The following is a 57671-nucleotide window of genomic DNA, read 5'->3' as shown; positions in this document are numbered from 1 at the left end:
AGGCAGTTTGAGTCGATATTTGCTTTCAAACAGGCTGCCGGGCTGGATCAATTGAGTGGCGCGCAGGCCTTCGAGCGATGTGATCGCCACGGGACCGAGAGAAAGGCCTTCGCTAAGCCGGTCGGGCTCTTCCGCGATGATGCCGGAAATGGTGAAGCTGGCCTCGCCAAAATCAATCTTGTCGCCGGTTTTCAGAGACAGGCGTTGCATCAGGGCAGGGGTGACGTAGATGTCCTGTGGTCCGGGCGCAGATACCCTCTGGCCATTTTCGAGCGTGAAATTGCCATAAAGCGGGTAGTCGTCATCGACGCCCTTCAGTTCGACCAGTTGCGTGTCGCTGCCATCGGGCAAGCGTGCCATAGCCTGCATGCGCAGCGTTTCGGAGAGGGTTCCCGCCTGCTTGAGAGCAGCCAGTTCCTCGCTAGTGGCTTCGCGCTGCGCAACCGCGATCTCCAGATCGCCGCCCAAAATCGCTTGGCCACGATTGGCCAGTTCATCTGTAATCGCGTCGGTCAGACTGCCGATGGCGGCCAAAGTGGCCACGCCAAGAAACAGGCAGATGATCAGCAGCCGGAGCCCGACGAACCGCCCCCGCAGATCGCGGCGGGCAATGGTCCAGGCTTTGCCCAGTTCCGCGCTCACGCGGCGCTGTCCCGTTCGATCAGACCGTCGCGGAGTTCGATAATCCGGTCGCAGCGCTTGGCCAGTTCCGGATCATGGGTGATGATCAGCAGCGTCGCTGCGGTCGCTTTCTGGCGGTCGAACAATAATGTAATGATTTTCTCGCCCGTAGTTCCGTCAAGATTGCCAGTCGGTTCGTCTGCAAAGATGATCGTTGGCCGTGACGCCATCGCCCGGGCTATGGCAACGCGTTGCTGCTCGCCGCCGGAAAGCTGGGTCGGATAATGGCCGAGACGGTCGCCCAGGCCCACTGCGGTCAGTTCCTTTGCGGCTATTTCGAAAGGATCAGACTGTCCGTCCAGTTCAAGCGGCACCGCTACATTTTCCAATGCTGTCATCGTCGGGAGGAGGTGGAAGGCCTGCAACACGATGCCGACCCTTCCGCGTCGCGCAACTGCCAGTTGATCCTCGTTCATCGCTCCAAAATCAGCTCCGGCAATATCGACCGAGCCGCTGGTTGCCCTTTCAAGACCGGACAGGATCGCCATCAAGGATGATTTTCCTGAACCTGAAGGCCCGAGCAATGCAACCGTCTTGCCTTCCTCGATCGACAGATCGATGCCGCGCAAAATATCGACGCGCGCGGTTCCTTCCCCCAAAGACAGGGTGACATTCCTGGCTGCAATGGCGATATGGGGTTCAACTGCGGCGGCGTCGCTCGATGCGGCGTTTTTCTGGATCATGTGGGTAAGGATATCCGATGTTGAAGAATTTTATTTTATATGGGTTCACTCTGTCGTTTCTGCAACTTTTGATCGCTTGTGGTCCCGCGCCGGACGGGGAACAAGCTGTTCTCAAGGACGTAGACACGGGCGCGACGGAAGCTGAAGGCGATCAGGTGGCGGAAGGCAAAGAAGCCGAAATCCTGATTGTCGCTTTTGGCGACAGTCTCTACGCCGGCTATGGTCTGGACCAGAAAGAGGGCTTTGCGCCGGAACTGCAGGCCGCCCTGACGGCAGCGGGCAAGGACGTCCGGGTCCACAATGCCGGCGTGTCGGGTGACACCACGGCTGCCGGATTGCGACGGATGGACTTCGTGCTCGACAGCCTGTCGCGCAAGCCGGATCTGGTGATCTTGGGGCTGGGCGGCAATGATCTGCTGCGCGGTCTGAAACCCGCGGATACGCGCGCCAATATGGAAGCGATGGTCAAGAAGCTGCAGGATCGCGATATCCCGGTGATGCTGACCGGCATGCTCGCTCCGCCCAATCTGGGCGCGAAATTCAGCGATGAATTCAATGTCATCTATCCTGCGCTTGCCAAGAAATATGATGTCGCGCTCTATCCGTTTTTCATGGACGGGGTGCTGGGGAATCCCGATCTGTTCCTGCCCGACGGGCTGCATCCTACCGCAGAAGGCATTGATATCATCGTCGGCAAGATCGCGCCGCAGGTGGCGGAATTGCTGGAAGGCTGAGTCTTGTTGGAAATTGGAAGATATGGAAGCATGTTGCGCCGTTGTTCAAAAACTGTATTATTTTACTAATACAGCAGTTGAAACGCTTGAAAAGCGGGGCATTTGCATCCATTTATAGAGAAAGCCCCGCACTGGTGCCGGGGCAGGGAGGCTGAACAATATGGCGACCGAAACAATCACTGCGACCGAAGATCTGAAATTGACCCCGCCCGAGCCAGTGGCTGCGGTTGCGCCCGAAAAAGCCTCCGGCCTCGTACCGGTGGGTGACGAGATAAAGTCGAAACTGGAAGAAAAAGTCGACAATTTTATCGACGATTTGATCGCCCAGGACGAAAACAGCCCCGAATTCGGCAAAAAAGTGGACCAGATTACCAATATGGGCCGCAAGGAAATTGCCGAAGCGGCGGGCCAGTCCAACCGATTTCTTGATCGCCCGATCCGCACGATGGATGAAGAAAGCGGCATTGGATCCGACCTCGCGGAGTTGCGTCGCACGGTCGAGGATCTCGATCCCGGCAAGCGTGGCAATCTGACAACCAAGAAGAAGCTGTTCGGGATCATTCCGTTCGGCAACAAGATGCGCAACTATTTCGATGGCTATAAAAGCGCGCAGGGTCATATCGGCTCGATCCTCGACCGGCTTCGGTCGGGCAAGGACGAACTGCTGATGGACAATGCGGCGATTGATGTCGAACGCAAGAATCTCTGGGCAGCAATGGGCCGGCTGGAGCAGATGATCCACGTTTCCAAGGTCATGGACCAGAGGCTGGAAGACAAGGCCGCCGAACTGGACGCTACCGACCCGGGCAAGGCCAAGGCGATCCGCGAAAGCGCGCTTTTCTACGTACGCCAGCGGACCCAGGACCTGCTCACCCAGATGGCGGTCACCGTGCAGGGCTATCTCGCTCTCGATCTGGTCAAGCGCAACAATGTCGAACTGGTCAAGGGCGTCGACCGGGCGAGCACAACGACCGTGGGCGCGCTGCGCACCGGTGTGACGGTTGCCCAGGCACTGACCAACCAGAAGCTGGTTCTCGACCAGATCAGCGCGCTCAACACCACAACGGCCGGCGTGATCGATAGCACCAGCGAGATGCTGAAGAACCAGACCGGCCAGATTCACGAGCAGGCTGCGTCCTCAACCATTCCGCTCGAAACGCTGCAACGGGCTTTCCAGAATGTCTATGACACGATGGACAATATCGACACGTTCAAGCTGAAGGCGCTGGAAAATATGAAAGCGACGGTAAATTCGCTGTCCGGCGAAATCGAAAAGTCGAAAGGCTATATTGCACGGTCCGAAGGGCAGGCGAAGGCGCAACTGGAAGCACCGTCCGAAAATCCCCTGTCGGCTTTGGAGGAATAGAGCCTGGTGTCCGAATCCAATCAGCAAGTCTTTGACAACGCCGCCCGGGCGCTTCGCGATTCCCAGTTTCGACGTTCGATCGGCAATCGCTCCCATCAGTTGAAGCGCGGTCATTTCTTCAAGAAACTGGGCCGGGCTGCTCTGTGGACGGTGGGCGTCCTCGTCGGCGCGAGCATTGTCGGTGGCATATTGAGCGGCATCGGGTTCTGGGGTGTGATGATTTCCGCCGGATTGATCGGCGGCGGCATCTGGGCGTCGATGAAATTCCCGAAAATGAAAATACCGACACCAGAAACGATCATAAAGTCCGATCTCAAATCATTGGCAGGAAAGACAGAAATCTGGCTGGAAAACCAGCGTCCGGCCCTGCCAGCGCCAGCGGTCCAGATCGTCAACGGCATCGGTGTCCAACTTGATATGCTGTCACCGCAACTGCAGAAGCTCAACGAGGGTGATGCCGCGGCCTATGAGGTGCGCAAGCTGGTTGGCGAACATCTGCCCGAACTGATCAATGGCTATCGTGCGATTCCTGTCTCGATGCGGAGCAAAGCGACGGACAGCGGAAAATCGCCAGACGAACAGCTGATCGGAGGGCTCTCGCTGATCGAGAAGGAAATTGCCGGCGTTACCCAGCAGATCGCCAAGGGCGACATCGACAATCTGTCTATCCGCGGACGTTATCTCGAACTCAAATATGACCGGAATGCCGAAGCGGAATAAGGTCGGTCAGGCGTGTTCTTCTTATATTCTGTCGAGCGGCAGGCCGGCCTGAGCTAATCGGGCGGACTCCGCGTCAGTTGCTGGAAAACCGAAAGCCGGTCAGCGACCTGCCAGTGGCCGGTGAGTCGGTCTCCATCAAACCCGTATATCGTCAGGCCGGTCATCGTGATTTTTCGGCCTGTTGCCGGGATTCCGGGAATATCTCCCAGATGGGTTCCTGACCAGGTCCAGACGACGGCAATTTCATTGCCTTCCTCAACCATCTTCTCGACATGGAAAATCTGATCGGGGGCCATCGCCCGCGACTGGACAAGACGGTCCTGGAAGCCCTCGATGGACAGTGTCTGGCCATCCCAGGGGTCACCAGGGTCATTGTGAATTGTATAGCTGTCTGCCAGATATTGATCCACGGCATCGACCTTTCCATCGGTCCATACATCCTTGAGGAAATCGGCAAGTATCTGCTTGTGGGGTGACTGCAGGTTTTCCATCATCATAGCTCCAATATCATATGCGGTTCACCATTTGACGTTCGAGCGGGTGAAACCCCGCTATGGTCAACCGTACAGTTCAGACGCCTGCGGAAATTGGAAAAGGAATCAAAGGTCACCACGTCGATCGCCCGTTCCAGCTGGATCGACACATGATAAAGCTGACCCAGTCTGATCGTCCGGATGCCCGCGATCTCGCCCTGAAATGCCTGTCCCAGATATCGACCGCTGACGGTGTCACCCAGACCCAGTTTTTCAAATGCGGGACGATTGGAGGCGGAGGCGTGCAGTGTATTCCAGTCCTTGAAACCTCTTTGATGCGCGATCATTTCAAGCGACTTGCTATGCGATATCGGCGCAGAGTCGGTTGCCGTTTCAGACCGCAAACGGCGAGCCTCCTGTTTCAATTCCTTTAATGAAAGGTTCTTTTGTCGAAGGGAATTCATATCATATCTCATTCACTACAAAATATGCTTCGATATAATGGTGCCTGCATTGCCATCCTGAAGCATGTTCTGGACATGACGAGATGTATTTCTGCGGGGAGCTTCACCAAGACTATTGTCGGCAGGCGGCGGGTGTCCCGAACCACGTCCTGAATATTGCCGACGCGATATCAAGTCAACAGGCTTGATAGTGCTGTTCGGAACCAATCATTGCGAACATTGTGATAATGTAATCCGGGACCCCGCTCGTTGCTGACAGAATTGCCCCGATCCGCTTCTCCTCCAAATCGACAGTGTCATTTCGGCATGCAAAATCTATTTCGGGCAGATATCATTGTCTGATGGGAGAGGGCCGGATATCGAAACTGCTGGTCCGGATTAGAAGCGGGGCCTGATGCGATCTGGCGGCCTGCTCCAGCTCGACCACAGGCCTGAAAACCCTTTCGGTTTTCGCCCGATGAGAGTAGCTGCTCGGGAGCGGCGCAGGGCCGGGGCGCAATAATACTTTTGAGCCTTTCGCAACTCTTGACTTTAAAATACGCCGAAATCCATCTAGAAGCACGTTAATTACAAAAAATCCTATCGAAATATAAGGACGGAATATGAGTTTCCCGCCACGGCAAGGCCTGTACGATTCAAACAACGAACATGACGCATGCGGCGTCGGTTTTGTCGCGAATATTGAGGGTGAGAAATCGCATCTCACGGTCAAACGTGGACTCGAGATTCTGGTCAATATCGATCACCGCGGTGCGGTCGGTGCCGACCCGCTGCTGGGTGACGGTGCCGGGATATTATTGCAGATTCCAGACGCGCTGCTGCGGGATTGGGCGGAAACCGAAGGGCTGACCCTGCCGGCTGTCGGGGACTATGCCGTTGCGATGTGTTTTGTTCCGTCGGACCCGGCTGAAGCGGAATTTGCGACGACACATTTTGAACGATTCATCGCCAAGGAAGGGCAGGTCCTGATCGGCTGGCGCGACGTGCCGATCGATACAACCGGCATCGGTAAAGCCGTGCTCGACCAGATGCCACTGATTCGCCAGATGATCGTCGGCAAAGGCGAATCGATCGCCGATCAGGACGCATTCGAACGCAAAATCCTCGCGATCCGCAAGCAGGCGCATAATCCGCTTGATGGCCTTGCCGAAAAAATGGGAATGCCGGGCCTGTCCGAATTTTATATGCCGTCATTCTCGACCAGAACGATTGTCTACAAGGGGCTGCTGCTCGCCGATCAGGTCGGATCCTTCTACAAGGATCTCAACAACCCGCTGACCACATCAGCCGTGGCGATGGTCCATCAGCGCTTTTCGACCAATACATTCCCGTCGTGGAAACTGGCGCATCCCTATCGTTTCATCGCGCATAATGGCGAGATCAACACGGTAAGGGGCAATGTCAACTGGATGAACGCCCGTCGCCGGACGATGGAGTCCGATCTGTTGGGCGCCGATCTCGACAAGATGTGGCCGCTGATCCCGCACGGCCAATCCGATACCGCCTGTCTCGACAATGCCCTCGAGCTGCTGATCGCCGGCGGCTATTCGCTGCCCCACGCGGTGATGATGCTGATTCCCGAAGCCTGGGCCGGCGATCCGACGATGGACGCCGATCGCAGAGCCTTTTACGAATATCACGCCGCACTGATGGAGCCATGGGATGGCCCGGCTGCGGTCGCCTTTACCGACGGGCGGCAAGTCGGCGCGACACTGGACCGCAACGGTCTGCGTCCGGCCCGTTTCTGCGTCACCGACGACGGCCATGTGATCATGGCGTCGGAATCCGGCGTGCTTCCGGTCAAGGAAGACAATATCGTCCGCAAATGGCGCTTGCAGCCCGGCAAGATGCTGCTCATCGACATGGAGCAGGGCCGGATCATCGAAGATGAAGAGATCAAGGCCGATCTCGCCAAAGCCAAGCCATATGCAAAATGGCTGGAATCCACGCAATATAACCTGAAAGACCTCGATCTCGACGATCTCGACGATGTCGATGCACAGACAGCAACAGGAGCGGGCGACCCAGCGACGCTGCTTGATCGTCAGCAGGCATTCGGGTTCACGCAAGAAGATATAACCAAATTTCTGGAACCTATGGCCAGTGACGGCATGGACCCGATTGGATCAATGGGCACCGACACGCCAATTGCCGTTCTATCCGGCAAACCGCGCTTGCTCTACGATTATTTCAAACAGAATTTTGCCCAGGTGACCAACCCGCCGATCGATCCGATCCGCGAGGAACTGGTGATGTCTCTGGTCTCGATGATCGGGCCGCGTCCCAATCTTCTCGGTCATGATGCCGGGACGCACAAGCGGCTCGAAGTTGACCAGCCGGTACTGACCAATGCGGATCTGCTGAAAATCCGCTCGGTGGAAGAGGCTCTGGATGGCGCTTTCCGGACCGAAACCATCGATATCACCTGGGATGCCGAGACTGGCGCTGCCGGTCTCGAAATGGCACTCAAGGAAATGTGCTGGGCGGCAACCGAAGCGGTGCTCGCCGATCGCAATATTCTCATTCTTTCCGACCGCGCCAAAGGGGCGGACCGGATTGCGATGCCGGCCCTGCTGGCAACCGCAGCCGTCCACCATCATCTGGTCCGTCAGGGCCTGCGAATGCAGACCGGACTTGTCGTCGAAACCGGTGAAGCACGGGAAGTGCACCATTTCTGCGTGCTGGCGGGATATGGAGCCGAAGCGGTCAATCCCTATCTGGCGTTTGAAACGCTGGAGGAAATCCGCGTTCGCCGTAATCTTCCTTTTACGACGCAGGAGGTGGAGCAAAATTATATCAAGGCCATCGGCAAGGGCATTTTGAAGGTCATGTCGAAAATGGGCATCTCTACCTATCAAAGCTATTGCGGCGCGCAGATTTTCGATGCGGTTGGCCTGTCGAGTGAATTTATCGAGAAATATTTCACCGGCACAGCAACCACGATCGAAGGCGTCGGGCTTGCGGAGATCGCCGGAGAGACCGTCTATCGGCATACCGAAGCCTATGGGAATAATCCGATCTACAAGAACATGCTCGATGTCGGCGGTATCTATGGGTACCGGATTCGTGGCGAAGATCATGCCTGGACGCCAGCCAATGTTGCGAATCTGCAGCATGCAGTCCGCGGCAATGATCCGAAAAACTACGCCGAATTCGCCAAGTCGATCAACGAACAGAGCGAACATCTGCTGACCATTCGCGGGTTGATGCAGCTTGAAAAGCTCGACGAGCCGCTCGACATCGATGAGGTGGAGCCTGCAAGCGAGATCGTGAAACGCTTTGCCACGGGCGCGATGAGCTTTGGTTCGATCAGCCGGGAGGCCCATACCACGCTCGCGATTGCGATGAACCGGATCGGCGGAAAATCCAATACCGGAGAAGGTGGCGAAGAACCGGATCGCTTCATTCCGATGGCCAATGGCGACAGCATGCGCTCTGCGATCAAGCAGGTCGCCAGCGGGCGCTTTGGCGTCACCGCCGAATATCTCGTCAATGCCGACGATATCCAGATCAAGATGGCGCAGGGCGCGAAGCCCGGCGAAGGCGGGCAGCTGCCCGGCAGCAAGGTCGACAAGAATATCGGCAAGGTTCGCCACTCGACCCCGGGCGTTGGCCTGATTTCGCCGCCACCCCATCATGACATTTACTCGATCGAGGATCTCGCCCAGCTGATTCATGATCTGAAAAACGTCAACACCGGCGCGCGCATCTCGGTGAAACTTGTTTCCGAAGTGGGCGTCGGCACGGTTGCTGCCGGTGTTTCCAAGGCGCGGGCGGATCACCTGACCATTTCCGGCTATGACGGCGGCACCGGCGCTTCGCCTTTGACATCGCTGACTCACGCCGGTTCGCCATGGGAAATCGGTCTGGCGGAAACGCAGCAGACCTTGCTGCTCAACGGACTGCGGTCGAGAATATCGGTGCAGGTCGATGGCGGTCTGCGCACTGGTCGCGATGTTGCCATCGGGGCGCTGTTGGGGGCCGACGAATTCGGTTTTGCTACCGCACCGCTGATCGCCGCGGGCTGCATCATGATGCGCAAATGCCATCTCAATACCTGTCCGGTCGGCGTCGCAACGCAAAATCCGGAATTGCGCAAGAAATTCACCGGACAACCGGAATATGTGATCAACTATTTCTTCTTCGTCGCCGAAGAATTGCGTCAGATCATGGCCGAGATGGGCTTCCGCACGATAGAAGAAATGGTCGGGCGCGTCGACAAAATCGATATGACAAAGGCGCTGGACCACTGGAAAGCGGAAGGGGTGGACCTGTCACGCTTGTTGCATCAGGTCGTGCTTGATGAGGGAGAACCGTTGCACCATACGATAATGCAGGATCATGGTCTTGAAGCTGCACTGGATAAAGACCTGATCGCGGCAGCCGCTCCGGCTCTGGACAACGGCCAGACCGTCAAAATCGAACGCAAGGTGAAGAACGTCAACCGGACGGTCGGCGCGATGCTCTCGGGTGAAGTCGCTAAAAAATATGGCCACGCGGGTCTGCCGAACAACACCATCCAGCTATCGTTCGAAGGCGTTGCAGGCCAGAGCTTTGGCGCGTTTCTGGCGCACGGGATATCGGCCGAACTGGTCGGCGATGCCAATGACTATGTCGGCAAGGGGCTTTCCGGCGGTCGCGTCGTGGTCAAGCAACCGACCCATGTCGATCGCAATCCGACCGAGAATATCATCGTCGGCAATACCGTGCTTTACGGCGCGGTTGCCGGTGAAGCCTATTTCAACGGTGTTGCCGGCGAACGCTTTGCCGTGCGCAACAGCGGCGCGGTTGCGGTTGTCGAGGGCACCGGCGATCATGGCTGCGAATATATGACCGGTGGTGTCGTCGCCGTGCTGGGCAAGACGGGGCGCAATTTCGCGGCCGGCATGTCCGGCGGTGTCGCCTATGTCTATGACGAGGACGGTCTGTTCCGTCAGCGCTGCAACATGGCGATGGTCGATATCGAGACGATTGATGCCGACGCGGATGATGGCGAAGGCACGACCTTGCCACAGCAGCTTCCCGTCGATGTCAGTGACTATGGCATGGGGGACATGCTCTATCATGATGCCGCGCGATTGCGGATATTGCTGGAGCGTCACAAGCTCCATACCGGCAGCAGAAGGGCAACCGAAATTCTCGACAACTGGGACGAGGCTCTTGGTCGCTTCGTGAAGGTCATGCCGCGCGACTATGCCGCAGCGCTGAAACAACTCGAAGCCGAGCGTCTCGACGCTATCGTTGCTGCAGAATAATTGAAGATATTGGAGTAGACCGTGGGTAAAGTAACAGGCTTTCTCGAGATTGATCGCAAAGAAGCGACTTATGCCGATCCAAAGGAACGGCTGACCAACTATCGGGAATTCACCATTCCGTTACCGGAAAAGGATCTCAGAGATCAGGCAGCACGCTGCATGGATTGCGGTATCCCTTACTGCCATAACGGCTGCCCGGTGAACAATCTGATCCCGGACTGGAATGATCTGGTCTATGAAGGTGACTGGAAAAACGCGCTGGAATCCCTGCAATCGACCAATAATTTCCCGGAATTTACCGGCCGCATCTGTCCCGCGCCTTGCGAAGCCGCCTGCACGCTGAACATCGACGATGTACCGGTGAACATCAAATCCATCGAATGCGCCATTGTTGATCGTGGATGGGAAGAAGGCTGGATAACACCCCAGATTGCCGAAGAAAAAACCGGAAAATCGGTCGCGGTTGTCGGCTCTGGCCCCGCCGGCATGGCGTGCGCCCAGCAGCTCGCCCGCGCCGGCCATAATGTCACCCTGTTTGAAAAGAGCGACCGGATGGGCGGCCTGCTTCGCTATGGCATCCCCGACTTCAAGATGGAAAAGCATCTGATCAACCGCCGCCTCGTGCAGATGGAAGCGGAAGGCGTCGAATTCCGGACCAGCGCCGAAGTCGGTGTGACCGTTTCGGTGGAATCGCTGCAGGAAAATTACGATGCCGTGGTCATGTCCGGCGGGGCGGAAAAGCCGCGCACGCTCGATATTCCCGGCTATGAAATGGCCGGCGTGCGTCTGGCAATGGAATTCCTCGCGCAGCAGAACAAGCGCAACGCCGGCGACGATGAAATGCGCGCCGCTCCGCGCGGTACCATCACCGCGACCGGAAAGCATGTCATCGTCATCGGCGGCGGCGACACCGGGTCGGATTGTGTCGGCACCTCCAATCGTCAGGGCGCCGCTTCGGTCACCCAGATCGAAATCATGCCCAAGCCGCCCGAGAAGGAAGACAAGACCTTCTCATGGCCCGACTGGCCGCTGAAACTGCGGACCTCGTCCAGCCATCTCGAAGGCTGTGAACGCGACTGGTCGATCCTCGCCAAACGGGTCGTCGGGACCAACGGTGAAGTCGAAGGCCTCGAATGTATTCGTCTCGAATGGGTCGACGGCCAGATGCAGGAAATCGCCGGCAGTGAGTTCACCATCAAGGCCGATCTGATCCTGCTCGCCATGGGTTTTGTCGGACCACGCAAAATGGGGCTTGTCGACCAGTCGGAAGTGGAGCTGGACGCGCGCGGTAATGTTGCTGCCAATGTTACCAGCTATGCCACCAGCAAGCCCGGCATTTTCGCCTGTGGCGATATGCGCCGCGGCCAGAGCCTGGTGGTATGGGCGATCCGCGAGGGCCGTCAGTGCGCCCGCGCGGTCGACTTGCAGTTGATGGGCGAAAGCCTGTTGCCGCGCTGAGAGAGCGACTGTGGCGACTGCCTTGGCGATCTGGTTTTACGGAGCCATCTGCATAGCCGCTCTGCTTGTGCCTATTCGGCAAAGCCTGGCGGTGATCGGTCTCGGCATTCCGCTATTTCTGGTCGCGGGACTGCTGCATTTCCTGACCGGCGGACGGACGCGCGCACGCGGAATCGTTCCTGCCGGCTGGTATCAGTTATTTCTCCAGCGCTTGCTCCTCGAACCGGTGAGGGAAGAAATAAAAACAGCCGGTCAGCTTCCGCCCCAAAAAATGATCACATGATCAATCCTAGCCTAACAGCCGAAATGTGTGCAAAAGCAGACGTTGTTCACTGCAAGCTATCAAGTTGCAGTTTTACTGCTCATTTTTTCACCGATAGCATTCCCAATCAATAGCGAGGTAGGGCAATCTCCGGGGCCGTCCTGCTTCAGTCATCTGCGAAAACAATGTCTTCTGGCACTTCCGTTTCGACAGTAATACCCATCCGCTGCAAGGCCTCTTGGGCAAACACACCGCCTTGTTTGGCAGACATAGTGTAATATCTGATTGCTTCATTTTTGTTTTTGAGCCTGTACTCGTAGATGAAGCCAAGCCTGACCTGGGCTGATTGGTCGCCCTGCTGGGCAGCGATCCGATAATATTTGATAGCGTTTGGATAATCGACAAATCTAGGATCGGGAGAATCTATTTGATTGTCAAATAACTCTATTTTTCTAAAAGGATAACTGCGTGCAAACTCATAAATATCTCCAAGCAGATAAGCGTGGGCTTTAGCGCCATTGTCAGTCGCATATTTCAGGTATTTTTTAGCTTCAGCATAATTTTGTTTAACCCCTCTACCGTAGTAGTAGAGTGACCCAAGGGAGGCATGCGAGTTCAGCTCTCCAAGGCGAGCGGCTTTATGATACCAGTAGGAAGCTTTCGTATATTCTGACGGGTTTTTGGAGCCTCTTTTATAGTATTCAGCAGCTAGATTGTGCATACAACTTCGGCTGCCTTCGTCAGCACAAATCTGATTGAATTGGAGAGCGAGAAGAGAATTTTTCTTAAAATTGTGCATGCCAATGGAATATGCGGCTCCAACCAGTCTGGCGGCGCGGGAATCTCCAGCTTTTGCCAAATCAATCAATGTTTTCTTGTCGTATAATTCGAGTGCAGAGGCCAATATTTCCGTTGAGTTGGTGTTTTGCCATCGCTCTTCATCAAAGCCATCTAAAAATTCGCTCAATTCTGAAGCGGAAGAACCTGCAAGCCGTCCAGTTTTGCAGTCTCTCACCTCACAATAGGCGGTAAGGGCAATGCCTTTTCCGGTTTCGCCTTCGAGAACAGTATTGATGAAAAGCAGAGAAACAGATGCAAGGATTGCGACAATGATAGCCGACTTCTTACCGCCTTGCATGATGTGAACACCAAGGAATGACAGGCCAGCAAATCCGGCGACAGCAAAAAGTTCAAATATTCGAACCCACATCATAGATTGGTAGCCCCAAAACGCGAATGATGATTGTTAGCCCGAGATTGCACCAACACAAGTGTGTTTAGCGCCGCCATTGTACTGCAGACAAACTTAGCGTCCGCTACCTGGATTTTTCTGCCATCAATCCTTGCAAGTTTCAATGTCCGCTAACCACCCACTTGCGCTCATTCACATTATCGGACTTTCACTTTCGGCAAGCGCGAAGGGAGAGTTGGCTTTGCCCAATTGAGGGGGCACTTCGGCGCTTGTCGACGGGGAAACCATCGTCAATCCAATGTGTTATCGCGAATAGGGATTCCCGTCGCCGTGCGAGGCCAGTCGGGAATGCGCTGAGCCCAAAAACATCGGCTGCGCGAATTGGGAGCGCACCAGGTCGCATTGATATAAATTTATCAAAACCAACGATTTATATGAGAAAAATTGGATCCCCCGTGAGGATTCGAACCTCAATTAACGGAGTCAGAGTCCGTGGTATTACCATTATACGACAGGGGAGTGCCGGTGCGGGGCAATAGGCAGCGCGCGGCTTTTGGTCAAGCCTTTTGGTGCTATTTTGGTCGTGACGGACTTTCCCGTTCCAGGGCGTTTTTACAATTATATCCCGCCTGACCCGAAATTGTGGCGAAACGGAGCTTTGTGATGGCCAATAAATCGCGATATTCCGCCCGGATCGCTTCCGCGGGGCGTAATTTGCAGCCGCATGTCATGTTTTACGTGGAACAAGGTTACCGGCCCTTGCGTCACGGGGGCCGTATCGTTATCTTCAAGGGCAAGTACCGGCGGTATTATCCGATCCGGAGAACATAAGAGTTACGGTTATGGCGGATCGAGTGTCCCCATCGCCGCAAGATGTAACAGGCGGGTCATCCGCAAGGAAATCCCGCCCAAACCATGCGGCGACACATAAAGGTCAGAGTCGAACTGCGCCTCCGGTCCATCCGGGAACGGCGCGTTGGCCCAAATTGCGGTCCTATGCGGCGATTGATCTGGGCACCAACAACTGTCGGTTGTTGGTGGCCAAACCTTCATCAGACGGTTTCATCGTTACCGATGCCTTCTCGCGCGTCGTGCGTCTGGGCGAGGGGTTGGTAGAAACGGGCCGGATCAGCAGCCGGGCGATGGACAGGGCGGTCGCCGCCTTGTCGATCTGTGCCGACAAGCTGCGCCGTCGCAATGTGACGCTCGCCCGATCGGTGGCCACCGAGGCTTGCCGGCAGGCGAGCAATGGTGACAAGTTCATTGAACGGGTCCGCCGTGAAACCGGGATCGCGCTCGACGTGATTACCGCAGAGGAAGAAGCGCGGCTGGCCGTACTTGGCTGTCAGATATTGCTTGAACCCGGCGAAGGCCCGGCGCTCATTTTCGATATTGGCGGCGGGTCGACTGAACTCGTGCTGGTCGACACGACCGGCTCGGCACCGGAAATTATCGACTGGCTGAGCGTCCCGTGGGGTGTGGTCTCACTGACCGAAAGCGAGAAGTTCAATGCCGATGATCCTGTCGCGCGCGGCGAAGCCTTTGCCAATATGCGGAATCGGGTGGCAGATAGTTTCGCCGGTTTTGCTGAGCGATTGCCGCGGCCCGACGAGTGTGACTACCGTTTGCTGGGCACCAGCGGTACGGTGACCACCTTGGCCAGCCTGCACCTGAAATTGCCGCAATATGACCGGAAGGTCATCGACGGCCTGATCGTTCCGGCAGAATCGATGCGGGAAATCAGCAATATGCTGGCGCATGTTTCACCGGACGAGCGGGCCGATATTCCATGCATAGGGCGGGAGCGTGCCGATCTGGTGGTCGGCGGCTGCGCGATTTTGGAATCGATTCTGGATATCTGGCCTGCGTCCCGTGTGGGCGTGGCGGATCGCGGCATTCGCGAGGGCATATTGCGCTCGCTGATGTCGGCCAACGAACGGCGCATCGTCCGATGAGCCGGGGACGATCAGGAACCAGGCAGCGGGTCAAGACGGCCAAGGGCCGCAAAATCGGATCGACGCGCTGGCTCGAACGACAACTCAATGATCCCTATGTCAAACAGGCGAAGGCAGAGGGCTATCGCTCGCGTGCCGCCTATAAATTGCTGGAGCTGGACGAACGGTTCAAACTGGTGCGCAGCGCCAGGGCGGTGGTCGATCTCGGCATCGCGCCGGGTGGCTGGGCCCAGGTGATACGCAAATATTCGCCCAAGGCCGCGATCGTGGGAATTGATCTGCTTGATGTCGACGCGATCGAGGGGGTTACGATTTTCAAGATGGATTTTATGGATGAAGCCGCGCCGGATATGCTGATCGAAGCGCTGGGCGGCAAACCGGATCTGATATTGTCGGACATGGCTGCCAATACGGTCGGCCATCAGCAGACCGATCATCTGCGGACAATGGGCCTGGTCGAGGCGGCCGCCTATTTTGCGGTTGAAAATCTGCAAAAGGGTGGAAATTTTGTCGCGAAGGTATTGGCGGGCGGAACCGACAATGATCTGCTGACCTTGCTCAAGAAGCATTTTGACGTGGTGAAACACGCCAAGCCACCAGCGAGCCGCAAGGGATCGTCAGAATGGTATGTGATCGCCCAGGGGTTCAAGGGTAACCCCGATCCAGCCTGATCGCTCGCACTTATTTTGCCGCACGTGCCTTCGCGACCATTTCTTTCAGGCCATCATAGCCGATTGCGCCGACTTCCGACTGATCTCCGATCACCCAGGCGGGGGTGCCGGTAAAACGCATCTGCTGGGCAACGGCGATATTATTTTCGATTTCCTTCTTTGCTTCTGGCGAAGCGATAAAGGCGCGAGCTGCGTCCATGTCCAGGCCGATCTCGTTGGCCGCTGCCTGTATCGTCGAAGGTGTCGGGCGACCGGTGGCGAACATGGTCTTATGGAAGGCGTAATATTTTCCCTGTTTGGCGGCCGCCAGCGCCATTAACGCTGCGTCATTGCTGGCCTCGCTGAGGATCGGGAGTTCGCGGAAAACGACCTTCACATTCTTGTCTTCCGCGATCAGCCTGGCGAGATCGCGTTCGGTCTGCTTGCAATAAGGGCAGTTGAAGTCGGAATATTCCACGACAATGACATCGCCATCGGGATTGCCGGCAAAGGCATTTCCGGCGAAGGGTTTTTCAATCTGTGCGCGCACCGCATCGATGGCAGAGGACTTCTGGCGATTTTGCAATATTTCCACCGCTTCGGGAATGATCTCGGGATTTTTCAGGATATAGTCGCGTACAATCGCCTCGATGGCTTTTTGTTCCTGGGCATCGATGCCCGCAGCCAGCGCAGCTTCGCTGGCCGCTTCGGTTGAGGAGACGCTGCCCGCCTGCCAGAACCATATGCCCAATGCTGCCGCAAGGGCCAGTGTGCCGCCCGCCATAATCATCCACTTTCCGTTTTTATTATCGTCCACAATCAGGTTCTTTCGTTGCAGGAAGCCATTGGCCATGGCTGTATGGCTTGTCCAGCCCAAATGGCTTTTGCGGAGGAATCAGGCTCAGCGGCGCTTGTTACTTCGCTCGTATTCGGCCTTGGCTATGAAGGATATATCCTGTGCCCTTATCCAGTCAGGCGTATTTTCCGATATCCCGGCCATGGCGATCTGGGAGCTGCGAATGGCGGCGGCATAATTGCCCTGCAGCATCGAGCTTTCTGCGGTCGCCAGTTGCGCGCGCGGCATATCGCCTTGGCGCGAATAGACCACACCCAGCTGATACCAGGCAAAGGGGTTGCGATTATCCTTGTTAACCGCGGCTTTCAAAACCTGTGTGGCCTCGTCAAAATATTGTTCGTCTTCGGTGGCGATCAGGGCGTGGCCGAAAAGGCTGGCGATCAGCGGCTGGTTGTTGGTCAGTTGCACCGATTTGCGCAGTGATTTCAACGCTTCGTCGGGCTTGCCGGATTCGAGCAGGATCTGGCCTTGCAGCTCAAGAAAATAGGGATCATCTGGCGCGGAGCTGAGCAGATTGTTGACCTCATAGAGCGCCCGGTCCGGATAAGCGCTTTTGTGCCAGGCATAGGCACGAGCGTAGCGGGCAGGGACCGATTGATCGCTTTCGGGATATTCGCGCAGGGTCACCGTCGGGTCGGCGGTAAAGCCAAGGAGCTTGGCCTTTACCCGTTTGAATCGGGTCTCGATTTCCGGATCGGACGGTTTGTCCCAGGCGGGATCCTTTTGGTACACGTCTCTCAGCAGAGTGACCCGTTCCCCCGATAGAGGATGGGTGCGTCCGTAGCTGTCCTCCTGTGGAATGCCGAGGCGGAATTCATAATTCTGCAATTTCTTGAAAAAATCGATCGAACCTTTGCCGGATATGCCGGCTTGGGAAAGATAGCGCGCACCGGCGGAATCGGCAGAACGTTCCTGCACCCGGCTGAAGGCCAGAAATTTCCCCATGGCGGCTTGCTGGCCAGCGGCCAATATCCCCATTCCGGCGTCTCCGGCTCCGGCAGCAATGGCTGCAGCGCCGAGGACCAGGCTGAGTATGGTGATGCCGGTAGCCGTTTTGACGCCTTCGTTGAAACGGATGATATGCCCGCCGGTGATGTGACCCAGTTCGTGGGCCATAACGCCTTGCACTTCGTTGGCGCTGTCGGCTGTTTCGATCAGGCCGGAATAGATATAAATCCGCTGGCCGCCAGCAACGAAAGCGTTGACCTGATCGTCGTTGAGCAGGACCACCTCGACTTCGTCCGCGTCCAGTTCGGATACCGCCACCAGTGGTGAAACCATATCGGTGAACAGTGCTTCGGTTTCGGCATCACGCAATATCGACTGGGCCGCAACGGGTTGCACGATGATCGAAACCATCGCCAAAAAGGCCACCATCAATCGGGTTAATCCGCCGAAAACAGGCAGGCCGGAGCGGCGGAATGAAACAGCAAGCTTGTTGCGCATGAAAATCCTCAGCCTGAAAGTCCGGTAGGAGCTTTCTCTCCTGACATTACACGCCTGAACCGTAGATGAAAATAGCGCCGCTCCCACCGGATATCCAGGCGGGAACGGCGTTGTTTTCATTATCCGAACGTGCGTTGCCACCAGCCTTGCCGGGGCGCTCCATCGCTCGACGTGGTCGCGTCGCTGTCGGACGTCTTGGCCACGGCCTCATCTTTTGGCTTGGCAGCGGCTCTCGATTTGCGCGGTTTTGCAGGCGCTTTTTCTTTTGCCGCTGGCGTGGGCGCTTTATCAGCGGTGGCCTTGTCCGCGGCCTTGTCAGCAGGGGCGTTATCAGACGCCTCCGCACTATCGGCCTTTTTGGCGCGGCTTCTCGGCGCTCTTTTTACCGGCGGCTTTTCCTCGGAGGCCGCATCTGTGGCTTCAGCAGCAGGTGCAGCGGCCGTTGCCTTGGTTTTGCGCGGAGCGCGGCGGCGTTTCGGTTTTTCTTCAGCCGCTTCGCCTTGCGGTTCGGTGCTGGCCTCTGGCTGTTCAGCCGGGGTGTCGCTTTTGGCCGAACGGCGTCTGCTGCGTGGTTTGGCTTCGGCTTGCGGCTGTTCTTCGGCTTGCTCGCTCGCTTCGCCTTCGGCAGCGGCAACCGGTGCAGCATCCGCCTTGCGCGCGCTGCGGCGGCGGGTGCGTGGTTTCGGCGCTTCTTCCTTGTCACCGGCATCCGCATCATCGGACTGTGTGGCGGCCTGACTCTTGTTCTCGCCGTCATTACCCTGGTTGTTTTCGCCGCTATTGTCCGAAGCGCTAGCTTCCGGGCGGTCGCCGCCGCGGTTGCGTCTTCCGCGCCGCCGCCGTTTGCGCTTCGGCTTTTCGCCGCCGTCTTCCTGATTTCCACGGGCACCCGTTTCACCGCTATTCGCTTCGTCTGCCTGATTGTCATCATCGTCATCGTCAACAATGGGTTCGAATTTGGGCATGTTCTTCGGCGGGCTGCCGGAGGTCTGGATTTCCATCCGCGCGCCTTCGGTTTCGCCGTCGGGCACGATCTCGATCGAGACGCCGTAGCGTTGCTCGATATCCTCGATTTCATGCCGCTTGCTGTTCAGCACGTAGATACAGGCTTCCTGGCTGGTGCGCAGGCTGATCATGCTGGCTTTGCCCTTGGCTGCTTCTTCCTCGAGCAGACGGAGCGCGGACAGGGCAGAGGAGGATGCCGTCCGTACCAGTCCGGTGCCTTCGCAATGCGGGCAGACCTTGGTCGAGGCTTCGAGCACGCCGGTGCGCAGGCGCTGGCGGCTCATTTCCATCAGGCCAAAGCTTGAAATCCGTCCAACCTGGATTCGTGCACGGTCGTTTTTCAGCGCATCGCGCATCGCCCGTTCGACCTTGCGGACATTGCTGCTGCGGTCCATGTCGATGAAATCGATGACCACGAGGCCGGCCATATCGCGCAAGCGCAACTGGCGTGCGATTTCGGCGGCTGCCTCCATATTGGTTTTGACCGCCGTTGCCTCGATCCCGTGTTCGCGGGTTGAGCGTCCCGAGTTGATGTCGATGGACACCAGGGCCTCGGTCGGGTTGATCACCAGATAGCCGCCGGATTTCAACTGTACTTCCGGCGAATACATGGCCGACAGCTGATCCTCGACGCCATAGCGCTGGAACAGGGAAACCGGATCGGCGTAGCTTTTCACCCGCTTGCTGTGGCTCGGCATCAGCAGTTTCATGAAATTCTTTGCCGCGGTATAGCCGCTTGCCCCTTCGACCAGCACTTCCTCGATCTCGCGATTGTAAATATCGCGGATCGCGCGTTTGATAAGATCGCTGTCGCTGTGGATCAGGCTCGGGGCCGTCGCGCTCAGCGTTTTTTCGCGGATTTCGTCCCAGAGACGCGCGAGATAATCAAAGTCTCGCTTGATTTCCGGCTTGGTACGGGAAAGGCCGGCGGTGCGGACAATGCAACCCATGCTGCTCGGCAAGTTCAGGTCGGAGATGATCGATTTCAGCCGCTTGCGGTCACCGGCATTGTTGATTTTCCTGCTGATCCCGCCGCCGTGGGAGGTGTTCGGCATGAGCACGCAATAGCGACCGGCCAGGCTGAGATAGGTGGTGAGGGCCGCGCCCTTGTTGCCGCGTTCTTCCTTGACGACCTGAACGAGGACAACCTGCCGCCGCTGGATAACGTCCTGAATCTTGTAGCGTTTGCGCAGGGCCATGCGCTTCTGACGGGCCTGATCGCTGGCTTTAGGCATGCTGCCCTTGCCGCGACCGCGTGTGTTGCGACCACCGCGTCCGCGACGCCCGCCGCTCTTGCCCTTGTTAGTGCTATTTTCGTCCGGCGAGTCGGTTTGGGATTCTTCATCCTCATCCTCATCCTCGTCATCATCTTCTTCGTCGTCGGCATTTTCTACCGGGATTTCGCCTTCGGTGACGTCAATCGTGTCGACGCTTTCATCCTGATCGACTTCGACCAGCGCGGTGTCGAGCTCTTCCGTGGCTTCGCTGCGCACCATGTCAGCGGGCGAGTCGTCCTCTTCTTCCTCCTGCGCGCGCAGAGCAGCTTCCTCGGCCGCGTGTTCCGCTTCCTCGGCGAGGAGCGCTTCGCGATCTTCTCTGGGAATCTGGTAATAGTCGGGGTGGATTTCGGAAAAGGCGAGAAATCCGTGGCGATTGCCGCCATAATCCACAAAAGCAGCCTGAAGCGACGGCTCGACCCGGGTTACTTTCGCTAGATATATATTGCCTTTAAGTTGTTTGTGCTCGGAAGATTCAAAATCGAACTCTTCAATTTTGTTCCCTTTTACGACCGCCACCCGGGTTTCTTCCTGGTGGCGCGCGTCGATTAGCATGCGCGTTGTCATTCAATAGTCTCCTGGCATGGCGCAGAGAGCCGAAGCCCGGCGGGGCCATGCGATATGATAGGGATAACGGGTGTTTGCGCGCGGTCCTTTGATGAGGGGCGGGCGGCGTTATCCGGTTGATTTGAAATATTTCAGATAAAATTGCGTCTGCAACAACTGCATGGCCTTGGCCCGTAGCCAAAGTCGTTCCGCCTGTGGAAGCACGTCCGATACGGAGAGCTTCAAAGCCGGAGATTTCATGCCTCATGTTGCGTCAACCTGGTAGATGCCGAATGATTTCCGGCATTTAGAAGGACCGTTTCAGGTTTGTTCCCGAATGATCCGAAACTCTTGGTAGCACCGCTCGCGCTGATCGGCAACACAAACTGTAACCAGTTTGAAACATACCCCTTAATGCCGCCGTGAGAGGGTTCATGCTTAATACGCTGTTAACTGCGTCATTTTACGGCGCCTTACGAAACCTTCCTTAATGGCTTCTTCACTTCATTTTTTAGCTGTGATTAGTCAGGAAGCCAGAATCGATGAAATTTGACTGGACCAAAAAGGCCCTTGCGGGGCATAAGCAGGCCATGGTGCTGGCATCCATCCTTATGTCCACATTGCTGATGACTCAACCGGCCCAGGCGGGTTCGGTGAGTCGGATCGAAGCGCGCGGCTCGCAAATAACCGTTTCTTTTGATGACCTTGTCGAAGGGGCCTCGACCTTCTCGTTGGTCGGGCCAGACCGTATTGCGATCGATATTCGCGGTGGCAAGGCCGGGCAGGGTGGTTATGCGTCCGGTATTGTTAAGTCTGTACGGCAGGGACAATATAATCTTAATACCGCCCGGATAGTTTTTGATCTGGACCGGCCAGCGGTGATCACCGATGGCGGTTTTTCGAAAGATGGCAAAAGCCTGAAGCTCAGCCTGCGGTCGGTTGGTCAGAATCAGATTGCCTTGGGTCGGAAGTCCTTTCTGCCGCCTGCGAATTTTCGGGCTGAGCCGCCCAGGCAAAGCTATAGTGTCAAAGTGCCGTTGGGAAAGCCGCGCGATACGGTTAGTCTACCGAAAATATACGGACCGAATGATCCGAGCAGGCCCCTTATCGTCATTGATGCCGGACATGGCGGACATGATCCCGGGGCGATCTCCCCCCACGGCGGCGCACGCGAGAAGAATGTGACGCTCGCCATCGCGCGGGCAATCCGCGACCGGCTGGTTGCCGGTGGCCGGGTTCGGGTTGCGCTGACCCGGGATAGCGACGAATTTCTGGTGCTCGAGGAACGCTATGGCATAGCGCGCCGGCTCGATGCTGACCTGTTCATGTCTATTCATGCAGATGCCGCCGGGAATGAGGACGCTTCGGGCGCAACGGTCTATACTTTGTCCGAAGTCGCCTCTGATCGCGAAGCGGCCAAGCTGGCAGCGCGAGAAAACCGCTCCAATATCATCAACGGCGTTAATCTCGGCGGCGCGACACAGGATGTGTCATCAATCCTGATCGATTTGACTCAGCGCGAAACCATGAACGTGTCCGCAGATTTTGCCAAATTGCTGCATCGTGAAAGCAGCCGGCAGATGACTTTCCGCAAAATCCCGCATCGTTTTGCCTCATTCGTTGTGCTCAAGTCACCGGATACGCCGTCTGTGTTGTTCGAGACGGGCTATCTTACCAACAAGGATGATGTTGCCTTTCTGAATTCACGTCAGGGCCGCAGCCAGATCGCAGCGGGTGTGGCAAGCGCAATAGAGGCACATTTCGCCCGAAAACTGGCGATGCGATAGAATATTTTTCAGCGGTAAAGATATCCCTTGCCGCCGCCTTGACGCGGTGCAAGATTTTAAAAGATATTCGCTGGAAAATGCACGCGAGGCGGTTTAGATAACGCGCCTATGGTAAAAGATGCGTCCGATACGGCTGGAGAAAGCCTCGCTTACAAGCTGGAACGAAGCACAGGCAGCTTTTTCGAGCGGATCGAAAATTTGTGGCAAAAGAAATGGTTCCGACTGCTCGTGGCCTTTCTCGCCTTGTGCGTTCTGGGCTGGCTGCTGATCTGGGTGATCTTTGCCCGTGATCTGCCCGATGCGAGGGCGCTGCAAACCTATGAGCCGCCCTTGCCAACGATGGTCCGCGCCTATGATGGCGAGCCTGTCCACAGCTATGCCCGCGAACGGCGGGTGCAGTTGGAATTCTCCGAATATCCAGCGCTTCTGGTCCGCGCCTATCTGGCCGCTGAGGACCGCACCTTTTTCGAACATGGCGGACTCGACTATCCGGGTATAGCGACAGCGATTCTGACCAATATCACCAATAGTGGTCGACCGGTTGGCGCCTCAACCATTACCCAGCAGGTTGCGAAAAACCTGCTGCTCAGCAGCGAAGTTTCCTATCGCCGAAAAGTGCGCGAAGCGATCCTTGCCTACCGGATCGAGGATGTGCTGACCAAGGAGGAGATTCTCGAGCTCTATCTCAACCAGATATTCCTTGGTCGCAATGCTTATGGTGTTCAGGCTGCAGCACAGGCCTATTTTGGCAAAGATGTCGATGCGCTCGCGCTGCATGAAATCGCCTATCTGGCGATCCTGCCCAAAGGGCCATCCAACTATCGCCCCGAAGCGCACGAACAACGCGCGATCAACCGGCGTAACTGGGTGTTGGGCGGGATGCGCGACAATGACTGGATCACCTCTGCGCAATATGAAGCCGCGATCGCACAGCCACTGGGTACCATTTCCCGTTCCGGGCCCCGTTTTGAACGGGTGGGCGGATATTTTATCGAGGAAGTACGGCGCCAGTTGATCGAGCAATTTGGCGATAGCGAGAAAGCCGGCCCTTACAGCGTCTATTCCGGAGGCCTGTGGGTGCGCACGTCGCTGAACCCAAAGCTGCAGGAATATACCAAAGATGCTCTGCGAAGCGGATTGTTGCGTTACAGCAGCGGCAAGGGTTGGAGCGGTCCGATCAACAAGATCGAGATCGACGAGAAATGGGCCCAGCGACTGAACTCGACTTTTATCAATACGGATTATGCCAACTGGCAGATCGCGGTTGCGATTCGGGTAACCGGAGGCGGTGCGGAGATCGGCTTCGGTGATGGCACCACGGGCCGGATAAATTCCGTACCCAGCGCTCTGAAGGTCGGCGATATTATCGCCGTCAGTCCTTTGGGCGGAAGTAGCTACAAGCTGGAAAATGTACCGGAAGTCTCCGGCGGAATGGTTGTGCAGAATCCGCGCAACGGCCGGATATGGGCGATGCAGGGCGGGTTTGACGACCGGATGAGTTCGTTCAATCGCGCCACGCAGGCCGAACGTCAGCCGGGCTCGACAATCAAGCCCTTCGTTTACGCGACCGCGCTGGACCAGGGCATGACTCCGGCGACGCTGATCGCCGACCAACCTTTCTGCGTCTATCAATCGGCGGCGCTGGGGCGTAAATGTTTCCGGAATTTTGGCGGTTCGCGCGGTGCGGGTGAACAGACATTGCGCTGGGGCGTCGAGCAATCCCGCAACCTGATGACGGTGCGTGCGGCCAATGATGCCGGTATGGAAAATGTCGTCAAGACGATCAAGACAATGGGCATCGGTGACTATAAGCCCTATCTGGCCTTCGCTCTGGGCGCCGGTGATACAACGGTAATGAAGCTGACCAATGCCTATTCCATGCTGGTCAATCATGGCCGTGAACTGAAGCCCACGGTGATCGACTTTGTCCAGGACCGTCACGGCAAGGTGATTTTTCGCGCCGACAAGCGGGTCTGTGAAAACTGCAATATGCGTGACTGGGACGGACAACCGATGCCGCGTCCGCGTCCCGTCGGAAAACAGCTGATGGACCCGATAACGGCCTATCAGATGGTCGACATCATGCAGGGTGTGATCACCCGCGGTACGGCGCAAAATCTGAAAAGTCTCGACCGGCCGCTCTTCGGCAAGACCGGAACCACCAGCGGTCCGACCAACGTCTGGTTTGTTGGCGGTTCACCCGACATGGTGGCCGGCGTCTATCTCGGTTATGACCAGCCGCGCAATATGGGCGGCTATGCCCAGGGCGGTACGCTGGCCGCACCGATTTTCCGCCGCTTTGCCGAGAAAGCGATGGCCGGGATGCCAAAAACGCCGTTCGTTGCGCCCAAGGGCGTGCGGATGGTGCGTGTTGATCGCAGGTCCGGCAAGCGCGTCTATGGCGGATGGCCGACTGATGATCCGAAATCTGCGGTTATATGGGACGTCTTCAAACCCGAAACCGAACCACGCCGTTCGATCCGCAAGGATGAACTTCTGGCTCGTCTGGAAGCCCGCAAGGCCCAGTTGATTGCTCAGCGCGCAGCGGAAAAGGCGCGGGCGGCAGAAGCCAATCGCAATCGCAGTCCGGCGCAGAATGACGATGAATTCCTGCAGGCCGAAGGTGGTATCTATTAGCGCTCACCGTTTCGCGCGCCGATGCTGACGGTATCGGACATCGCGTCCGTTCACGGGATTGAGACGGTCGGCACAGAGAGCGTCGCTGCGCTTGGCGATATCACGGCCGATGCCTTCCGCGATGATCCGTTCAACAACTGGCTGTTTGGCGGCTTTGACCCGATGCAGCGGACTTTTGCCAATCTGGCGCGGCATATCTACGCGCCCAATGGTTTTTGCCAGATACTCTCCGAGGAAGGTGTCATGCGTGCGGCTGCCATGTGGTTGCTTCCCGGGGACAATCCCGAAGCGTCACTGACCGGGATGTTGCAAACCTATTGGGGCCTGCTTGCCAGTGGCGGCCTTGGCGCGTTGCAGCGTGGCAAGGCGGCGGGCGACACCATGGCACAGCATCATCCGACGGAGCCGCATGCCTATCTCTTCACCGTTGGTGTCGCCAGCGCGGGACGGGGCAGGGGGCTGGGCCGGCGTCTGATTGCACCGGTTCTGGACGCCTGCGACCGCAGCGGTACGATGGCCTATCTCGAGAACAGCAATCCGGCGAACCGGCGATTTTATGCCAGTCTGGGTTTTGAACGGGTCGAACTGTTGCACGCGCGGCCCGACAGTCCGCCGCTTGAGGCGATGAAGCGGCTGCCTCGCTGACCCCGTCATATTGCGCAAAGCCATCACGCCGGCTCACTGCAATAATTGTGAAATATTTCTGTAATTCAATGGTCATTGAGCATCCGTAGATCGCGGTCAGGAAAGGTTGCGCACATATATTCATGGCGGGATCAACCCTGGACAAAGGAATGTGAGATGAAAAATAAGATTGCACTTATCGCACTGGCTTCGCTGTCATTGGCCGGCTGCGAAAACCAGGCCGGCGGCGCGGGCGGCGGCGGCAGCAGGGACCAGATCCGGATCGTCGGCTCCTCGACCGTCTTTCCCTTCGCCAAGGCCGTTTCGGAAAATTTTGTCAATTCGACCAGCTTCAAGGCTCCGGTTCTTGAATCAACCGGTACCGGTGCGGGCATGAGCCTGTTCTGTTCCGGCGTCGGCGCGGACACGCCCGATATTGAAAATGCATCGCGCCGGATGAAAGCATCCGAATTTGACCTGTGCCAGACCAATGGCGTCACCGACATTGTCGAAATCAACATCGGCATCGACGGTCTCGCGGTCGCGCAGTCCAAGGAAGGTGTCGGTTTTGAACTGACCCCCGAACAGATTTACCGGGCGATTGCGGCAAAGCCTTTTGGCAAGGAAAATACCAACAAGAACTGGTCCGACATCGATCCATCTCTGCCGTCCATGCCGATCAGCGTCTACGGCCCGCCGTCAACATCGGGCACCCGTGATGCGCTGACCGAGCTGATCATGGAAGTCGGTTGCAAGACCGATCCCGCGACCAAGGCGCTCAAGGACAGCAACAAGGATGAATATGAGGCGATCTGCCACGACATCCGCACCGACGGACCCTATCTCGATGCCGGCGAGAATGACAATCTGATCGTCCAGAAACTGAAGTCCAACCCCAAGGCGGTCGGTATCTTCGGTTACAGCTTTCTGGAAGAGAATCTGGACACGGTGAAGGGCATCGCCATTTCCGGTGTTGTGCCCGCTTATGACGTGATCGCATCCGGCGAATATCCCGGCGCCCGTCCGCTGTATATCTATGTGAAAAAACAGCATGTCGGTGTGATTCCCGGTATCGAGGAATTTATTACCGAGTTCGTCAAGGCGGGCACGAGAGACGGTTATCTGGTCAAGACCGGCCTGATCGCGTCCCCCGACGAAACCCGCGCCGCGATGATGGACGTGACCAAGAATCTGCCGGTCCTCAAGAAGGACGTGCTGCAATAGGCGGATCGCAAGCAACTGACACAAGAGTGGATCGCCGCACGAACTAGATAGATGGTGGCGATTTTCGAGGGGGCTGTTGGCAACAACGGCCCCCATTTTTGTGCGGGATGGCGGTGGGCGGCGAAGCTCTGCCTTGTCCGGGCGATGCGGGAGAGGCTGACGGGACCATCGTTCCGTCACCACAAGGGCATATGGAACGGGCGGCATAACAAAAGGGCGACGATGTCCGCGGGAAGGCTCGCGGACATCTTCCCCCTTTTGTGATCGGATCCTTCTGCTATCGAAGACCGCCAGCCGCAGCGGTGCTGCAAGTGGCGGCGGGGATCAGAAACTGATCTGGAAACGGCCGGCGAGGCTGTCGACGCTATAGTCGTTGCCGCTTGCCGCCGCGATCGCAGCGTCGCTATAGTCGAGCCTGGCGTAAGACAGCATGAACCGGACATAATCGACCGGGGTCCAGATCAGCGAGGCCTGATAGGCGTCCTGGGTGCCGCCGACAAAACCGCTGTCGGTCAGGTCGAGACGATCATAGCGGGCATTGATCTGCCAGGCACCGATGCCGCCCTTGCCGATGGGATTGGAAACCTTGACTCCCTTGAACACGCCTTCCTTGTAGCCGCGCGTGTCATCGGTCAGGAAAAGACCCGCTTCGACCGAGCCACCGAAAAAGGTCGGATCGGCGAAATTGGCGTTGCGGTTCAGCGTCAGCCAGTGGGTCTCTGCCGCCGCGTGGAAGCGCCCGCTGATCACCGCCGCTTCCAGCCCGATGCTGGTTTCCGATTCTGCATTATCGATATTGCCGGTGTTGAGAAAGCGCGTGTCGGTAAAATGCACCGCCGGTCGCTGACGATAGCGCTGGGCGGTGATCGCATCGCCGAGATCGCGATAATGATAGGAGGCTCCGAAATGCGCCTGGGTACCACCAAATTTTGGCATCGCCACGGCGCGCAGGTCGAAACCGATACTGTCGTTCACGTCATCGCCAAGATCGGTGATATTGTCGGTGAACACCCCGCCCTGGAGCAGCAGGATGCCCGCACCATATTGCGCCGAAAGTCCGACCCGCCGTTCAAAGCCAAAGGCATCGGTATAGCCGGCCCGCTCGATAAAGCTGGTGTCATTGCTGCTCGACAGCTCTTCCAGGCCCTGGAACGTGTTGTGCTGTCCCGCGGTAATCGTCAGCCCGCCATCTTCATAGGTTAGAAAGGCATCGGTCATCTCGACGGTGCCGCCAGAGAAATCCGCTTCCAGCTTGTAGCCGAAACCGCCCGGGATCGAACCAGAAGCACCAAGCCGGATGCGCCGCGCTTCATTGGCAAAGCCAAGGCCTGCATCATTGATTGAATCCGGTGCGCTCACGGTTCCAAAGTCATAGAGCATCCGGCCGCGCGGCTTGAAGCTCCAGCCCCCCGAACCATCAGCGGCGTCGCCCTTGATCTCCGGCGCGCCCTTGAAGGCGATCTTGACTGGTGCTGGCTGTTCGACCTTCGCTTCGGTCGCCGCCAGTTTCGCGTTGGTCTCTGCAATCGCGCTGGTTGTCGCCTGCGCGGAAGCCTGCTGCGTCTGCTGCAAATTGCCAAGCTGTGATTTGAGGTCGGCGATTTCCTGTTCAAGCTGGTTCATCTTCGCCAGCAAGGCGGTCGCCTGCGCTTCGGATAGAGGTGCCGCCATGGCGCTGGCCGGGGCAAGCGCGATCATCGCGCTGCCGGTCATCAGGCCGAGGGTCTTGAGCATCTGCTTCGTCATAAGATCGCCTATCTGTTGCGTTCCGTTCCAATCGAAGAGCGATCTATGACGGTAGCGTTTCTCTTTCATGGCAAATTTATTGCATGTTTGTGACAGGGGGAAGGGAGCTGTCAACGCTGCGTTCGCGACGGTCAGTGCCGTGGCGCGGCCCTGCCTCAATCAACCGCGGGCAGTCTGCGCTTGCCCTTGGTCCGGCTGGTCAGATGATAGTGTCGGCAGCGGTCACAGCGATAGGGACGGAGGGTGATGGTTGCGCTCTGTGCCGCGGCTATCGCGTCGGCTTCGCTGGCAAAGCGCATTTTCTTGCGGCAGATGGCGAGGCGGGTGCGCATGGGGTGGGCTTTCCGGTGGATTGTATACGAGGGATATGCCGAATGCTGGCGATCGGGTAAAGTGGAGAGGCTCTATGGGCTATTTTATTCACTATTTGTTCTTGCTAGCTGGGACAATGTTGGTCATATTGCCAAAAAATGTCCCAGAGGAAATATATGAGCAACGAATCAGCCTTCTCCCGGCTTCGCCAAAAGGCACAGGTCAGTGTCGATGAAGTTTCTGCACAGCTTGGATATTCCCCGAGCACAATCTACCGTTGGGAGCGAGGAGAGATCGAACCCAAGGCTGCTGTATTCAGTGCTTTAGAAACGATTATTAGTCTTGCTCCAGTGAAAGAGGTTAAGTCAGGGGACATTACGTTTAATTTCATCGACCTCTTTGCCGGTATCGGTGGATTGAGGATTGGCTTTCAAGGAATCGGTGGGCACTGCGTTTTTACTTCTGAATGGGATAAGTATGCTAAAGAAACTTATGCTGTGAACTTCCGCGATAACCATGAGATTGCAGGAGACATTAGGGAATTTTCGGAAAATCCTGAAAAAATCCCGTCTCATGATGTTCTGCTTGCAGGCTTTCCCTGCCAGCCCTTTTCAATAGCGGGTGTTTCGAAGAAAAACTCATTGGGCCGGCCACATGGTTTTCTTTGCGATACCCAAGGAACACTCTTTTTTGACACTGCACAAATTATTGCCCATCATAAGCCCGCAGCGTTTGTGCTTGAAAATGTCAAAAACTTGAAAAGTCATGATAGAGGTAGGACATTCAAAACAATAATGAATGTTCTAGAAAACGAATTGGGCTATAAGGTTCAAACACGTGTTATCAGTGCTGAACATTGGGTCCCGCAGAAACGGGAGCGGATTTTTATTGTTGGATTTCGGGATCCGACGGAGTTCGATTTGAACGCTCTGGATTTACCTGAAAGTCAGTTCAATCCTAAATTGGGGAGCATTCTTGATCCACATCAGATAGTTGACCCGAAATACACGCTCACTCCAAAGCTATGGGAATATTTGCAGGGATATAAAGCCAAGCATGCCGCTAAAGGTAATGGGTTCGGTTTTAGCTTGTTTGGTCCCGAGGACGTCGCACGGACGTTGTCTGCGCGTTACTATAAAGATGGTTCTGAAATTCTGATTGAGCAGCCTGGACCGAGGCCACGGCGTCTCACCCCCAAGGAATGCGCCCGTCTTATGGGGTTTCAACGGGGATCGCGGGATTGGAAAATTCCGGTTTCGGACACGCAAGCATATCGTCAGTTTGGGAATGCGGTTGTTGTTCCTGTTGTTGAATTTTTAGCAAACGCTATGAAGCCTCATATTGCATCTGCATTGCGGGTCTCACGGGCTACTAGCGTGACTGCACCGACATCCGTGAATGGATTTGAGGAGAACCTGAGGTCCGCAAATGGCTGACGTCGTCACTGCACAAACTCGCAGTCGGATGATGTCGGGAATTAGATCAAATAATACCCAGCCTGAACTTTTGTTGCGGACAGGACTGCACAAAATGGGTTTCCGTTATAGGCTACACGACAAGTCCTTACCAGGTACGCCCGACATCGTTTTCCCGCGTTATAAAGGCGTCATTTTTGCCCACGGATGTTTTTGGCATCGCCACAATTGTCATCTTTTTAGGATGCCATCAACCCGAACTGATTTCTGGGAAAAGAAATTTGATCGCAATGGAGAAGTGGACAAGAGAACCATTGTATCCCTTTTAGATGCGGACTGGCGTGTTTGTATTGTTTGGGAATGCGCGTTGAAGGGAAAAACGCGCCTGCCATATGACGGCCTGATTTCGATGTGTGCCAATTGGCTGCACTCTCATGAACGATTAATGGTGATCGAAGGAAGTTGAATGAAGAGAGGATATCTTTCTGAGCATTTCTTGGGAATCGCTTTAAAACGACTTAGCCAAGTTGAGACTATGCCGCAGACTTCAAATCAGCATGAGTTCAACGGTTCGGCGGAGCTTCGGCGATTATTAGGTGACGCCGATCGGAAAAATATTCCCACGAGATTTATTTGGATTAACGGGGAGCAGGAAGCAATTCCAGTGGATGGTACAGTCAGTTGGTACGATGCCCGTCGCAATCATCCGACCCGCACAGAGTACCGTCTCTATTATGCTAGCAATGATGTCACCGACTTAATGCAGCCAGATGACACATTCTTTCTTGCGATCCGGAGCAGCGGTGATGCAATGGTGATTATTACTCCGAGCGGAAGTACGATGTACAATCAGCTATTATGGCTTTTTGGTTTGGATGATCAGCAATCGTTGCAATTTTCCTATCAGCCGGTTGAGGGTGATCATGATGCGCAGCTTGATTTCGCCGCTCGCTACATTCTTGAGGCACTAGAAATCGATCCAGAAGAGCCGGAAGGGGATATGTTGGATCGATTAATAGAACCTTTTGGGCTCGAATTTCCAACTACTAAAGTAATCTCCGAGCTTGCGAGATCATCTCTGCCAGAGATCAGTGCAAAGGATTCTCCCGATATCGCAGTGCTTGAATGGATTGATCGCGAAATTCAACTTTTCAGCAGGCTAGAACGGCATATCGTTGGCGATCGGATCAAAAGTGGCTTTACTGATCATGGTGGAGCAGATGTAGAAGGATTTATAAAATTTTCGCTTACCGTTCAAAACCGTCGAAAATCTAGAGCTGGTCATGCATTAGAAAACCATCTTGATGCGGCGTTCAAGGAGTTTGGTCTCAAATACCAACGAGGTGCGTTAACGGAAAATAGGAACCGTCCTGATTTTCTGTTCCCTGGGCAGGTGGAATACCATGACCCCGAATTTCCATCATCACAACTTTTAATGCTTGGCGCAAAATCGACTCTGAAAGATAGGTGGCGACAAGTACTGTCCGAAGCGGAGAGGATTGACCAAAAACACCTTTTGACCTTGGAGCCAGGCATTTCAGAGAACCAGACCGATGAGATGCAAGCGAAGTCTTTGCGGTTGGTGGTGCCGAAGAAGCTTCACGCAACCTATAAGCAAAGTCAGCAGGAATGGTTGATGGATCTTTCAGAGTTTATAGCTGAAGTCCAAAAGCGGGCTCTCATCTAGGGTTGTTCGTCGCGACGAGGGTCGCAGTATACGCTGATTGGGACCGACCATCCTCCCCGCCACACAGCGGTGGGGAGGGGGACCATGCGCAGGATGGTGGAGGGGGTGGTCGGGCTTGGCGGTCGCTTCAACGGTTCACGCAACCTATCGGAGGGTGCTTCCCGCCGCACCGGCCCCTCCGTCGCGCCTTTGGCGCGCCACCTCCCCATTGCTGCGCGACGGGGAGGATCGTGGAGGCCTTCAACAGCCTTTCCTACACATGCCTCCCTATGCCATATTCAAAATGGCTCTTTGAAAATTGAATCCTGCTCCAACATTGCGGCGGAAGGGGAAACGGCACGTCCCGGGCTGTTATCGGTTTGCCCTTTCTCTCCTTGTTCACCTGCGCAGCGCCGAAGCTGAACGAATCGGTGGATGTCAGCTCTGGAAGCCTGTGGAAATCCCGCCCGAAAAACCCCGGAAGTTTTCAAATTCATAACAGTGTAAAACTTGTAAAGTTCGATTGGCGGTGCGGGATGGAATCGCCGTGAAAATGTCGGGCGCGGGGCGGACGTTTCCTGCTGACAAGGGCTTGCACCCCTGCTAACGGCTGGCCATGACCGAACAATCTTATTCTCAGGCCCATATCCGCAATTTTTCCATCATCGCCCATATCGATCATGGCAAATCGACTCTCGCCGACCGGCTGATCCAGCATACCGGCGGGCTGACCGAGCGCGAGATGAGCGAGCAGGTGCTCGACAATATGGATATCGAGCGCGAGCGCGGGATCACGATCAAGGCGCAGACGGTGCGCCTCAACTATACGGCGAAGGATGGCGAGACCTATGAGCTCAGCCTGATGGACACGCCGGGCCATGTCGACTTTGCCTATGAGGTCTCGCGGAGCCTGGCGGCCTGCGAGGGCGCTTTGCTGGTGGTCGACGCGGCGCAGGGCGTGGAAGCGCAGACTTTGGCCAATGTCTATCAGTCGATCGAACATGATCACGAGATTATTCCGGTGCTCAACAAGATCGATCTGCCCGCCGCCGAGCCGGAGCGGGTGCGCAACGAGATCGAGGAAATCATCGGGCTCGACGCCTCGGACGCGGTGATGGCGAGCGCCAAGTCGGGTATCGGTATCGAGGATATCTTGGAGCAGATCGTCACCAAGATCCCGCCACCGGGCGGTGACCGCGACAAGCCGCTGAAGGCGATGCTGGTCGACAGCTGGTACGATCCCTATCTCGGCGTGGTCATCCTGGTGCGGGTGATCGACGGGGTGCTGACCAAGGGTCAGCGAATCAAGTTCATGGCCCAGGGCACCGAGCATCTGGTCGACCGGGTCGGCTGCATGCGGCCGAAGATCGAGCAGCTGCCCGAACTGGCGGCGGGCGAGATCGGTTTCATTACGGCGCAGATCAAGGAGGTCAGCCAGACCGCGGTCGGCGACACGATCACCACGGTGAAGAATCCGGCGACCGAGGCTTTGCCGGGCTTCAAGGAAGTGCAGTCGGTGGTGTTCTGCGGATTGTTCCCGGTCGACGCGGCGGATTTCGAGAAGCTGCGCGAGAGCATCGGCAAGCTGCGGCTCAACGACGCGAGCTTCACCTTCGAGATGGAGACCAGCGCGGCATTGGGGCAGGGCTTCCGCTGCGGTTTTCTGGGGCTGCTGCATCTGGAGATCGTCCAGGAGCGGCTGACCCGCGAATATGATCTCGACCTGATCACCACCGCGCCGTCGGTGGTCTACCGGATCGAGATGAACGACGGCAGCGAGCAGTTCCTGCACAACCCGGCGGATATGCCGGACGTGGTGAAGATCCGCGAGATCGAGGAGCCGTGGATCGAGGCGACCATCTATTGCCCCGACGAATATCTCGGCGGCATATTGAAACTCTGCCAGGACCGGCGCGGGGTGCAGAAGAACCTGACCTATGTCGGTGACCGGGCGCAAGTGGTCTACGAACTGCCGCTCAACGAGGTGGTGTTCGACTTTTACGACCGGCTGAAGAGCATTTCGCGCGGCTATGCCAGCTTCGACTATCACCAGATCGGCCTGCGCACCGGCCAGCTGGTCAAGATGAACATCATGGTCAACGGCGATCCGGTCGACGCGCTGAGCATGATCGTCCACCGCGACGCCGCCGAAGCGCGCGGCCGGCACATGTGCGAGCGGCTCAAGGACCTGATCCCGCGGCATCTGTTCAAGATCCCGGTGCAGGCGGCAATCGGCGGCAAGGTGATTGCCCGCGAGACGATCTCGGCGATGCGCAAGGACGTCACCGCCAAATGCTATGGTGGCGACATCAGCCGCAAGAAGAAGCTGCTCGACAAGCAGAAGAAGGGCAAGGCGAAGATGCGCGAATATGGCAATGTCAGCATCCCGCAGGAGGCCTTTATCGCCGCGCTCAAAATGGGGGACGAGGGCTAGCCGTTACGCCGGTCAGCGCTGCCGATTATGAACCGCTGTCCCGCTGATAGGGGCAGGGCTTGATCTTGTCCGGTTCGATCGCCGGCCCCCTGGCGCGGAAGCGCGCGAAATAGCCGCCCAGCTCGGGTCGTTCCATGAAGCCGACCAGCTCGTAGCCGACCGCCTCGAACTCGCAGAACAGCTGCTTCGGCGGGATACCATGCTGGGCCACATCGCGGTTGACGTCGACCACGATCACCTCGCCGGCGCCGTGCGCCTTGCTCTTCTGAAGCAGGGCAGGACGCAGGCGCGAGAGAAAGGCGTAGGGCTCGCGGACCTCGTGATACATGTGGACCAGAAAAATCCGGTCAAAACTATTCTCCGGCAGCCGCGGATCGTCCGGCGCGCCGAGCTTGATCGAGACATTGTCGAGGCTCTCCCGGCTGACCCGCTCGCCCAGCCGCGAAATCGCTTCCTCGTCGATATCCTGCGCCAGCACCCGCCCCGCCGCGCCGACCTTCTCGGCCAGCCGCACGGTATAATAGCCTTCGCCCGCCCCGATATCGGCGACCGTCATGCCTTGCTCGAGCCCCGCCGCCGTCATGATCTCCTCCGCCTCGCCCCGCTTGTCGCGCGCGGTCTCGGTCGACCACTGATTGCCGGCCAGCTCCGACACCGGCCGCGAAGCCGGCGGATAAGCGCGCGCGGTTTCGACGCGGCTGGCGTCCGGGTCCTCGATCTTCTTGCAGGCTGTCAACTGCGTGGCGAGCAGCGCCAGCGCGCCCAGCGACGCAACAAGAGGACCGGACGGCAAGGACAATATTTTCACGGCACTGGCTTTCATGGAAAAGAGACTAGGCGAGGGCGCAGGTCTGTTCAATCCCTGTTTGGCGACCCGAGCGGCCGGGCGGGGCACGGGCATTGGTCCGGCCCGAACTTTACAAGTTTTACACTGTTATAGAAGAAAAAATTTTGTGTCCGCTGGTGTTCGGGAAGTGCTTGGGGAATAGCAGCTTTGTGCACAAAGCGAGCGGCCTTCCGAGCGGTTCTGCAAGCGGCGTTGGGGGGGGTGGTTCGGTTGGGGGAAGAAATGTTCATCATTTTACCTTGGTTAGAGGCCGGAGGGTAAAGATTTGGGGGCGTGTAGGAAAAGGGGGTGAAATTTGTAGTATTTGGCCCCGCGGATGGAGAATAAGTAGGAGGTTCGTTCTCGTTGACGCAGCACCGAATACACAGTAATCATTCAATATCATAAACCTACATTTTCTGGGATATATTACCTACCATCATGAGCAAAAAACGTTTTTTTTCAAAGCAAGTCTTCGACAAACCAATCGCCGAGAATGGTAGCTTTCGGTGCGTTGCATCGTTAGGGAGCATAGTTCCGGGCTGGGTGCTTATCATACCAAAAAAGCCCGTACTCAATCTCTCGATGCTAGATTTAACTGAGCGTCGTGAATTGCATAGATTCTCCGTAGAAATAGCCAAAGAAATTGAGATTGAATATGGCTTTTCAACGATGTTTGAGCACGGGCCTTCATCTGTTGGATCGGTAGCTGGGTGCGGTGTTGATCAAGCGCATCTACACATAGTGCCTCTTTCATCGAATGAACTAAAATCCGCACCTTCGATGAATTCTAACTCATGGGAAAAATTAGAGGGTAGTTGGGCCGATTTGAACGTCACTTTCGGCCGCGAATATTTGTGGTTCTCTGACGCTCAATCATCGTGGATAACCTATCCTAAAAGTATGACCTCTCAGTTTTTCCGTAAGTGCGTCGCTGAAATTGTCGGTATTCCTGACGAATGGGATTATAATCTCAATCCATTCCACGGCAACATTACGGAAACTCAAAAAATTGTCGGAGCCCGCTTAAGAGAACGTGAACTTGTCGTCTAATAACTCAAATAACCAACAGAATACCTCCGATGCTGTGTCTCATTCAAATGATAATAGGGCGTTAGGAAACTACCGCAGTAGATATACACTTTCTGCGTGGGTCCAAATTTTAGCAGAATTGCTAATGTTAATATTTTACATGGTTGCGGGCATTGTCGGAATAGCCTGTGCGATTCAAACAGCTGCTATGAATCCGGAGCAAACAGCAGATTTGACAGGGGGTGTTGCACTCGTTGAGACATTAAAGCCATGGTCAGGAATGTTTTTTGCCGCAATGGCCGGCGGTTCAGCATTTGCGTTGAAGTGGCTATATCATTCTGTTGCTAAATTTGAATGGAATAGGGACCGGGTTTTGTGGAGATTTATAGTTCCGCTAAATAGCGCTGTACTTGCGACGTGTGCGGGATTTGGCATATCGGCCGGTATAATGCCGTTCTTAGATCAAAACTCGTTTGGAAATATATACACAGCACTTTTCTTCGGTTTCTTCATCGGACACTTTTCTGACAACGTTCTTGCCGGATTGCAGAAACTGGCAAAGAAATGGTTTGGTACAGTTGACGGATGATAAACTTTCCGACTTGAGTTTTGACGTGTGCTATTCAGAGCACGCGGGAAAACTGAAAACTGAACCGGATATTGAACGGTTTGGGCAGAAAGCGGTCGGCTTGCATTCATTCCCAGTGAGTTGGACTCCACCATTTCTATCGATCAGCACGAGCTTGCATAAAAAGTGGATCGCAGCCAACTCCAACGAACGACTTCTTCTTACCGATCTAGTTATCGAATGCATAAATAATTGGCGATCGAATAAAGGAGTAATGAACTTTGGACATCGAGGCAACGGTGTTTGGCTGCGATCAAGCGCAGCAAGCGAAACGATCCAGAAGCGGGGACAGCTAGAAAGTTTGTTATGCCAACAGCTTGGAAAAGAAAAGGTACATAAATATCTAGATTCGCTGTTTTCAAACCCAACTAGTTCAGGGCTGGTAGGAGTAGTCGTACAAACAGCAATCAATAAAGAAAGTCTCTATCACTTCTCAAATGAGCGCCGGTTTTCGCCAACCAAAAACCAATGGGAGATTTCGAACGATAACGACCTCGATCCATACATTACCTCGGGTGGATGCAATTCTAAACAGGGAACTGCTTTAACCGAAACTCACCCTCTTATAATTCGTCCTAATGAAAAATCCGGCAGCGTTAGAGCGTTGATGCGAGGTATAGGCCGTTGGGCAAACTCGAAGTACCATGGTAGAATCCATTTTGAAATTTTGCGCACAGATGCCCAATTGTTTTTGGTCCAAATTGATCACGAAATTGAAATCGATGGTGTTGATCCGAAAAATGTCAAACGTGAATTTACGAAAGGGAACGCTTCTGAAGTAGAAGCTTTTACATGTTATAAAATTGGAGAAAAAAGCCGATTCCGTAAGCTCGCAAACATTGATGATTTCGCTGTTCCCGGATACGATCCTCCACATCAACTTTTTTGGTGTCAGCTTGATTTGCTTCATGATCTTGTTAAAAATCATCAAGCAAAACTGTATCGAGAAATAGATAAATTGACCGGTGGAAAATTGGTCTTGCGAGAGGACATTGATAAATCGCGTGTCCGCGCGGACAGTTTTAATTTGGCGAGAACGGATACGGTTACCGCGGCGCAAGCAATTCACCATATTCAAGCACGAATTAAATACTGGCTAGGGAAGGGAGAAGACTTAGCCAACATTTGTATCATTATGCACGGCTTCATTCCAGCCCAATCAAGCGCTTGGGCGATGTACGACAGAAAGGAAAATCGAGTAAGAATTCATGCTCTTTGGGGTTTGCCTGATGGGCTGCAATTTCTGACACCCGACGAATATGAATTTGACATCGGGATCGCGAGTTGGTCAGAGCGCACAAATTTTAAAGAGTTCTTTCTTCAGGAGCAAATGGATGGATCTTGGAAGATAGTGCCTGTGTTGATAGCCCGCGCACGAGGCAAGGTTCTCAGCAAAAGCCAAGCTGTTCAAATAGCTAATCTAACAATCAAAATTGGAAAGAAATTGGACGCTGATGTCCATATTATGTTCTTTTGCGGAATTCCGAAAGAAATGGAGATGGGAGAAGTCCTACCTTGGTTCCGCGCTAGGGAAACTGCAGTTTACGAAGAAAAACGGGAAAGGCGACTTCGTAAAGTTTCCATCAAAAATATATCTGACCTTGATGCTCTAGAGTTACCACAAGATATTGCGCTGTCGCTAGAACCCGAAATTGAGAACTATAGAAACAACGAGTTTATCAAATTCGTGGCAAGATTTGCTGTAGAAAATGACTTGCCAGTTGAAATCCAAGGGTCGCCTTTAGCTCACGCCTATTATATGTTGAAGGACGCCGGTTGCACGGTTTTCCTGGCACATGCTCGAAAAAATCAACGAGTTCGAAATAAGCAGAAATTTGGCAAGCTTGTAAGAGATAAAATCGTCGATAAGATTGAACAGTCTGGTGAAGGCTCATTATCTTTTAAATTATCGAAAGCTGAAAAGGCTGCAGCCTTTTTTGGGAAAGTTGTTGAAGAATCGATTGAAGTAATAAACGCGCCGTCAGGCGAGGAGCAGATTAATGAACTCGCTGATCTCTATGAGACGGTAATAGGGTGGATCGAGAGCTATGGGTTAGAACTGAACGAAGTTACGACCATTGCAGCTGAAAAGCGGAAAAAGGCGGGAGGATTCAATTCAGGCGAAGTTCTGGTTGGAACTGGTATTAAGCTTGGTGGCATCAGCGGCGGCAAGCATACCAGATATAGCCTAAATGATGTAACTCATCCTACTTTGGGGCCGGCTAGATTGAGGATATCTGCCGCTCGACTAGGGTTAATAGCGAGCGGTAACGATGAAAGTGTGCTTCTCAATAACGGACTTAATATTACTATTTCAATTGATGATGAAGCGCACTTGCAACTCGATTTTTCGGAACGGGAAACCGATGAAAATCAACTGAAATTCGACATCTGAACCCTTATCTGTCTGTGAATTGGCAAGCTAGGGGAAAAAGCTCCCGAATTCACATCCTCGACATTGACCGCTTCGCCCGTCACCTTCCGCGCGAGCGTCGCCGAGATATATTCGTCGAGTCTGCCGTGGAGCATGTCGCCGAGGGATGTTGAGACCGAACAGGAGATCAGGTTCGATGGCGCAGAAATCGTACTCGCCCTAAACGACGAGGGTGAGCAAGTACGCCTCTTCAGAATGGCCGCTTCTTAGTTTCATTCCGTTTCCAAATTTGGAAACCCCATCTCCTCCCGCACTTCTTTCCCCAAATCCACCCCATCTTCGCCCGGCGTCCCCCCGCTCACCTCGTCATAGACCAGCAGCTCCATCGGGCTGGCCCCTGCGGGATCGAAGCGCCGGGACGGCTTTCCGGTGGCCGCGTCCTTGGCGATATAGATGGCGATCATCCGCTGGCGCAGTTGCTCGATCTTGGCGTGGAGCTGTGCCTGCTGGGCTTCCTGTTCCTGCTGGTGCTTTTCTTTGGCCTCGAGATATTCCTTCATGGCGGCCTCGGACTCTTGCTTGCGCTCGGCTTCCCATTCGGCGCGCCACTGTTTCTTGAGGCTCTTCATCCGCTGGGCGGACAGGGCAGGGGCATTGTCGGGGCCGAGGCTGAACTGGTCCGGCTTGTGGTGGCTCAGCAGCCACATCATCAGCCGGTAATTGAACCGCCGGAACTCGCCGACCTGCTCGCCGCCAAACATCACCGGTTCGGGCGCGCCGTTGACCGCGTGGTCGACCAGCACATCGTGGATTTGGCCGGTGGCCTTCTTTATCGCATCGTCCCATGCCGCGCGGAATTCTTCGGCACCCTCGCGATGGCGCAGTTGATATATCCGGCCAGCGGCCATGCCGACACTGCGCGCCGCGTTGGGGACGCTGCCGCACTGGGCCAGCGCATCGATAAAGGCGCGCTGCCGCTCCGGGGTCCAGCCGTCGTGACGGTAATATTTTAGCGGCACGGGGGTGAAGTCCGGTGTGTCGGGTGGTTCGTCGGGATTGTCGGTCATGTCACGCCACGCCGGTTTTGTTTGTTGCTCATGCTTCCGGGCGCAAAACCGCTGCGCACTTTTGCTGAAGCATGAGGGTGGCGGTAATATTTGAGCGGCACTGGGGTGAAGTCCGGAGGGGGCGGTGGTTGGTCGGGATGGTCCGTCATGCGGCGATAATATGTCAGCGCGGGGTGTGTAGGACAGGGCTTTTTTATCGGGCGGGGCGGGATTGTTTGAGTCTGGTTTTCGGTCGCGCGCGGTCCTTCGACAGGCTCAGGACGAACGGAGCGGGGTGGGCTTGTCTTTCTCGTTGGCTTGGGAGCGGGCTGGGAGGCCTTGGGAAAGGAAAAGGGTCTGGTTGTTTAAACCGTTCGTGCTGAGCTTGTCGAAGCACGGTTTTCGGTCTCGCGCGGTCCTTCGACAGGCTCAGGACGAACGGAGTGGGGGGGGGCCTTGTTCCCCTGCGCAGGCAGGGGGCCATCTCGTGGTTTTGCCGGTGGAGGGGTGGAGGGGAAGTAGCGTTTAGGCTGCCGAGGAGCGCGCTCTACAACCGTTGCCTATTGGCTATCATTTGGGAGATGGGCCCCTGCCTGCGCAGGGGCGCCGGTTCCCTAGTCCACATCCTCGACATCAACCGCTTCGCCCGTCACCTTCTGTGCGAGCGTCGCCGCGATGAAATCGTCGAGCGCGCCGTCGAGTACATCGCCGGGGGCGCTGCTGGTGTGGCCGGTGCGCAGGTCCTTGACCATCTGGTAGGGTTGCAGGACATAGGAGCGGATCTGGTGTCCCCAGCCGATTTCGGTCTTGGCTTCATATTCGCCCGAGGCTTCGGCTTCGCGGCGCTGCAGTTCAGCCTCGAACAGGCGCGCTTTCAACATGCCCATCGCGGTGGCGCGGTTCTTGTGCTGGCTGCGGTCATTCTGGCTGGCGACGACGATTCCGGTCGGCTGGTGGGTGATGCGCACGGCGCTGTCGGTGGTGTTGACGTGCTGGCCGCCGGAGCCGGAGGCGCGATAGGTGTCGATCTTGAGGTCGCTCTCGTTGATCTCGACCTCGAAACTGTCGTCGATTACCGGATAGACCCAGACGCTGGAAAAGCTGGTGTGGCGCTTGGCGGCGCTGTCATAGGGCGAGATGCGGACCAGCCGGTGGACGCCGCTCTCGGTCTTGGCATAGCCATAGGCATTCTCGCCCTTGACCTCGATCGTGGCGGATTTGATCCCCGCCTGATCGCCTGCCTGATAATCGACCATGGTGACCTTGTAGCCGCGCGCCTCGGCCCAGCGCTGGTACATGCGCAGCAGCATTTCGGCCCAGTCCTGGCTTTCGGTGCCGCCGGCGCCGGCGTGGATTTCGATATAGGTGTCGAGCCCGTCCGCTTCGCCGGAGAGCAAAGCCTTGACCTTGTCGCGGTCGGCGCGGGTGGCGAGTTTTTCGAGCGTGGCGACGCCTTCGTCGGCGAGACCGGCATCGCCTTCTTCCTCGGCCATCTCGATAAATTCGAGCGCGTCGTCGCGTTCCTGCTGGATTTCGCGGGCGGCGCTGATCGATTCATCGAGGCGGCGGCGCTCGGTCATCACCGCCTGGGCGGCGCTCTGGTCGTCCCACAGGGTCGGATCCTCGACCCGGGCGTTGAGCTCGTCGAGCCGCCGCAGGGCAACATCCCAGTTGAGGGCGGTCTTGATCAGGGAAAGGGCGGCGTCGATCCGGTCGACAAAGGCTTGCGCGTCGGCACGCATGATATTCTCCAAAGCTATTGGATGCTGCGATTAGACGATATCGGCGGGAAGTAAAGTGGCGAGGGCATTGTGCGGGGGCAAAGCTGCGGGCCCGTTGTGGCGAGGCCGGCCCGTCGTCTCCGCGTGACCATCTGGTCTTTCCTGTGTCATTGGCCCGTTTCCCTTTGCCTATCGCGCCTTCCCCCGTTAGACAGGGAGTGGGAGGAGACAATTGAACGCCTGATTGAGGGGGAAATTGTTTGTTCGATGAAATGCTGGGTAGCGACGATGTCGTTCGCGAGCCTTATGCCGACTATAAAGAGTGGCTCGACAGGGAAGATGTCAAACGCCTCCATCGCAAGACTGACGATGCCGAGGCCTTTTTCCGCAAGACGGGCATTACGTTCAATGTCTATGGCCAGGACGAAGCCGATGAGCGGCTGATTCCGTTCGACGTCATTCCGCGGATATTATCCGCCCGGGAATGGCGCAAATTGTCGCGGGGGATCGAGCAGCGGGTCAAGGCGATCAACGCGTTCCTCTACGATATCTATCATCGCCAGGAGATATTGCGCGCCGGCCGGGTGCCGGTCGAGCTGATTGCGAATAATATCGCTTTCCTGCCGCAGATGATCGGCGTCAACCCGCCCGGCGGGATTTACACCCATATCATCGGTACCGATATTGTCCGCACCGGCCCGGGCGAATTTTACGTGCTCGAGGACAATGCGCGGACGCCTTCCGGGGTCAGCTATATGCTGGAGAACCGGGAGACGATGCTGCACATGTTCCCCGAACTGTTCGCCAGGATCGGCGTGCAGGAAGTGAGCCGCTATCCGAACAATCTGCGCCGCTCGCTTGCCGCCTGTGCGCCGCCGAAATGCACGGGCAAGCCGGTGGTTGCCGTCCTGACTCCGGGCATCCACAACAGCGCCTATTTCGAGCACAGTTTTCTCGCCGACCAGATGGGCGCGGAACTGGTTGAGGGTCATGACCTGAAGATTGTCGACGGTCGCGTCGCGATGCGCACGACGCAGGGCTATACCCCGATCGACGTGATCTACCGCAGGATCGATGACGATTATCTCGATCCGCTGAATTTTCTGCCCAATTCTATGCTCGGCGTGCCCGGGATCATGGATGTTTACCGGTCCGGCGGGATTACCATCGCCAATGCGCCCGGTACCGGCATCGCCGACGACAAGGCGCTCTATTCCTACATGCCGGACATTATCGAATTTTATACCGGCCAGAAACCGCTGCTGGAAAATGTGCCGACATGGCGCTGTTCGGAAAAGGACCAGCTTGCATATGTGCTGGAGCATCTGGAGGAGCTGGTGGTCAAGGAAGTGCACGGATCGGGCGGCTATGGCATGCTGGTCGGACCGGCGGCTTCGAAAAAGGAAGTCGAGGATTTCCGCGCCAAGCTGATCGGCAATGCCGGCAACTATATTGCCCAGCCGACGCTGGCGCTTTCGACGGTGCCGATCTTTACCGAAAAGGGACTGTCGCCACGGCATGTCGATCTGCGCCCGTTCGTGCTCGTGTCTCCCGATCGCATCGACATCACGCCCGGCGGATTGACCCGCGTTGCGATGACCGAGGGATCTCTGGTGGTCAACAGCAGCCAGGGCGGGGGGACCAAGGATACATGGGTGCTGGAAGAATGAGGGGGGCGGGATCATGCTAGGCAAAACCGCCGCCAGTCTGTTCTGGATGGCCCGTCTGCTCGAGCGGACAGAAAATAGTGCGCGACTGATCGAAGCGGGTTTTCGCATCGCGCTGACCCACTCGTCATCGGCAGCCGATGAATGGGCCTCCATTCTGGGGTCGTCCGGAACCAAGAAAAGCTATCTGGCAAAACATGCAGATTATAGGTCGGCAAAAGTCATCGATTTTATTTTGCGTGACAAGGATAATCCCGGCAGCGTCATCTCGCTGATCAAAAAGGCAAGAGACAGTGCCCGTACCGGGCGGATTGCACTGACCAGAGAGGTATGGGAAGCAACCAACGAAGCCTGGATGAACCTGAAAGCTGCTCTGGCCAATCCGGTCGATGAACGGGACCTGCCGGACGTTCTGGCGGTTATTCGTCGCCAAAGTTCGCTGGTTCGGGGCGCAGTGCTGGGCACGATGTTGCGCAACGATGGTTTCAATTTCATCCGGCTGGGCACATTCATCGAACGCGCGGATAGTACCGCGCGGATATTGGACGTGAAATATTATCTGCTGCTGCCGTCGATCGCGCAAATCGGTTCCGCCGTGGATAACGTCCAGTGGGAAACGATTTTACGGTCCGTATCCGCCCAGCGCTCCTATCGTTGGCTCAACGGTTCGGATATCAGCGCGTTGAGTGTCGCCGAATATCTGATCCTGCACCGCCAGATGCCGCGTTCGCTCGCTTTTTGCTATGCTCAAATCTCCGACAATCTCGGATATCTGGAGCGGGAATATGGAAATGAGGTGACTTCTCATCGGCTTGCAGACGATATTTGCGACCGCCTGCTGGGTCAGCCCGTGCAGAATATTTTTGAAGCCGGCCTGCACGAGTTCATCATCGAATTTCTCGCGGCCAATAACGGCCTCGCTGCCCAGATCGAGACTGACTATAATTTTCAAGACAGGATAGGTTGAACATGCTGCTGAAAATTAATCACGAAACCCGGTATAGTTACGATAATCCCGTGCAATATGGTCTGCAGCAGTTGCGCCTTCGCCCGAAGGAACGACCCGGACAGCGGATAGTGGACTGGAATATCGAGATTGAGGGCGGTTCGCTGGAACTGTCTTTCGAGGACCAGCACTGTAACCACGTCGATTTGATCAACATCGAACGCGGGCGGAGCGAGATCGTCATTCGTTGCACCGGCGAGGTTGAAAATACCGATGGCAGCGGCGTTATCGGCAGGCACGCGGGTTTCGCTCCCTTATGGTATTTCAAGCGTGCGACTGCGCTGACCAGACCGGAAACCGAAACCGCCAAATTGATTGCATCGCTGGATCAGGATTATGACGGCGACATTGCCAGGCTACATGCCTTGTCAGCGCTGGTTACCAAGAAGGTTGTGTACAAGACCGGCGAGACCGATGCGGAGACGACCGCTGAACAGGCCCTCAAGGCCGGTGGGGGTGTGTGCCAGGATCATGCCCATATATTCTGTACGGCTGCGCGCGCCCTGGGATTTCCGGCACGTTATGTCTCCGGATATCTGATGATGAGCGATCGGGTTGATCAGGATGCTACGCACGCCTGGGCAGAAGCCTATGTCGAACATATCGGCTGGGTCGGCTTTGACGTGTCCAACGGCTATTCGCCCGATGAACGCTATGTCCGGATAGCCACAGGTCTTGATTATCGCGATGCATCGCCGATAAGCGGCCTGCGATTTGGGGCCGGCAGCGAGGATATGATTGTCAGCCTGCAGGTGCAGCAGTAGAGACAATGTGAATATTGATCAGGGATAACCATTACAAATGACCTATTGCGTGGCACTGCGGATGAAGCGCGGCCTTGTTTTCATGTCGGATACCCGGACCAATGCCGGCGTCGACGATATTGCCCAGGTCAAGAAACTGGCAAGCTGGGAAGTGCCCGGGGAGCGGGTGATTACCCTGCTTTCGGCGGGCAATCTGGCGACTACGCAGGCGGTGATCAGCCTGCTCGACGAGCGGGGCAAGCATCCTGATGAGCGCAATCCCTCAATCCTGCAGGCACCGTCGATGTTTCAGGTCGCCACAATCGTCGGTGAAACGTTGCGCGAGGTGGTCAAAACCTATTCCCGTGAAGGGCAGGAAGCCAAGTCTCCTTTCGGCGCGACTCTCATTCTTGGCGGCCAGGTCAAAGGCAGTGATCCAAGGCTGTTCCTGATCTATCCCGCCGGCAACTTCATCGAAGCCAGCGACGACAGCCCGTTTTTCCAAAGCGGCGAAACCAAATATGGCCGTCCTATACTGGTCCGCGGTTTCGACCCGGACATGTCCTTCGAAAATGCCGTGAAACTGCTGCTGGTCTCTTTCGATTCGACCATTCGAGCCAATCTGGCGGTGGATCTGCCGCTCGATATGCAGGTCTATGAGGCCGACAGTTTTGCGATTACCCAGCAGCAACGGATCGAAAAAGACGATTCCTATTTCCAGACAATCTCGGCCGGCTGGGGCGATGCACTGAAAAATGCGTTTCAATCGTTGCCCGATTTCAGCTTCAAAGACTAGCCGAACCGACGCTTCCCCGCCATTGCCCGATGGGCCATGGCCATGGTCGTCAGCTGTGCGTTGACGCGTATGCAACTGGGCATCACACTGGCGTCGGCAACATAGCAATTGGTCGTATTGTGCACGCGCTGGTTGAGATCAACAACGCCCTTGTGCGGGTCGACATTGATCGCGTTGCCGCCGTGGGGATGGGAACTCGACAGGACGACATCATCCGGCTCGACGATTGCCTCTTCGTAAAAGGCGTCAATCTCGTCATGGCTCATGTCACAGGTCAGCGTCTGGCCGCGGAGCAGGGCAGGGTAGACCTCTATCGCGCCGTTGAGGAAATGGACCTTGGTCATCGTCGCCAGTGCGCGGCGCAATAGAGCCAGTTCCTTCTCACCGATTTTCAGCTTGAGCTTGCCATTCTCCATATAGCCGAGCCGGTCGGCCGGAAACAGGACGCCCGCGGAAACCAGCCGGTTATAGTTTTTCATCCGCTCATAATGGTCTTCAAACCACCCGGGTACGAGTGTCGCCATGCTCATCGGCGGCTGGAAATGGCTTTCGATCAGGAAATCGCCGCGATCGACATAGGTCGCCATCTGGTCTTCGTTCCAGACGTTCACGTTCGTACCCTCGGGCATCAGGGCGACCACCGGGCAGGCGATGTTGAGCGAGATATTGGTTCCTGATTGCAGGATGCCGCTATTGTAGAGCAGGTTGCTGGAGGCGAGCGCTCCGGCTGCCACCACGACGCCTTTGCGGGCGCGAATTGTCCGCTTCTGGCCGTTGGCGAGCCTGATCTCGACGGCCTCTGCGACCCGCTTGCCATTGGCGCCTTCGCCCCACAGGATTTCGGTAGCTTCGGCTTTGTGCAATATCCGGGCCGGCTTGTCGCGCGCATCGCTGGTCGCATGGGTCAGGAAGCTTTCCGGCATCGCTTTTTTCCGGCCATAGGGGCAACCGGTGTTGCAATAGCCGCAATATACGCATTCGCTATCCGCGGTTGGCGGGCCATAGTTTTTTCTGAACCAGGCGGTGACGGCCTTGCGGTCCATCGGGTCGCTCGATTGAGCCGCATATTTGTTCCAGCCATCGATCAGATGCGGACCGTTGTTGCGACCGGTAATTCGGTCGATTTCGGAGACCTCGAGCGCTTGCTCGACCGCTTCGTAACTGGTCGCAAGTTCCGCTTCGCTGACCGGAGCACCGAGCCTGGACCAGGTATCATAAACATCTTCAGCGTCCGGATGGACCAGGCCTTCATGTTTCATCCGCAGACAGATCCCGTTATTGATGACCGTGGAGCCGCCAACGACGCGACCCTGAAATACGATGATGTCGCGGTCGGATGTTGTTTGCAGGGCACCATCCTTGAAAAGACGCGCTGTCATCCGCGCTTCTTCATGGGTGATGCGGAATGAAGGATAATGGCTGCCGGCTTCGATGATCAACGCCTGATGGCCCTCGTCGGCGACAGCAGCTGCGGCAACGGCCCCGCCGGCGCCGGAACCGATTACAATCACATCGGCTTCTTCCGGGACGGCCTGATGGCCGACGAACACTTCGGCCGTCAAGTCACGGCGTGGTTCACGGCGAAGGGGGCGTTCACCGGCGGCTGAACGATCGCGTTGGGCGGGCAATTCGAATTCCAGATCGGCAAAGACCGGGTTGTCGAAATTCTCTTCTTCGTCGCCATGCTGCCAGTGGCCATAATAGCCGGCGAGGATGACGCCCTTGGTCCGCGCAATATCCTGAAACAGATCGATCCGGGAGTTTCGCAGTCGCCGGTTGATCAGTCTTTTGCGGAACCCCGGTGTTGCAGTAAGGAAAAATGGACCGCCGAGGACCAGAAACAGGCCATAGAGTGCCATGCCGATTTCAGCAGGTTTGTCGCCGTCGATATTGGAAAAATGTTCCTGGAGGTTCTCGACCACCTGATCAGCCGAAATCGCCATTTTGCGGTCGTGAAACAGAGCTTCCGCCATGGCCTTTATCATCAGCGCCTGTAGACGATTGAATGGCTTCCGCAATTTTCCTCTCCCTCTATGCGACCGGGGTAGCAGCCTAGTCTAGCTATTCCCTTGCCGGCTTTCCACTCCCAAATGGAGCGGTTCGTTGCCCGTCGCTATTAACGGGGCGTTCTCTGGCCGCTATTAGAGAACATGAGGTTCCGATAAAAAACCCGGCGCCAGGATGAAAGGCGCCGGGTCTGTAAGTCCGTGCTTTGACTGAGCTTATTCAGCCTGGGGTGCTGCTGCGCTCGGATCAAGCGGGAGTCCGCCAAGCTGTGTCACCAGCAGAGTATAAGCATCGAGATAGGCGAGGGCCATTACCCGGCCTATCTGGGTGTCGGTATAGCCGCCGCCTGCTGCACCGACGAGGGCGCCGCCAAGAAAGGCACCGCCGCCGCCACCAAAGCTGACGTCGGATGTCCGCTTATAGCCTTCCACGGTGCGTTCGATTTCGGTCGTTCGGACGTTGACCAGCGAAAGCGTGACATTTGCTTCCTTTTTGTTGACCTTGAGTCCGCCAATCAGTCCGCCAAACGTGCGTCCGCCGAGGGCGCCGGCCAGTCCGCCGAGCGCTCCGCCACCGCCGGAGTCGCTGTTGGCCGAAATGATATCCGGTACGATGACATAGTCGGCGGCCTTGACCTGACGCTTGCCGAGGTTGGAACCTCTCTGCAATTCGCCGTCATCACCGAGTGCCCTTTCGACCGCGCGCGCTGCAAGGCCCGATCCACGGTCGACCAGTCCGAAGCACCCAGATCGTTGTACAAAAGTCTTGATCAGCGCTTCCGGTGAACCGATCTTATAACTGCGCCACCATTTTACTTCTGGTTCCACCACGGCAATCGTCCCCAGTTTGACAGTGCAAACGGGAATTTGGGCGGTGGCCCGGTCCTGTGCCTTCTGACCCTTGGATTTTCCCGCTGCCATTGCCGTTCCGCCGGTTAGCGCCAATGACGACACCGCAGCAATGGTCAAAAATTTCTTCAACATGTTTTTCCCTCCGGTTTGATCCCGATTCCAAAACTTCCAGATGCGGAAGCTTGTCCCATAATCAGGATGGTTTGCGACCCCGTAGTTCACAGTTTGGAATATGCTGAATAGTGCTTCCAGACTATGACCTATAGCATAGTCTGGACATATTTTTACGGTCAAGGCCGGTTTTCAATATCATCCAGCCGTGTTAACATATTTTTCCACGGGAACGATTAAAACGGTAGTGCCTGCCATGATCAGAATTTTGCGTAATATCGTTGCCAGCTGCGCTCTTGTCGCGAGCGCCGGACATGCGCAGGGGTTGATGGACCCGGACAATCCGACTTGTCCGCGCTATCCCAATTGGTCCTCCAATCAGGAAATGGAACTGACACCGGTGGTTCGCGGCGAAACAAAAATACTGGTTGCCGAAGGGGTGGTCGATGCGGGGTTGCCTGAACGTCTGCGCAAGATGCTCGCTGAGAATCCCGAGATTTCCGAAATCTGGCTCCGTTCCCCTGGCGGTTTGGCGAGAGCCGGTAATGAAGCAGGCCGGGTGATTCGGGCTGCCGATGCCTCCATCATCACCCGCATTCCAAAGGGGTGGACCTGTTTCAGCGCGTGCAATTTCGTTTTCATGGGTGGCAGGGCGAGGATTGTCGAACCCGGCGCCCATTTTATGGTGCATATGTTCACCATGACCGGCGATCGCAACGCGATAAATTACAGCATCGAAATGGGAACCGATGCCACGGTCGGTCTGATTGGAGAAGTCGAGCAGGAAAGCGCATTGCTCGCCACCGAAGATAATGACTTTCTGATCCGCATGGGTGTATCGCGCAAATTATTGTCGGAAGTCATGTATAAAACCAGCGCGGTCAAAAACGGCGACGGTGACAAGTCAACCCGACGCTGTCTGACCGAAGAAGAAGCGCTGCGCTATAATGTTGCAAATGTCGCCAACGTCGATCCCTAGACTTTGAAGTCGGGAAATCCATCCTCCCGAAAATGACAGCATCCTTTTGCTTTTCTTTTGAAATTATGACGTTAGCATGAGCTTTAGCTAATCGGGCCAACTAATGGGGAAGGCAAGACTATGCGTCATATAGCGATCATCGGATCTGGACCTGCCGGCTATTATTCCGCGGAAGCGGCGCAGAAGAAATTTGGCGAAGATGTTGCGGTCGACATTATCGACCGATTGCCTGTTCCCTTTGGCCTGATCCGCACCGGCGTGGCTCCCGATCATCAGTCAATCAAGGCCGTATCGCGGCGGTACGAGAAAACCAATCTCGGGGACAATGTCCGCTTCATCGGCAATGTTACCGTTGGCGAAGATGTCAGCGTCGCGGAATTGCAGGAATTATACGATGCCGTTGTACTCGCTACCGGGGCGCCCGCCGACCGTGCGCTCGATATTCCGGGGAGCGACCTTGACGGAGTCATCGGAAGCGCGGCTTTCGTTGGATGGTATAATGGCCATCCCGATTTCAAGGATCTCAATCCTCCGCTCGATGCTCGATCGGTGGCGATCATCGGCAACGGCAATGTCGCCCTTGATGTCGCACGGATATTGGCCAAGACCGAGAATGAATTTGCCGGCAGTGACATTGTCGGTCACGCGCTGGACGGGCTGAAGCGAAGCAAGGTCGAGAAGATAACCTTTCTCGGTCGCCGTGGTCCGCATCAGATCGCGATGACGCCTAAAGAACTGGGCGAACTGGGGCAGCTGGAGCGCGCCAGGCCGGTGGTTGAAGGGAGTGATTTTCCCGACGAAGGCGATGATGCCATGCTCGAACCAGGTATGCGCAAAGCCGTTACCCATTTGCGCAATTTCCATATCGCGGCGGCCGACGCCCAGCATAAGCCTATCGAGATTATATTCGACTTTTTTGCCATGCCGGTAGAGATCCAGGGTGGCGGACGGGTTGAAAAATTGATTGTCGAAAAGACCATGCTGGACAATGATCTGCGCTCGATCGGAACCGGGGAACGCTATGAACTGGAATGCCAGATGGTGATCAGTTGTATCGGCTATCGCACCCCGCCTATCGAAGGCGTGCCTTATGAACATGGCCGCGGTCGTTTCGCCAATGTCGACGGGCGGATATTGCCCGGCCTCTATTGCGTCGGCTGGGCGCGGCGCGGGCCTTCAGGAACCATCGGCACCAACAAGCCCGACGGCTTTGCCATTGTCGATGCCATTGCCGAGGATATTGGTGCGGGAGATCGCAAGGAAGGTCGAGCGGGACTGGACCGACTGCTGGAAACACGCGGTGTGGAAACCGTTACATTCCGCGACTGGAAGAAGATCGAGGAAGCCGAGATTGCACGGGCACGAGACGGTTCGCCGCGCGAGAAATTCACCGATATCGCCGACATGATCGCGGCGCGGGGCTAATGTAGATTTCCAGAATCATTTATTCGGGTTATTCTGCCTCAATCGAATTCGTATCTTCAGATATTGTATTGGGGCTTACAGTCTCCGGACTGACTCGTTCTTGCGATAGTTTCGGAGGCGGAGGAGCCCACTGCCGTATATGCTGGCCCACCGATTCATAAAAATGTGGGACTGAAGTTTCTAACTCTTGGATTATTGTTCTGGTTTGGCCGAACCGATTACCCAAATCTACCGGCATGATAACATCAAAACCGACGACCGTCATTTTGCCTTTATCTTCGCCAATCCTGTCTGGGTTCTCTCGTAGGTCACTCAAGGGCAGCTGAGTGGTTGGTGAAGATCCGGGCCAATACATTCTGATATGCGCTTTTGAATCTGCCTGTTTGGGAATCTGTCGTAACAACCAATTCAAGCGAGCTTTATTCGAGACCTTATCGCCAGGAGCCTTGACGTACATCGAGTTTAGAATGGAGCGACGGCGTAGATCAACTATCACCGATAGGGGTGATGCCGCATCAGGTACGTCCAAATTTATCGCCAATGCCTGCTTCGAAACGAGTTCCTTTACGTCGCTCTCGAACTTTGCTCCCGGACTTGAAGATTCTGCGCGTGATAGTTTCTCACGCACAAATGTACCGAGTTGACGGCTAAGGATAAGACTCAGATCTTTTGTTTCTTGTTGCCAAGCTTCAACGACGGCATAGAGCTCATCATTGCGCACCAGTTTTCCGCCTGCTTGCACGAGAGCACACACTGTACTCCATGCTTTCGGCATTTGAGAGAAACCTTCCACCCCTGCGCTTGGGTGACTTATAAAACGCAGGAATTCTTTTAGGATATTTGCTTGCTCTTCATCTTCAATGTCCTGATTAGCGGTTAGCAATCGTGCCACAGTCATTATTTGCATCCAGGAAAAGTGATATAGCCCGATGCCCTTGAATTTTGTTGAGGTGATTTTGACTGGATGATGGTCGGGTACTGTCGCAAATTGGTTCGAGATTGTTATCACGGCATCAATTTTTTTCGATTTTGCTATAGCCAAATAGCGCTCCAATTGATCGTTTGATATCTCGGACTTTCCCACTTTTGCTTCGACGAGCGCCGACCAAGTGCGTTTTCCAGTTTCTAAAACGATCAAACCATCTGGGCGTCCCATCTTTTTGTCAGCCAGATTGTTGAAGTTCACTTCCGTGTAAGTCGAAATTATAGTGGTCGACCCAATTCTCTGGTTAATTGAGTTAAATAGATTTTGCGAAAAGCCTCTAACGAAAGTGAGTGTCGCTAAGAAAATAGAGAGTGTTCTGCCTTCTTTGGAAGTGTCTGCTAGAATGGGGAACAGGCGAGCCCGTTGAGGGTTCATTAAATCAAGTAGGTCCGCCATGTCAGTCTCCCATCTATTTTTGGATGTCTTAACTATAGTGGCCCTTATACTCAAATTAATTTAAAATCGGTCTGGTTTATCCAACCAACCCCGTAAAATTGCATTCACTTTCTCCGGTGCTTCCTGTTGCACCCAATGCGAGACGCCGGGCAGGCGGTGCAGTTCGAGATCGGGTACCCATTCTTCGGTGCCATCGGTGCAGCGGATGTCTATTGCTGCATCTTCTTCTCCCCAGATCATCACGGTCGGGATATCTACAATCCCGTCGCCGATCTCTCGCACGTCCCTGGTGCGGAGCAGGGCGCGGTAATAGTTGATCATTGCGCGCAAGGCACCGGGCCGGCTGGCGGCGTTGGCGTAGATTTGCAAGTCGCTATCGGGGAAGCGGCTTTTGTCGACCGCCATATTGGAAAAGGCCCGTTTGATCCGCTCGGCACCGTTCAATCCAAACAGCCATTCCGGCAGCCCAGGGATTTGGAAGAAGAAAATATACCAGCTTTTCCTGAGCTGATACCAATGTTTCATTTCCCGCTGAGTGCATTTGGGATGGGGGACGTTCATGACGACCAAGCGGGTCAGCGGGCGTATCTTCAGGATCGCGAAATGCCAGGCGACGATCGCGCCCCAGTCATGGGCGATCAGGGTTACGTCTTCCGCGCCACTGGCGTCGATCAGCTCAGCGACGTCCTGCACCAGAGTATTGAGGCGATAGGAGCTCACGCCAGTGGGCCTGCTGGAGCCGCCATAGCCGCGTAAATTGGGTGCCCAGACTGTATAGCCCAAGTCGGCCAGCAGCGGAATCTGGTGCCGCCACGAATAATTCAGCTCGGGGAAACCGTGCAGACAGAGCGCAAGTTGCTTGCCCGTGCCTGCCGTTGCGACTTCAAATGTCTGGCCGTTAGCCTCGACCCAATCGATCATAATGCCGGTCGCCGGATCGGGCTGCCATGAAATTTTCTCTACCATGCCGGAGGTGGTAACAGCAGATGGCTTTAATCATCCAGTTAAATCTGTTAAGCGTGTTGAAAATAATCAGGAGAGACTCGATGCATGACTTGGTAATCCGTGGCGGTACAGTGGTTGACGGCACAGGCGGAGCGCCCTTTGTGGCCGACGTGGCGATCGACGGTGATCGCGTCTCGCTGGTGGGAACGGTTGCGGCGCAAGGCCGGGAAGAAATCGATGCATCGGGCAAATTTGTCACGCCGGGTTTTGTCGATGTACATACCCATTATGATGGGCAGGCTACATGGGACGATGAAATGGCGCCCTCCAGCTGGCATGGCATCACCACCGTGATCATGGGCAATTGTGGTGTCGGTTTCGCACCCGCGCGGCCCGACCGCCACGAATGGCTGATCAATCTGATGGAAGGCGTCGAGGATATTCCCGGCACCGCCTTGGCCGAAGGGATGAGCTGGAACTGGGAGACTTTCCCTGAATATCTGGACGAGCTGGAAAGAATGCCACGCACGGTTGATGTCGCAACCCATGTGCCGCATGGGGCTGTGCGTGCCTATGTTCTGGGCGACCGGGAAAAGCCGGGTGCGGTGCCAACAGATGATGAAGTCGAACAGATGTCGCAGATCGTGGAGGATGGCCTGAAAGCGGGTGCGCTTGGATTTTCGACATCCCGCACAATCCTGCATCGGAGCGTCGACGGCGAACTGGTTCCTGGAACCACAGCGACCAAGGAAGAGTTGATCGGCATCGGTCGCGCAATGGGCCGGGTCGGCTATGGCGTGTTCGAGATGGCCAGCGATCTCAACAAGGAATGGGACGAATTCGGCTGGATGGGCGACCTCAGCCGCGAAACCGGTCTGCCGGTGACCTTTGCGGCGCTGCAGTCGATCGCCAAGGAGCAGTCGCTCGACGAGCAGATCAGCAATATGCGTGCGGAAAATGACAATGGTGCCAATATCGTCGCGCAGATTGCGCTACGCGGAAACGGCATCGTCATGGCATGGCAGGGCACGGTCCATCCGTTCGTCCGGCACCCGAGCTGGATGGCGATGGAAAATCTGAGCTGGGATGAAAAATATGCCAGACTGAAAGATCCCGCGTTCAAGGCGCAGCTGCTGAGCGAAACCAGCACACCGCCGGAACAGGTTGATATGATGCCGGTCTTCATGGTCATTACACAGGGCTGGCCGATGCAGTTCGAGATGGACCTTGATTTCAACTATGAACCGCAGGCCGATGAAAGCATTGCGGCGCGCGCGGAAGCGGCGGGTAAATCCGGCCCGGAATATGCCTATGACCTGATGATGGCGGATGACGGCAAGGGCTTCATCTATCTGCCCTTGCTCAATTATATGGACGGCAATCTTGATTTCCTCGAAGCGTTGCAAAATGCCGATGATACGGTCAACAGTCTGTCCGATGGCGGCGCCCATTGCGGGACGATCTGTGATGCCGCAAGCCCGACCTTCATGCTTGAATATTGGGTCAAGAATCGCAAGCGTGGCACGTTGAGTATTGAACATGCGATCAAGCGCCAATGCCTTGATACTGCGCGACTTTATGGCCTTAACGATCGTGGATTGCTGAAGCCGGGCTATCTGGCAGATGTCAATGTGATCGATATGGATCGGATCAAGCTGGGCAAGCCCTGGTTGGCCTTTGACCTGCCAGCGGGCGGCAAGCGTTTGCTGCAAAAGGCCGATGGCTATGATTATACGATCAAGTCAGGGCAGATAACGTTCAGGGGCGGCGTCGTTACAGACAAACGCCCCGGTGGCCTGATCCGTGGTCCGCAGGCGGTCGAGCTGCTCGAAGCGGCGGAATAGCGCGCAGCCGGAAAACCGGCTGCGCACCGAATTGGATTGACCGAATTACATTCCTGTCCAGCGCAGCCGGACAAAGGCGCTTCTGCCTGCTCCAGGCAGGCGGGCGCCGACGGCTACATCTGACCCGCTGACCCGATTGTAGCCGGCGAGATGGTCGGTATATTTTTTGTCGAACAGGTTTTCCACGCTGGCGTCGAGCGACAAGGTGGGTGTCAGTGCGACATGACCGAACAATCCGGCGAGTATATAGCCGTCACTGGGCTGTTCGCTATTGGTAGCAGACACTTTGTTCTGGTCAGCAAAGGCCCGCAATTCAGCACCCAGATGCCAGCTTTTCTCCTGCCAGCTCAAGGCGGCCCGGACGTTCGGCGGGGTGATGCGATACAGGTCGTCATCAATGTCGCGTCGCTTTGCCCGGACATAGCTGGCCGTACCGTCGAGATGCAACGGGCCGCTGATATGCCATCCGAAATCCACGTCGACACCGTAAATTTCCGCATCTACATTTGCAAAGCGTAAGGGTGTTGGATCACCGTTCATATTGGCGACCATTTCGACCGGACTGTCGATGACACCGGGAGTGCCATCAAAGGGCACGCCCTGAATGAAATCATCTATGCGCCGATAAAACAGCGTTGGCCGCGCGTAGAAACGACGATCCTGGTAATCAAATCCGGCCTCGGCAATCCATGCCTTTTCGTTTCCCAGATTCAGATTACCGACATAGATATTGCCGTCGGCAAGCCCCCCGCTTGCACCGGTCGGCAGCCATGAGAAGCGCTCGATGGCATTGGCCACACGGGTCTTGTAGGCAAAGGAGGCACGGGGTTTGATATTGCCCATATCACTCCAGAAACGTGCAGTAACATCTATCGTCTCATCCGACCATGTGCGGTCCGATGCGGCGAAACTATTGGCGAGAATGCGTGGCCCCATTGGAACGGCGCTCCCCAATAATGGTGATCCTGCCTCCAACTGGTGATGGTCAAAGCGTGCGCCAATTTCAGCTTCAACCGGTCCAGCCCCCAGGCGGCTTTCGACGAAGGCGCCGACCCGGCTGCCGGAGATATTGTTGAGGGATGTCAAGAAAAAGGCCGCATTGGTCGGATTGGTGATCCGGACATCCTTGTCGAATGTCTCAACATCTGCGCCAAGCCGGACATGCCGATCCGGGGTGCCCATGCGCAGCGCAGTGGCAGCCGTACTGGTGTCCGCATCGGCAAAAGTGGCGCGTTGGTCCATCGGACTGGCCGGGCCTTGCCGCAGAGAATAATTGTCCATCAGATGCCGGATCGCGACGTGTCCCGCTTCCACTTCAAGATATAGATTGTCGTTGAGCTGCCCTTCATAGACAAGATTCAGGAAGTCCGTGTTGAAATACTGGATATCCATGGGAAATGGCGGGTTGCCGGTTGGATCAG

Annotated in this window: 44 protein-coding genes and 1 tRNA gene (2 of these 45 running past the window's edge); 26 read left to right on the top strand and 19 right to left on the bottom strand. The window is 55.8% G+C overall.

Going from position 1 to position 57671, the window contains the following annotated elements; translation table 11 throughout:
* Nucleotides 1-642, bottom strand: the start of a protein-coding gene (locus ACN0VD_RS01855; RefSeq protein ID WP_417590988.1) for an ABC transporter permease. 1866 nt of this gene lie to the left of the window's left edge; 642 of the gene's 2508 nt are visible here — the first part of the coding sequence; the start codon lies at nucleotides 640-642; its stop codon lies beyond the left edge, outside the window.
* Complete coding sequence (locus ACN0VD_RS01850; protein ID WP_417590986.1) at nucleotides 639-1364, bottom strand: ABC transporter ATP-binding protein; 726 nt, start codon at nucleotides 1362-1364, stop codon at nucleotides 639-641. The genes ACN0VD_RS01855 and ACN0VD_RS01850 overlap by 4 nt, the downstream gene beginning before the upstream one ends.
* Before the next feature lie 17 nt (nucleotides 1365-1381).
* Between ACN0VD_RS01850 and ACN0VD_RS01845 the strand changes: the two genes are divergently transcribed.
* The 3 genes from ACN0VD_RS01845 (at nucleotide 1382) to ACN0VD_RS01835 (ending at nucleotide 4184) form a co-directional block, all read left to right on the top strand.
* Nucleotides 1382-2098 (top strand): arylesterase, encoded by a 717-nt coding sequence (locus tag ACN0VD_RS01845; protein WP_417590984.1) that lies wholly within the window; start codon nucleotides 1382-1384, stop codon nucleotides 2096-2098.
* A gap of 160 nt (nucleotides 2099-2258) precedes the next feature.
* Entirely contained in the window at nucleotides 2259-3464 is a 1206-nt protein-coding gene (locus ACN0VD_RS01840; RefSeq protein WP_417590982.1) for a toxic anion resistance protein, read from the top strand.
* A 6-nt stretch (nucleotides 3465-3470) separates the two neighbouring features.
* Entirely contained in the window at nucleotides 3471-4184 is a 714-nt protein-coding gene (locus ACN0VD_RS01835; RefSeq protein WP_417590980.1) for a hypothetical protein, read from the top strand.
* Between the two features lie 53 nt (nucleotides 4185-4237).
* Here the strand turns inward: ACN0VD_RS01835 and ACN0VD_RS01830 are convergent, their stop codons facing one another.
* A complete protein-coding gene (locus tag ACN0VD_RS01830) occupies nucleotides 4238-4681 on the bottom strand; it encodes an ester cyclase (protein ID WP_417590978.1) in 444 nt (147 codons plus the stop codon).
* Nucleotides 4678-5121 (bottom strand): glyoxalase superfamily protein, encoded by a 444-nt coding sequence (locus tag ACN0VD_RS01825; protein ID WP_417590976.1) that lies wholly within the window; start codon nucleotides 5119-5121, stop codon nucleotides 4678-4680. The genes ACN0VD_RS01830 and ACN0VD_RS01825 overlap by 4 nt, the downstream gene beginning before the upstream one ends.
* Before the next feature lie 602 nt (nucleotides 5122-5723).
* On the opposite strand from ACN0VD_RS01825, the gene gltB reads away from it, so the two are divergent.
* Genes gltB through ACN0VD_RS01810 form a run of 3 tightly spaced genes read left to right on the top strand, consistent with a single transcriptional unit; the run spans nucleotide 5724 to nucleotide 12117 of the window.
* Nucleotides 5724-10376: a glutamate synthase large subunit gene (gene gltB, locus ACN0VD_RS01820; protein ID WP_417590974.1), complete on the top strand. Its 4653-nt coding sequence runs from the start codon at nucleotides 5724-5726 to the stop codon at nucleotides 10374-10376.
* 21 nt (nucleotides 10377-10397) lie between these two features.
* The gene (locus tag ACN0VD_RS01815) at nucleotides 10398-11834 is read left to right on the top strand and encodes a glutamate synthase subunit beta (RefSeq protein WP_417590972.1); all 1437 of its coding nucleotides are present in this window, start codon (nucleotides 10398-10400) and stop codon (nucleotides 11832-11834) included.
* A 10-nt stretch (nucleotides 11835-11844) separates the two neighbouring features.
* The gene (locus ACN0VD_RS01810) at nucleotides 11845-12117 is read left to right on the top strand and encodes a hypothetical protein (RefSeq protein ID WP_417590970.1); all 273 of its coding nucleotides are present in this window, start codon (nucleotides 11845-11847) and stop codon (nucleotides 12115-12117) included.
* Between the two features lie 145 nt (nucleotides 12118-12262).
* Here the strand turns inward: ACN0VD_RS01810 and ACN0VD_RS01805 are convergent, their stop codons facing one another.
* Both ACN0VD_RS01805 and ACN0VD_RS01800 read right to left on the bottom strand, forming a co-directional pair.
* Nucleotides 12263-13309, bottom strand: coding sequence for a tetratricopeptide repeat protein (locus tag ACN0VD_RS01805; protein WP_417590968.1), 1047 nt, complete (start codon nucleotides 13307-13309; stop codon nucleotides 12263-12265).
* A gap of 424 nt (nucleotides 13310-13733) precedes the next feature.
* Nucleotides 13734-13807: transfer RNA gene (locus ACN0VD_RS01800), tRNA-Gln, on the bottom strand.
* Nucleotides 13808-14130: 323 nt separating this feature from the next.
* Here ACN0VD_RS01800 and ACN0VD_RS01795 point away from each other — a divergent pair.
* Together ACN0VD_RS01795 and ACN0VD_RS01790 are read left to right on the top strand one after the other, a co-directional pair.
* On the top strand, nucleotides 14131-15243 hold the full coding sequence (locus tag ACN0VD_RS01795) for a Ppx/GppA phosphatase family protein (RefSeq protein ID WP_417590966.1): 1113 nt from the start codon (nucleotides 14131-14133) through the stop codon (nucleotides 15241-15243).
* Nucleotides 15240-15914, top strand: coding sequence for an RlmE family RNA methyltransferase (locus ACN0VD_RS01790; RefSeq protein WP_417590964.1), 675 nt, complete (start codon nucleotides 15240-15242; stop codon nucleotides 15912-15914). Before ACN0VD_RS01795 ends, ACN0VD_RS01790 begins: the two co-directional genes overlap by 4 nt.
* 10 nt (nucleotides 15915-15924) lie before the next feature.
* On the opposite strand, the gene ACN0VD_RS01785 is transcribed toward ACN0VD_RS01790, so the two are convergent.
* From ACN0VD_RS01785 to ACN0VD_RS01775, 3 genes are all read right to left on the bottom strand, one after another.
* Nucleotides 15925-16710, bottom strand: coding sequence for a DsbA family protein (locus ACN0VD_RS01785; protein ID WP_417590962.1), 786 nt, complete (start codon nucleotides 16708-16710; stop codon nucleotides 15925-15927).
* A gap of 84 nt (nucleotides 16711-16794) precedes the next feature.
* On the bottom strand, nucleotides 16795-18195 hold the full coding sequence (locus ACN0VD_RS01780) for a M48 family metalloprotease (protein ID WP_417590960.1): 1401 nt from the start codon (nucleotides 18193-18195) through the stop codon (nucleotides 16795-16797).
* A gap of 119 nt (nucleotides 18196-18314) precedes the next feature.
* A complete protein-coding gene (locus ACN0VD_RS01775; RefSeq protein ID WP_417590958.1) occupies nucleotides 18315-21044 on the bottom strand; it encodes an Rne/Rng family ribonuclease in 2730 nt (909 codons plus the stop codon).
* Between the two features lie 521 nt (nucleotides 21045-21565).
* Here ACN0VD_RS01775 and ACN0VD_RS01770 point away from each other — a divergent pair.
* The 4 genes from ACN0VD_RS01770 (at nucleotide 21566) to ACN0VD_RS01755 (ending at nucleotide 27295) form a co-directional block, all read left to right on the top strand.
* Nucleotides 21566-22810: an N-acetylmuramoyl-L-alanine amidase gene (locus ACN0VD_RS01770; RefSeq protein ID WP_417590956.1), complete on the top strand. Its 1245-nt coding sequence runs from the start codon at nucleotides 21566-21568 to the stop codon at nucleotides 22808-22810.
* Nucleotides 22811-22918: 108 nt separating this feature from the next.
* On the top strand, nucleotides 22919-25447 hold the full coding sequence (locus ACN0VD_RS01765) for a penicillin-binding protein 1A (RefSeq protein ID WP_417590954.1): 2529 nt from the start codon (nucleotides 22919-22921) through the stop codon (nucleotides 25445-25447).
* A gap of 21 nt (nucleotides 25448-25468) precedes the next feature.
* Complete coding sequence (locus ACN0VD_RS01760; RefSeq protein ID WP_417590952.1) at nucleotides 25469-26092, top strand: GNAT family N-acetyltransferase; 624 nt, start codon at nucleotides 25469-25471, stop codon at nucleotides 26090-26092.
* A gap of 156 nt (nucleotides 26093-26248) precedes the next feature.
* Complete coding sequence (locus ACN0VD_RS01755; RefSeq protein ID WP_417590950.1) at nucleotides 26249-27295, top strand: substrate-binding domain-containing protein; 1047 nt, start codon at nucleotides 26249-26251, stop codon at nucleotides 27293-27295.
* A 324-nt stretch (nucleotides 27296-27619) separates the two neighbouring features.
* Here ACN0VD_RS01755 and ACN0VD_RS01750 read toward each other — a convergent pair whose 3' ends face one another.
* Both ACN0VD_RS01750 and ACN0VD_RS01745 read right to left on the bottom strand, forming a co-directional pair.
* The gene (locus ACN0VD_RS01750; protein ID WP_417590948.1) at nucleotides 27620-29041 is read right to left on the bottom strand and encodes an OprO/OprP family phosphate-selective porin; all 1422 of its coding nucleotides are present in this window, start codon (nucleotides 29039-29041) and stop codon (nucleotides 27620-27622) included.
* 155 nt (nucleotides 29042-29196) lie between these two features.
* Nucleotides 29197-29373, bottom strand: a complete 177-nt coding sequence (locus ACN0VD_RS01745) for a hypothetical protein (RefSeq protein ID WP_417590946.1) — start codon at nucleotides 29371-29373, stop codon at nucleotides 29197-29199.
* Between the two features lie 156 nt (nucleotides 29374-29529).
* On the opposite strand from ACN0VD_RS01745, the gene dcm reads away from it, so the two are divergent.
* The 4 genes from dcm to lepA all read left to right on the top strand — a co-directional run bounded on the left by dcm (nucleotide 29530) and on the right by lepA (nucleotide 34868).
* The gene (gene dcm, locus ACN0VD_RS01740; protein WP_417590944.1) at nucleotides 29530-30789 is read left to right on the top strand and encodes a DNA (cytosine-5-)-methyltransferase; all 1260 of its coding nucleotides are present in this window, start codon (nucleotides 29530-29532) and stop codon (nucleotides 30787-30789) included.
* Entirely contained in the window at nucleotides 30782-31234 is a 453-nt protein-coding gene (locus ACN0VD_RS01735; protein WP_417590942.1) for a very short patch repair endonuclease, read from the top strand. Before dcm ends, ACN0VD_RS01735 begins: the two co-directional genes overlap by 8 nt.
* Nucleotides 31235-32455 carry a type II restriction endonuclease gene (locus tag ACN0VD_RS01730; protein ID WP_417590940.1) on the top strand — a complete coding sequence of 407 codons (1221 nt, stop codon included), beginning with the start codon at nucleotides 31235-31237 and terminating at the stop codon, nucleotides 32453-32455.
* A gap of 595 nt (nucleotides 32456-33050) precedes the next feature.
* Nucleotides 33051-34868 (top strand): translation elongation factor 4, encoded by a 1818-nt coding sequence (lepA, locus tag ACN0VD_RS01725; RefSeq protein ID WP_417590938.1) that lies wholly within the window; start codon nucleotides 33051-33053, stop codon nucleotides 34866-34868.
* Between the two features lie 25 nt (nucleotides 34869-34893).
* On the opposite strand, the gene ACN0VD_RS01720 is transcribed toward lepA, so the two are convergent.
* Nucleotides 34894-35691, bottom strand: coding sequence for a class I SAM-dependent methyltransferase (locus ACN0VD_RS01720; RefSeq protein WP_417590936.1), 798 nt, complete (start codon nucleotides 35689-35691; stop codon nucleotides 34894-34896).
* 444 nt (nucleotides 35692-36135) lie between these two features.
* Here ACN0VD_RS01720 and ACN0VD_RS01715 point away from each other — a divergent pair, with 444 nt between their 5' ends.
* The 3 genes from ACN0VD_RS01715 to ACN0VD_RS01705 all read left to right on the top strand — a co-directional run bounded on the left by ACN0VD_RS01715 (nucleotide 36136) and on the right by ACN0VD_RS01705 (nucleotide 39749).
* Entirely contained in the window at nucleotides 36136-36747 is a 612-nt protein-coding gene (locus ACN0VD_RS01715) for an HIT family protein (protein WP_417590934.1), read from the top strand.
* Nucleotides 36748-36871: 124 nt separating this feature from the next.
* Nucleotides 36872-37315 (top strand): hypothetical protein, encoded by a 444-nt coding sequence (locus tag ACN0VD_RS01710; protein ID WP_417590932.1) that lies wholly within the window; start codon nucleotides 36872-36874, stop codon nucleotides 37313-37315.
* A complete protein-coding gene (locus ACN0VD_RS01705) occupies nucleotides 37296-39749 on the top strand; it encodes a hypothetical protein (RefSeq protein WP_417590930.1) in 2454 nt (817 codons plus the stop codon). Before ACN0VD_RS01710 ends, ACN0VD_RS01705 begins: the two co-directional genes overlap by 20 nt.
* Nucleotides 39750-40000: 251 nt before the next feature.
* On the opposite strand, the gene ACN0VD_RS01700 is transcribed toward ACN0VD_RS01705, so the two are convergent.
* Nucleotides 40001-40795: a hypothetical protein gene (locus ACN0VD_RS01700; protein WP_417590928.1), complete on the bottom strand. Its 795-nt coding sequence runs from the start codon at nucleotides 40793-40795 to the stop codon at nucleotides 40001-40003.
* Nucleotides 40796-41388: 593 nt separating this feature from the next.
* Nucleotides 41389-42516, bottom strand: coding sequence for a peptide chain release factor 2 (gene prfB / locus ACN0VD_RS01695; RefSeq protein ID WP_417590926.1), 1128 nt, complete (start codon nucleotides 42514-42516; stop codon nucleotides 41389-41391).
* A 251-nt stretch (nucleotides 42517-42767) separates the two neighbouring features.
* On the opposite strand from prfB, the gene ACN0VD_RS01690 reads away from it, so the two are divergent.
* From ACN0VD_RS01690 to ACN0VD_RS01675, 4 genes are read left to right on the top strand one after another with little or no spacing between them, the layout of a single operon-like run.
* The gene (locus tag ACN0VD_RS01690; protein ID WP_417591085.1) at nucleotides 42768-44165 is read left to right on the top strand and encodes a circularly permuted type 2 ATP-grasp protein; all 1398 of its coding nucleotides are present in this window, start codon (nucleotides 42768-42770) and stop codon (nucleotides 44163-44165) included.
* 13 nt (nucleotides 44166-44178) lie between these two features.
* Entirely contained in the window at nucleotides 44179-45129 is a 951-nt protein-coding gene (locus ACN0VD_RS01685) for an alpha-E domain-containing protein (protein ID WP_417590924.1), read from the top strand.
* 2 nt (nucleotides 45130-45131) lie between these two features.
* Nucleotides 45132-45932 carry a transglutaminase family protein gene (locus ACN0VD_RS01680; RefSeq protein ID WP_417590922.1) on the top strand — a complete coding sequence of 267 codons (801 nt, stop codon included), beginning with the start codon at nucleotides 45132-45134 and terminating at the stop codon, nucleotides 45930-45932.
* Nucleotides 45933-45969: 37 nt separating this feature from the next.
* Nucleotides 45970-46707, top strand: a complete 738-nt coding sequence (locus ACN0VD_RS01675; protein WP_417590920.1) for a peptidase — start codon at nucleotides 45970-45972, stop codon at nucleotides 46705-46707.
* Here the strand turns inward: ACN0VD_RS01675 and ACN0VD_RS01670 are convergent.
* Nucleotides 46704-48725, bottom strand: coding sequence for a GMC family oxidoreductase N-terminal domain-containing protein (locus ACN0VD_RS01670; RefSeq protein WP_417590918.1), 2022 nt, complete (start codon nucleotides 48723-48725; stop codon nucleotides 46704-46706). The two genes, ACN0VD_RS01675 and ACN0VD_RS01670, sit on opposite strands and share 4 nt — an antisense overlap.
* 204 nt (nucleotides 48726-48929) lie before the next feature.
* Nucleotides 48930-49697: a CsgG/HfaB family protein gene (locus tag ACN0VD_RS01665; protein WP_417590916.1), complete on the bottom strand. Its 768-nt coding sequence runs from the start codon at nucleotides 49695-49697 to the stop codon at nucleotides 48930-48932.
* Between the two features lie 235 nt (nucleotides 49698-49932).
* Between ACN0VD_RS01665 and ACN0VD_RS01660 the strand changes: the two genes are divergently transcribed.
* Entirely contained in the window at nucleotides 49933-50655 is a 723-nt protein-coding gene (locus tag ACN0VD_RS01660) for a hypothetical protein (RefSeq protein WP_417590914.1), read from the top strand.
* A 120-nt stretch (nucleotides 50656-50775) separates the two neighbouring features.
* Nucleotides 50776-52080, top strand: a complete 1305-nt coding sequence (locus ACN0VD_RS01655) for an FAD-dependent oxidoreductase (protein ID WP_417590912.1) — start codon at nucleotides 50776-50778, stop codon at nucleotides 52078-52080.
* A gap of 28 nt (nucleotides 52081-52108) precedes the next feature.
* Here ACN0VD_RS01655 and ACN0VD_RS01650 read toward each other — a convergent pair whose 3' ends face one another.
* A complete protein-coding gene (locus ACN0VD_RS01650; RefSeq protein ID WP_417590910.1) occupies nucleotides 52109-53461 on the bottom strand; it encodes a hypothetical protein in 1353 nt (450 codons plus the stop codon).
* 60 nt (nucleotides 53462-53521) lie between these two features.
* Nucleotides 53522-54427, bottom strand: coding sequence for an alpha/beta fold hydrolase (locus tag ACN0VD_RS01645; RefSeq protein ID WP_417590908.1), 906 nt, complete (start codon nucleotides 54425-54427; stop codon nucleotides 53522-53524).
* 80 nt (nucleotides 54428-54507) lie between these two features.
* On the opposite strand from ACN0VD_RS01645, the gene ACN0VD_RS01640 reads away from it, so the two are divergent.
* The gene (locus tag ACN0VD_RS01640) at nucleotides 54508-56250 is read left to right on the top strand and encodes an N-acyl-D-amino-acid deacylase family protein (protein ID WP_417590906.1); all 1743 of its coding nucleotides are present in this window, start codon (nucleotides 54508-54510) and stop codon (nucleotides 56248-56250) included.
* A gap of 45 nt (nucleotides 56251-56295) precedes the next feature.
* On the opposite strand, the gene ACN0VD_RS01635 is transcribed toward ACN0VD_RS01640, so the two are convergent.
* On the bottom strand, nucleotides 56296-57671 hold the 3' portion of the coding sequence (locus ACN0VD_RS01635; RefSeq protein ID WP_417590904.1) for a TonB-dependent receptor. 709 nt of this gene lie beyond the right edge of the window; 1376 of the gene's 2085 nt are visible here — the last part of the coding sequence; its start codon lies beyond the right edge, outside the window — the gene reads right to left on this strand; it ends in the stop codon at nucleotides 56296-56298.

It is taken from the genome of Parasphingorhabdus sp., assembly GCF_048267785.1.
GTDB lineage: Bacteria > Pseudomonadota > Alphaproteobacteria > Sphingomonadales > Sphingomonadaceae > Parasphingorhabdus.
The sequence above is the reverse complement of the archived record's forward strand: the minus strand, read 5'-3'. Positions and strand labels throughout refer to the sequence as shown.

What these genes read in the sequence shown, in the direction of transcription:
- ACN0VD_RS01850 (WP_417590986.1), bottom strand. Translation starts at nt 1,364, where the DNA reads ATGATCCAGAAAAACGCCGCATCGAGCGACGCCGCCGCAGTTGAACCC.
- ACN0VD_RS01845 (WP_417590984.1), top strand. Translation starts at nt 1,382, where the DNA reads ATGTTGAAGAATTTTATTTTATATGGGTTCACTCTGTCGTTTCTGCAA.
- ACN0VD_RS01840 (WP_417590982.1), top strand. Translation starts at nt 2,259, where the DNA reads ATGGCGACCGAAACAATCACTGCGACCGAAGATCTGAAATTGACCCCG.
- ACN0VD_RS01830 (WP_417590978.1), bottom strand. Translation starts at nt 4,681, where the DNA reads ATGATGATGGAAAACCTGCAGTCACCCCACAAGCAGATACTTGCCGAT.
- ACN0VD_RS01825 (WP_417590976.1), bottom strand. Translation starts at nt 5,121, where the DNA reads ATGAATTCCCTTCGACAAAAGAACCTTTCATTAAAGGAATTGAAACAG.
- gltB (WP_417590974.1), top strand. Translation starts at nt 5,724, where the DNA reads ATGAGTTTCCCGCCACGGCAAGGCCTGTACGATTCAAACAACGAACAT.
- ACN0VD_RS01805 (WP_417590968.1), bottom strand. Translation starts at nt 13,309, where the DNA reads ATGATGTGGGTTCGAATATTTGAACTTTTTGCTGTCGCCGGATTTGCT.
- ACN0VD_RS01795 (WP_417590966.1), top strand. Translation starts at nt 14,131, where the DNA reads ATGGCGGATCGAGTGTCCCCATCGCCGCAAGATGTAACAGGCGGGTCA.
- ACN0VD_RS01790 (WP_417590964.1), top strand. Translation starts at nt 15,240, where the DNA reads ATGAGCCGGGGACGATCAGGAACCAGGCAGCGGGTCAAGACGGCCAAG.
- ACN0VD_RS01780 (WP_417590960.1), bottom strand. Translation starts at nt 18,195, where the DNA reads ATGCGCAACAAGCTTGCTGTTTCATTCCGCCGCTCCGGCCTGCCTGTT.
- ACN0VD_RS01775 (WP_417590958.1), bottom strand. Translation starts at nt 21,044, where the DNA reads ATGACAACGCGCATGCTAATCGACGCGCGCCACCAGGAAGAAACCCGG.
- ACN0VD_RS01770 (WP_417590956.1), top strand. Translation starts at nt 21,566, where the DNA reads ATGAAATTTGACTGGACCAAAAAGGCCCTTGCGGGGCATAAGCAGGCC.
- ACN0VD_RS01765 (WP_417590954.1), top strand. Translation starts at nt 22,919, where the DNA reads ATGGTAAAAGATGCGTCCGATACGGCTGGAGAAAGCCTCGCTTACAAG.
- ACN0VD_RS01760 (WP_417590952.1), top strand. Translation starts at nt 25,469, where the DNA reads ATGCTGACGGTATCGGACATCGCGTCCGTTCACGGGATTGAGACGGTC.
- ACN0VD_RS01755 (WP_417590950.1), top strand. Translation starts at nt 26,249, where the DNA reads ATGAAAAATAAGATTGCACTTATCGCACTGGCTTCGCTGTCATTGGCC.
- ACN0VD_RS01750 (WP_417590948.1), bottom strand. Translation starts at nt 29,041, where the DNA reads ATGACGAAGCAGATGCTCAAGACCCTCGGCCTGATGACCGGCAGCGCG.
- ACN0VD_RS01745 (WP_417590946.1), bottom strand. Translation starts at nt 29,373, where the DNA reads ATGCGCACCCGCCTCGCCATCTGCCGCAAGAAAATGCGCTTTGCCAGC.
- dcm (WP_417590944.1), top strand. Translation starts at nt 29,530, where the DNA reads ATGAGCAACGAATCAGCCTTCTCCCGGCTTCGCCAAAAGGCACAGGTC.
- ACN0VD_RS01735 (WP_417590942.1), top strand. Translation starts at nt 30,782, where the DNA reads ATGGCTGACGTCGTCACTGCACAAACTCGCAGTCGGATGATGTCGGGA.
- ACN0VD_RS01730 (WP_417590940.1), top strand. Translation starts at nt 31,235, where the DNA reads ATGAAGAGAGGATATCTTTCTGAGCATTTCTTGGGAATCGCTTTAAAA.
- lepA (WP_417590938.1), top strand. Translation starts at nt 33,051, where the DNA reads ATGACCGAACAATCTTATTCTCAGGCCCATATCCGCAATTTTTCCATC.
- ACN0VD_RS01720 (WP_417590936.1), bottom strand. Translation starts at nt 35,691, where the DNA reads ATGAAAGCCAGTGCCGTGAAAATATTGTCCTTGCCGTCCGGTCCTCTT.
- ACN0VD_RS01715 (WP_417590934.1), top strand. Translation starts at nt 36,136, where the DNA reads ATGAGCAAAAAACGTTTTTTTTCAAAGCAAGTCTTCGACAAACCAATC.
- ACN0VD_RS01710 (WP_417590932.1), top strand. Translation starts at nt 36,872, where the DNA reads ATGTTAATATTTTACATGGTTGCGGGCATTGTCGGAATAGCCTGTGCG.
- ACN0VD_RS01700 (WP_417590928.1), bottom strand. Translation starts at nt 40,795, where the DNA reads ATGACCGACAATCCCGACGAACCACCCGACACACCGGACTTCACCCCC.
- prfB (WP_417590926.1), bottom strand. Translation starts at nt 42,516, where the DNA reads ATGCGTGCCGACGCGCAAGCCTTTGTCGACCGGATCGACGCCGCCCTT.
- ACN0VD_RS01690 (WP_417591085.1), top strand. Translation starts at nt 42,768, where the DNA reads ATGCTGGGTAGCGACGATGTCGTTCGCGAGCCTTATGCCGACTATAAA.
- ACN0VD_RS01685 (WP_417590924.1), top strand. Translation starts at nt 44,179, where the DNA reads ATGCTAGGCAAAACCGCCGCCAGTCTGTTCTGGATGGCCCGTCTGCTC.
- ACN0VD_RS01680 (WP_417590922.1), top strand. Translation starts at nt 45,132, where the DNA reads ATGCTGCTGAAAATTAATCACGAAACCCGGTATAGTTACGATAATCCC.
- ACN0VD_RS01675 (WP_417590920.1), top strand. Translation starts at nt 45,970, where the DNA reads ATGACCTATTGCGTGGCACTGCGGATGAAGCGCGGCCTTGTTTTCATG.
- ACN0VD_RS01665 (WP_417590916.1), bottom strand. Translation starts at nt 49,697, where the DNA reads ATGTTGAAGAAATTTTTGACCATTGCTGCGGTGTCGTCATTGGCGCTA.
- ACN0VD_RS01660 (WP_417590914.1), top strand. Translation starts at nt 49,933, where the DNA reads ATGATCAGAATTTTGCGTAATATCGTTGCCAGCTGCGCTCTTGTCGCG.
- ACN0VD_RS01655 (WP_417590912.1), top strand. Translation starts at nt 50,776, where the DNA reads ATGCGTCATATAGCGATCATCGGATCTGGACCTGCCGGCTATTATTCC.
- ACN0VD_RS01650 (WP_417590910.1), bottom strand. Translation starts at nt 53,461, where the DNA reads ATGGCGGACCTACTTGATTTAATGAACCCTCAACGGGCTCGCCTGTTC.
- ACN0VD_RS01645 (WP_417590908.1), bottom strand. Translation starts at nt 54,427, where the DNA reads ATGGTAGAGAAAATTTCATGGCAGCCCGATCCGGCGACCGGCATTATG.
- ACN0VD_RS01640 (WP_417590906.1), top strand. Translation starts at nt 54,508, where the DNA reads ATGCATGACTTGGTAATCCGTGGCGGTACAGTGGTTGACGGCACAGGC.